The organism is Streptomyces sp. WM6386, assembly GCF_000972385.1.
GTDB lineage: Bacteria > Actinomycetota > Actinomycetes > Streptomycetales > Streptomycetaceae > Streptomyces.
Genome location: NZ_JXTE01000068.1, coordinates 1 through 45,155, shown reverse-complemented (window position 1 = coordinate 45,155; position 45,155 = coordinate 1). Strand labels below are relative to the sequence as shown.

Here is a 45,155-nt window from a genome sequence, read left to right as displayed (position 1 = left end):
GGTACTTCACCCCCGACCTCCCCGCCGAAGCCGCGCACGCGCGCCGCACGATGATCGGCCGGAGTGCGGAGGAGGTCGACCACGCCCCGCCGCGCGGCCGGTACGCGCCCGTGCCCGCTCCCCAGGCCAGCGCCCCGCACTCCGTCCTCCGCTGGGCGGCCCCCGCGGCGGCCCTCGTCGTCGCGTCGGCGATCGTCGTCGGCCGGGCGCTGCGCAAGCGGCACTGAAGAGGGCAGGGGAGGTGGGCCGGAACCGTGGTGCCGAGGCCCGGCCGGCGGAAATCGGGGATGGCCGGAAGCACCCCCTTGATCACCCCAGTAGGGTCGTCCCGTGAGTAACGAACCCATCACGCTGACCGCGGGCGACGCGGAGGTGACCGTGCTGCCGGGAAACGGCGGCCGGATCGGCGGACTGCGCGTCGGCGGTACCGAACTGCTGCGGCAGGGCGAGCGCTTCGGCTGCTTCCCGATGGTGCCCTGGTGCGGCCGGATCAGGGACGGCCGTTTCCGGGACGGGGCGACGGTCCATCAGATGCCGCTCAACTCCCCGCCGCACGCCATCCACGGCACCGCCCGCGACGGCGCCTGGCGCATCGCGCGCACGACGACGGACGAGGCGGTCATCACGTACGACCTGGTCGAGCCCTGGCCCCACCCGGGCCGGATCACCCAACAGGTCGCCCTCACCCCGGACGCCGTGACGCTCACCATGTCCGTCGAGACGTACGACTCGTCCTTCCCTGCGCAGATCGGCTGGCACCCGTGGTTCAACAGGAACCTCGGCGGCGAGGACGTACAACTGGCCTTCTCCGCCGCCTGGCAGGAGGAGCGCGGTGACGACCACCTGCCCACCGGCAACCGTCTCGACCCCAAGCCCGGCCCGTGGGACGACTGCTTCGGGATGCCCGGCGGAGTGGACGTCACGCTCACCTGGCCGGGGCAGCTGGAGCTCAGCGTCGCCTCCCGCGAGGAGTGGGTCGTGGTCTACGACGAGCAGGCCGAGGCCGTCTGCGTGGAACCGCAGACCGGGCCGCCCAACGGCCTGAACACCGCCCCCCGCCTGGTCACGCCCCTGGAGCCGCTGGAGGCCTCGACGACCTGGAGCTGGCGCCGCCTCTAAGCTGGCAGGCATGACGGACGACGTACGCGGCACGCTGCTGCAGCAGATCAAGGACAAGGCCGTGGTCCACGGCAAGGTGACCCTCTCCTCGGGCCTGGAGGCCGACTACTACGTCGACCTGCGGCGCATCACCCTCGACGGTGAGGCCGCCCCGCTGGTCGGTCAGGTGCTCCTGGACCTGACCGCCGACCTGGAGTTCGACGCGGTGGGCGGTCTGACGATGGGCGCCGACCCGGTCGCCGCCGCGATGCTGCACGCGGCCGCCGCGCGTGGGAAGAAGCTCGACGCCTTCGTCGTCCGCAAGGCCGCCAAGGCGCACGGTCTCCAGCGCCGAGTCGAAGGCCCCGACATCGCGGGCCGTCGGGTCCTGGTCGTCGAGGACACCTCCACCACCGGCGGCTCCCCGCTCACCGCGGTCGAGGCCGTGCGGGAGGCGGGCGCCGAGGTCGTCGCCGTCGCCACGATCGTGGACCGCGCGACCGGTGCGGCGGAGAAGATTCAGGAGGGCGCGGGGGTTCCGTATCGCTTCGCCTTCTCCAAGGATGAGCTGGGCCTGGACTGAGTCATCCACAGGGTGAGACCGAGGGCGGGACCATCCGGTCAAGTCTGGAAAGATGGGGCCGACGATGACGTCGCCCCCTAGGTCAGGGCCGTAAGGAACCAGCCAACCCGCACAATCAAGGAGCGGTCAGATGCCCATCGCAACTCCCGAGGTCTACAACGAGATGCTCGACCGGGCGAAGGCGGGCAAGTTCGCCTACCCGGCCATCAACGTCACCTCGACGCAGACCCTGCACGCGGCGCTGCGCGGCTTCGCCGAGGCCGAGAGCGACGGCATCATCCAGATCTCGACCGGTGGCGCCGAGTTCCTGGGCGGTCAGTACAGCAAGGAAATGGTCACCGGTTCGGTGGCTCTTGCCGAGTTCGCGCACATCGTCGCCAAGAAGTACGACATCACCGTCGCGCTGCACACGGACCACTGCCCGAAGGACAAGCTCGACGGGTATGTACGTCCGCTGCTCGCAGTGTCGGAGGAGCGCGTCGCCCGTGGCGAGAACCCGCTCTTCCAGTCGCACATGTGGGACGGCTCGGCCGAGACCCTCGCGGACAACCTGTCCATCGCGCAGGAGCTCCTCGAGCGCGCCCGCGCCGCGAAGATCATCCTTGAGGTCGAGATCACCCCGACCGGTGGTGAGGAGGACGGCGTCTCGCACGAGATCAACGACTCCCTCTACACCACGGTCGACGACGCGATCCGTACCGTCGAGGCCCTCGGGCTCGGTGAGAAGGGCCGCTACCTGCTCGCCGCCTCCTTCGGCAACGTCCACGGTGTCTACAAGCCGGGCAACGTCGTCCTGCGCCCCGAGCTCCTCAAGGAGCTGAACGAGGGCGTGGCCGCCAAGTACGGCAAGGCGTCCCCGTTCGACTTCGTCTTCCACGGCGGCTCCGGCTCCACCGAGGCGGAGATCGCGCTCGCGCTGGACAACGGCGTCGTGAAGATGAACATCGACACGGACACCCAGTACGCCTTCACCCGCCCGGTCGCGGACCACATGTTCCGCAACTACGACGGTGTCCTGAAGGTCGACGGCGAGGTCGGCTCCAAGAAGACCTACGACCCGCGCACCTGGGGCAAGCTGGCCGAGGCGAGCATGGCCGCGCGCGTCACGGAGGCCTGCGCCAACCTGCGTTCCACGGGTACGAAGCTCAAGTAACCCGCGGTCCTCACGAGCCCGGCGTCTGTCTACGGCGCCGGGCTCGCTGTATACCTGGGGCATGTCCGATGTCCGGCTGTCCTCGCCGCAAGGCAAGTGGATCCTGCTGACCACCGTGCTCGGCTCCAGCATGGCGATGCTGGACTCGACCGTCGTCAATGTGGCGCTTCCCCGTATCGGCGAAGACCTGGACGCGGATCTCGCCGCCCTTCAGTGGACCGTCAACGCGTACATGCTGACGCTGGCCGGGCTGATCCTGCTGGGGGGATCGCTCGGGGACCGGTACGGGCGGCGCAAGGTTTTCGTCGTGGGCGTGGTGTGGTTCGCCGCCGCCTCCCTGTTGTGCGGGCTCGCGCCGAACGCCGGTGTCCTCATCGCCGCCCGCGCCCTGCAAGGGGTCGGCGGCGCGCTCCTCACCCCCGGTTCGCTCGCCCTCATCCAGGCCTCCTTCCACCCCGACGACCGGGGCCGGGCCGTCGGCCTGTGGTCAGGGTTCGGCGGCATCGGAGCGGCGGTCGGGCCGTTCCTGGGCGGCTGGCTGGTGGACGGGCCGGGCTGGCGCTGGGTGTTCCTGCTGAACGTGCCGGTGGCGCTGCTGTGCGCCCCGATCGCGGTGCGCCATGTCCCGGAGTCCGGGGACGGGCGGGTCCACAGCCGTTTCGACGTGCTCGGCGCGGTGCTGGGCGCGCTGGCGCTGGCGTTCGTGACGTACGCGCTGATCGAGGCCCGCCAGGGGTCGCTCGCGGTGGTGGTGGCGGCCGTCGCCGGGGTGGCCGCCGCCGTCGCCTTCGTGGTCGTCGAGAAGCGCCGACCCGACCCGATGATGCCGCTCGACATCTTCGCGTCGAAGCAGTTCACCGCCGTCAACCTGGTCACGCTCTGCGTCTACGCGGCCTTCGGCGGCTTCTTCTTCCTGGCCGCGCTCCAGCTCCAGGTCGTCTCCGGCTACTCGGCCCTCGGCGCGGGGACGGCCCTGCTGCCGACCACCGCCCTGATGCTGCTGTTCTCCGCGCGCTCGGGCGCCCTCGCCGACCGCATCGGCCCCCGCATCCCGCTGACCGCCGGGCCGCTGCTGTGTGCGGCGGGGATGCTGCTGATGCTGCGGGTCGGTGAGGACGCCTCGTACCTCGCCGACGTCCTGCCCGCCCTGCTGGTCCTGGGCCTCGGCATGGTCGGCCTGGTCGCCCCGCTGACCGCGACGGTCCTGGCCTCGGTGGATGTGGGGCGGGCGGGCCTGGCCAGCGGAGTCAACAACGCGGCCGCCCGGGCGGCGGGCCTGATCGCGGTGGCCGCGCTGCCGCTGGTCGCCGGGATGGGGGAGGAGGCGTACCGGTCGCCGGGCGCCTTCGACGACGCGTTCGGACGGGCGATGACGGTGTGTGCCGGGCTGCTGGTGCTGGGGGCGGGCGTGGCCTTCGCGACCGTACGAACCCTGCCACCGGACTGCGTCCGGCCGGAGTGCCTCCACCACGGGTCCGTCATGGCACCTCCGCTGGAGGGGCAGCGGGCGCGGAAGCGGCTGGCCTAGCGGGGGCCCTCGGCCACCCCGCCGATGGAGGAGACTTGACCCATGTCGATTCACGAAAATCTCCTCGGGGGACCGCCCCCGACCCACCTCCCCGACGACCCCGAGCCGCGTGAGCTGCTGGCCGCAGGGACCGCGCCCGCCGATGTCGCCGCGAAGTACCCGACGTCCTCGCTGGCCTGGGCCCAGCTGGCCGACGACGCCTTCGAGCGGGGCAGCGTCGTGGAGTCGTACGCCTATGCCCGTACGGGCTACCACCGGGGTCTGGACGCGCTGCGCCGCAGCGGCTGGAAGGGCCACGGGCCCGTGCCCTGGGAGCACGAGCCGAACAGGGGCTTCCTGCGCGCCCTGCACGCCCTCGCCCGCGCCGCGGGTTCGATCGGTGAGCAGGAGGAGTACGAGCGCTGCTCGCAGTTCCTGAAGGACTCCTCCCCCGCGGCGGCACAGACGCTGGGCTAGGGATGCTCCGGTGCGGGGCCCGTCCGGCGGTGACCAGGCGGGCCCCGCGCTTTTCCCGCCCCGCTGCGGCCGCATGATCGGCTGACAGGTTCTTCAACAGTTCTTCATCGGCTCCGGCCTACGGTCGGCCTGCCCGACGCGGTCGCGGACGGGTTCGACAGGAGAGCGGGGGAACCGATGGGGACGTATCGGATACTGCCGGCCGTGGCGGCCTCGGTCGTGGTGTTCGTGGTCGGCGGTTGCGGGAGCGGTGACGAGGGGGCGGGGGTCCCGACGGCCGACGGCGGCACCGGCGTGTCGGCCTCGCAGAGCGCCGGCGACGACGTGGCCGCGTATGTGCAGGCCCGGCGGGAGTACGTGAAGTGCCTCCGGGAGAACGGCGTCGACGCGCCGGACCCGGACGCCAAGGGGAACATCGACTTCGGCGGCGGCGACATTCTGCGCGCCCTGAAGAAGGACCCCAAGTTCCTGGCAGCCACCCAGAAATGCGGCAAGGACCTGCCCGCCGTGCCCGAGAGCATTGAGAAGGGCAACCAGCCCCCGCTCTCCGCCGAGCAGATCGAGGTGGAGCGCGAGTACGCCGAGTGCATGCGGAAGAACGGCGCCGCCGACTTCCCCGACCCGGGACCCGACGGTCTGGGCCAGGGCGAATGGGACCAGACCTCGGCAGGCGCGAAGCGGGCCACCCGCATCTGCGGGCCGATCATCGGGGTTCCGGCGACTCCCGGCCCCGGCAAGGGCTGATCATGGCGGATACGGCGGATACGGCCGGTGCGGTGCCGCTGGTGGCGCGCGGCAGGCCGAGGCGGCGTACGGCGCTCCTCGCCTCCGTCGGAGCCGTCGTCGTGACGGCCGTCGCCGTCGTCGGAGCTCTCGGGCTCGGCGGTGGCGAGGAGGAGGGCCCGAGCGCACCGTCCCGGGCCGGCTCGGTCGTCGCGGTCACCCGCACGACGCTGACCGAGCGCACCCAGGTGGACGGCCGGTTGGGATACGGCACGGAGATACCGCTGCCGGTCAGGGCGACGGGCACGGTGACCTGGCTGCCGGAGCAGGGTGCCACGGTGCGGCGCGGGGGCGTGCTGCTGCGCGTCGACGACCGTCCCGTGGTGCTCCTGTACGGGAGGCTGCCCATGTACCGGGACCTGGGGCTGACCGCCACGACCGACCCGGGCGACTCGACCGACACCGAGTCCACCGAGGCCCCGGGATCCGGGGAGGACGGTGCGCGCGCCGCGCCGACCGAGCCGCCCGCGCCGACCGAGCTCAAGGGCATGGATGTCCTCCAGTTCGAGACGGGCCTGGCCGCACTCGGCTACACCGGCTTCACGGTGGATGAGACGTTCACCGCCAGAACGGCCCAGGCGGTCGGGCGCTGGCAGAAGTCGCTCGGGCTGCCCGAGACCGGGACGGTCGGCATCGGTGACGTCGTCTACTCCACGGGCCGGGTGCGGATCGGCCGGCCGGGCGTCCGGCTCGGCGGCGCCGCCGGAGAGAACACCCTCACCTACACCGGTACGGCCCGGAAGGTCGTCGTCGACGCCTCCGCCGCGGACGCCGTCTGGGCCGTACGCGGTACGGGGGTCCGCGTCCGGCTGCCCGACGGGAAGACCGTGAAGGGCGAGGTGGCGTCGGTGGGGAAGCAGGCGTCCGCGCCCGAGGGGAGTGGGGAGGGCGACTCGGGGCAGGGCGGCGCCACGGTGCCGGTGACCGTCACCATCAGGGACCAGAAGTCCGTGGGGCGCTTGGAGAGCGGGCCCGTCACCGTGGAGTACGTGGGCCGTGAGGTCAAGGACGTCCTGGTCGTTCCGGTCGCCGCGCTGGTCGCCCTCGCCGAGGGCGGGCACGGACTGGAGACCGAGCAGGGCCGGTTCGTCGCCGTACGGACGGGGCTCTTCGCCGACGGCAAGGTGGAGGTCAGCGGCCCCGCGGTCCGCGAGGGCATGAAGGTGAGGATCCCGGAGTGAGTCAACTTCCGCCCGCGGTCGTGGAGTTCGACGCGGTCTCCAAGACGTATCCGGGCCCGGTGGCCGCGGTCCGTGACGTGAGTCTGCGCATCGGGCGCGGTGAACTGGTCGGTGTGGTCGGCCCGTCGGGCTCCGGCAAGTCCAGCGTGCTCCACCTCATGGGCAGCCTCGACCGGCCCTCCACCGGCCGTGTCCTGATCGACGGTCACGACGTGGCGAAGCTGTCGGACCGCGAGGTCTCCGCACTGCGGGCCACCCGGATCGGCTTCGTCTTCCAGCAGTTCCACCTGGCTGTGGGTGTTCCGGTACTCGACTCGGTGGCGGACGGCCTGCTGTACGCGGGCGTCCCGGTGCGCCGCCGCCGGGCCAGGGCCGCGGCCGCGCTGGCCCGGGTCGGGCTAAGCCACCGCGTCCACCATCTGCCGCACCAGCTGTCCGGCGGCGAGCGGCAGCGCGTCGCGGTCGCCCGCGCGGTGGTCGGCGGACCGTCGGTGCTGCTGGCGGACGAACCGACCGGAAACCTCGACTCCGGGTCGGGAGCCGCCGTACTGGAACTGCTGCGCGAACTGCACGCGGGCGGTACGACGGTCGTGGTCATCACCCATGACCGGGAGATCGCCGCCCGGCTGCCCCGCCGTATCGAGATGCGCGACGGCCGGCTGGTCGGCGACACGGTGCGCGGTACGGCGAGCGGAGCGCACCGGTGAAGGACAGCGTGGCGAACTCCGCGCAGCGGGAACCGTTGCGCGCCGCCCGGCTCCGGCCCGCCGATGTCGTACGGCTGGGTGGGACCGGTCTGCGGACCCGTCCGCTGCGGGTCTTCCTGTCGGCGCTCGGTATCGCCATCGGCGTCGCCGCCATGATCGCGGTGGTCGGCATCTCCGGCTCCGGACAGGCGGAGGTGGACCGGCGGCTCGACGCCCTCGGTACGAACCTGCTGCGGGTCGCCCCCGGCGAGTCCCTCGCGGGGGAGAAGGCCGAACTGCCGTACGAGGCCGTCCCGATGATCCGCCGGATTCCGCCGGTGCGGCAGGTCGCGGCGACCGGCGCGACCGACGCCCACGTGTACCGCAACGAGCGCATCGCCATCGGCCGCACCGGCTCACTGACCGTTCTCGCGGCCGGCCGTGAACTCCTTCCCGCCGTCGGCGGTCAGGTCCGCAGGGGCCGTTGGCTGGACTCCGCGACCGACGAGTACCCCGCCGTCGTCCTCGGCGCCACCGCCGCCCGGCGGCTCGACGTGTACACCCCGGGAACCCGTCTGTGGCTCGGCGGCCGCTGGTTCTCGCTGATCGGCGTCCTCGATCCGGTACCGCTCGCTCCGGAGCTCGACAGCGCCGCCCTGGTCGGCTGGTCGGCGGCCCGGACCTATCTGGGCTTCGAGGGCCATCCGTCGACGGTGTACGTCCGCGCCCAGGACAGCGAGGTCACCGCGGTACGGGCGGTGCTCCCGGCCACCGCCCACCCCGAGAATCCGGGCGAGGTACGGATCTCACGGCCCTCCGACGCGCTCGCCGCCCGGGAGGCCACCGAGTCCGCGCTGACCGGACTGCTGCTCGGCCTCGGCGGGGTCGCCCTGCTCGTCGGTGGCGTGGGCGTGGGCAACACCATGGTCATCTCCGTCCTGGAACGGCGTGGGGAGATCGGCCTGCGCCGCGCCCTCGGAGCGAGCCGGGGCCAGATCCGCACACAGTTCGTGACGGAGTCCCTGCTGCTCTCCCTCATCGGCGGCGTGGCCGGAACGGTCCTCGGCACCCTCATCACCGCGGGCTATGCCCTCAGCCGCGACTGGCCCACGGTCGTCCCGGCCTGGGCGAGCGTGGCGGGCGTCGCCGCGACGCTGCTCATCGGCATGATCGCCGGCCTGTACCCGGCGGTCCGGGCGAGCAGGCTGGCGCCGACGGAGGCGCTGGCCGGCACGTGAGTACCGTCGGACATTCCTTGTCGCGCCTTCCTTGTCGGCGATCCCGGCGGTTTCGGCGATCCCGTTGGTCCCGTACGGAACAGGAGTCACGTTGAGTCCCTGCGCTGCGGCAGCCGAGGGCGGACCGCGATGAGCTTCCGGATCAGGGTGCTCGGTCTGCTCATGGTGGTCGCGCTGGCCGCCACCGCCGCCACCGCCTGGCTGACCCTGCGCCAGGCCAACCGGCAGGTTCAGGAGACCGCCGCGGCCGGCCGGCAGGAGGTCTCCCGGATCACCGGCGAACTGCACGCGTACGGATTCGCCCACGGCACCTGGGAGGGACTGTCGCCGACCGTGGCCGAGCTCGCCCGGGACACCGGCCAGCGCATCCGGGTCGCCACCGAGACCGGCAGTCTGCTCGCCGACTCCGACGCCCTGGCCGGCCGCACCCCCCGGGCGCTGAGCGGTCAGCCCGCGGTGCTGGTCGACGCGCGCCCCGTCCTGAGCGTCCCCGAGGGCAAGGTGCCCCGGATGTCGCTGAAGCAGACGGCCCTCGCGATCTCCGACTACCGCGCCGCCCTGGCGTACGCGGCCTGTCTGACGCGGGCGGGAGCCGAGGTGACGGCCCGGCCGGGCGCGACCGGTGTCCCCCGGATCAGCACGGACCGTCGCCCCTCGCAGTGCCGGGAGCCGAGCGGAACAGCGGATCCGCGGACCCAGCAGGACCTCGACGCGCTCCGGCCGTGCGAGTCCGAGCAGCCGATCGCCGCCTGCCTCCAGCGGGTGTTCAACGAGCGCGTCGGCGCCACCGCCCCACCTCGCCTGGAGATCCGCCTCGGCTTCCGGAACGAGTCACCGCCCACCCTGGCCACCGCGCCCACCGTGGCCGTCGCGGTGGGGGTCGCCCTCGCGGTCATCCTGGGCGCCCTGCTGCTGAGCCGGGCCGTACTGCATCCGGTGCGGGCCATGACACTCGCGGCGAAGGAGCTGGGCGAGGGGGACCTGGCCCGGCGGGTCCCCGTCTCCGGCCGGGACGAGATCGCCCAGCTCGGCGGCGCCTTCAACCGCATGGCGGACTCCCTCCAGGCGGGCGAGGAGCGCCAGCGCCGCCTCACCGGTGACATCGCGCACGAGCTGCGCACTCCGCTGGCCAATCTGCGCGGCTATCTGGAGGCCCTGCGGGACGGTGTCGTCGAGCCGACCCCGGAACTGCTCGCCTCGCTCCACGAGGAGGCACTGCTGCAGCAGCGGATCGTGGACGATCTTCAGGATCTCGCCCTGGCGGAGGCCGGCGCGCTCACCTACCACCCCGTCGCGATCGATCTGCGTGACCTCCTGGAGGCCGGCCGCACCGCCCACCGCGCCCAGGCCGAGGCGGCGGGTGTCGCGCTCGAGCTTCAGGCGCCGGGGCCCGTGATCGTGACCGCTGACCCGGACCGGCTGCGCCAGGTAGTCGGCAACCTGGTCGGCAACGCGCTGCGGGCCACCGCGGCGGGCGGGACCGTGACCCTGGCCCTGCTCCCACAAGGTCTCGCACGGGGCGTACCGGTCGTCGCGGAGATGGAGATCCGGGACACCGGCAGCGGGATATCGGCCGAGGACCTGCCGCATCTCTTCGACCGCTTCTGGCGGGCCGACGCCTCCCGGGGGCGGGCGACCGGCGGCAGCGGCCTGGGGCTGTCCATCGCCCGCCAGATCGTCACCGACCACCGGGGCACGATCGAGGTGCGCAGCGAGGTAGGTGTGGGTACGACCTTCACGATCACTCTGCCTTCAGGAGCGCGCTGAGTCCGAGCCCTCCGCGAGGCGGTAGCCCCTGCCGTACACCGTTTCCAGGAGGCGTGGCCGCTGCGGGTCCGCCTCCACTTTCCGGCGCATGTTCATCATGTGGGCGTCGACGGTCCGCTCCATGACGTCCCGGTCGAAGCCGAAGACGCGCTCGATGATCTGCGCCCGGGTGAAGACCCGGCCCGGTTCCCGCGCCAGCATCTCCAGGATGGCGAACTCCTTCGCGGTCAGCGTCACCGGCCGTCCGGCGACGCGGACCTCGAAGCGCGCGGTGTCCAGCTCCACCGCACCGACGCGCAGCACCGCGGGCTCCGCGGCACCGCCGGAGTTCCTGGAGCGGCGCAGCAACGCCCGTACCCGTGCGGTCAGTTCGCGGGGGCTGTACGGCTTGGTGAGGTAGTCGTCGGCACCTAGGTCCAGGCCGAGGAGCATGTCCTCCTCGGTGGTGCGGGCGGTCAGCAGCAGGATCGGGACGGCCGACTCGGTGCGCAGGATGCGGCAGACGTCGAGTCCGTCGACCAGCGGGAGCATCACGTCGAGCACGATGAGATCCGGCTTCGACGAACGGGCCCGTTCCAGCGCCGCGCGGCCGTCGGCCACGACGTGCACCGCGTTTCCCTCCCGCTCCAGGTAGATCCGGATCAGTCGGGACTGCTTCTCGTCGTCCTCGGCCACCAGAATCCGAGCGTTCAACGCTTCTCCCCCAGCACAGACCTTCCCCGGCGCGGTCCCGCGCGCTCCAGAACCGTAGTACAGGCGGCGGCGCCGGGTCCGCCCGGTGTGATGGGGCGAACCTTGCCATTTCGCGGGACCATCGAAGAGGATGCCTGGCGGGGACCGGGGCCCCCGTGTCGGTAACGGCAGGGGCGGACCGCTACCCGGAGTACATAACAGGAGACAGCGATGTCCCACGAGGCTCATGACATTCAGGAGCCAGAGACTCCGCATCTCGACTTCGAAGGCACGACGCCGTACGAGGACTACGTCAAGGCGGACGTGCTCACCCACCTCCAGCACACCCTCTCCGACGATCCCGGAGAGATGGTCTTCCTGGTCACGACCCAGGTCATGGAGCTGTGGTTCACCGTCATCGTCCACGAGTGGGAGACCGCCGCGCGAGCGCTCCGCTCCGACGACGTGCCGGTCGCGGTCGACGCCCTGAAGCGTTCCGTACGCGAGCTGGACGCGCTGAACGCGTCCTGGAAGCCGCTCGGACAGCTCACGCCGGCCCAGTTCAACTCCTACCGTGCCGCCCTCGGCGAGGGCTCCGGCTTCCAGTCCGCGATGTACCGCCGGATGGAGTTCCTGCTCGGCGAGAAGTCCGCGTCCATGCTCGTGCCCCACCGTGGCGCTCCGCGTGTGCACGCGGAGCTGGAGAAGGCGCTGCACGAGCCGAGCCTGTACGACGAGGTGCTGCGGCTGATGGCGCGGCGCGGGCACGCCATCCCGCAGCCGGTGCTCAGCCGTGACGTGGCGCGGCGGTACGAGCCGTCGGCCGAGGTCGAGGCGGCCTGGACCGTCGTCTACTCCGGTGACGCCACGGACGAGGTCGCCCGGCTGGGCGAGGCGCTGACCGATGTCGCCGAACTGGTGTGGCGCTGGCGCAACGACCACCTGGTGGCGACGCGGCGCGCGATGGGCGCCAAGGCGGGCACGGGTGGTTCGGCCGGGGTGGCCTGGCTGGAGAAGCGCGCGCAGAAGAACGTGTTCCCCGAGCTGTGGACGGCACGGTCCCATGTCTGAACTCATCGTGCGTGCCGAGAAGTTGGATGCCGCCGACGAACTGGCGGCCCTGCGTGCGCAGTTCGTGCTCGACGACGTTGTGTACCTGGACGGGAACTCGCTGGGTGCGCTGCCCGCCGCCGTCCCGGGGCGGGTCGAGGACGTCGTACGACGGCAGTGGGGTGCGTTGCGCATCCGGTCCTGGGACGAGAGCGGCTGGTGGACCGCGCCCGAGCGGATCGGCGATCTGATCGCCCCGCTGGTGGGGGCGGCGGCCGGGCAGATCGTGGTCGGTGACTCCACAAGTGTCAACGTGTTCAAGGCACTTGTCGCGGCGGTCAGGATGGCGGGGCCCGGCCGGGACGAGATCGTGGTCGACGCGACCACCTTCCCCACCGACGGGTACATCGCCGAGTCCGCGGCCCGGATGACCGGCTGCACGCTGCGTCCCGTGACACCGTCCGAGGTGCCGGGGGTGCTGGGTGAGCGTACGGCGGCCGTGCTGCTGAACCATGTCGACTACCGCACGGGCCGGCTGCACGACCTGCCCGGGCTGACGGCGGCCGTGCACACGGCCGGTGCCGTGGTGGTCTGGGACCTGTGCCACAGCGCGGGCGCGCTGCCGGTGGGCCTTGACGAGCACGGGGTCGACCTGGCGGTCGGCTGCACCTACAAGTACCTGAACGGCGGCCCCGGTTCACCGGCGTATCTCTATGTGCGCTCCGCTCTCCAGGACCGTTTCGACTCCCCGCTGCCCGGCTGGAACTCCCACGCGGAGCCCTTCGGGATGCGGCCCGACTACGAGGCGGCGCCGGGCGCGCTGCGCGGGCGGGTCGGCACGCCGGACATCCTGTCGATGCTGGCGCTGGAGGCGGCCCTTGAGGTGTGGGACGGCGTCCGAATCGAGGCGGTGCGCGCCAAGTCCCTCGCGCTGACGGACTTCTTCCTGGAGTGCGTGACCGCGTATGTGCCCCTGGGACGGGTGGAGTCGGTGACTCCGGCGGCCCACGGGGAGCGCGGCAGTCAGGTGGCGTTGCGCTGCGGCGACGCCGGGGATGTGATGAAGCGGCTGATCGAGCGGGGTGTGGTCGGGGACTTCCGGTCGCCGGACGTGCTGCGGTTCGGGTTCACACCGCTGTACGTCGGGTTCGCGGACGTGGAGCGGGCGGCTCGGGTGCTGGGGGAGGTCGTGGCGTGAGGGGGTGCTGTCGCGGTTCGGTGGTCGCTGGTTGAGCGCCGGGTCGCGACGGCCTGCCGGTGCGGGCAGGCCTGTCACCCGCCGGTGGCGTACACCCCCGCCAGGGCTGCCGCGTGGGCCGCTCGGGCGGCGCGGTCGGCCGCTGCCGGGTCCGGGGGCGTTCCGGTGGTCAGCAGCGCGTAGTAGAGCGGTGCCGACACCGCTCGTACGACGGCCTGCGCGTCGGTGCCCCGCGGCAACTCCCCGCGCTGTACGCCCTGTTCGACGCAGGGGGCCCACTCCGTGACCCGGACGTCGTAGAAGCGGCGCAGGGCCTGTGCCGTACGTTCGTCGCAGGTGGCCGCCGCGATCACCGCACGGAACAGGGGGCCCTGTCGGGGGTCGGCGAGAGTGCGCTGCACCAGGTGGGAGTTGGCCTGGAGGTCGCCCAGTACGGATCCGGTCTCCTCGCGCGGCAGCGACTGTTCGGCCATGTCGGCGAGCAGATCGGCGACCAGTGCGGTGACGGAGCCCCACCGTCGGTACACGGTGGTCTTGCCGACCTCCGCCCGACGGGCGACGTCCGCGAGATCGAGATGCGCGAATCCCTGCTCGGCGAGCACGTCACCGGCCGCCCGCAGCACGGCCGCACGGACACGTGCGGTACGCCCTCCGGGACGCAGGGTGCCGGGCTCGGCGGACATAACGGCCTCCTTGGTGCGTGCTGGGCTTCCGGCGCCAGAGTAACGACACAGCAGAACCGTTTACCCCTCACCGAGCGTGACATCCGCGTTGTCCGTGCACGTCACCGGCCTGGTAGCGTCCCCGCCAACGGCCGAATTCTCTCCAGGTCCGCCAATCCGTCTCGTCCAAATACGTTATGTCGCTGAGAGGTTGGAGCATGCCGGACGACTCCGCAGCAGCCCGGGCCGCCGCCGAGGAGGAGTCGGCCTTCTCCCACCCGCCCGTCGACCCCGACGTCAGCGCGGTGTATGGGGACCACCCCGACCAGGTGATCGACTTCTACACACCGAAGGGTGACGTCAGCCTCGCGCCGCTCGTGGTCGTGCTGCACGGGGGTGCGTGGCGCGCGCCGTACGACCGGCGCCACATCACTCCGTTCGCGGACTTCCTGACGCGGCGGGGATTCGCGGTCGCCAACGTCGAGTACCGCAGGGGCGCGGTGCTGCCGGGGCAGGGCGGGCCGGAGCCGGGCGCGGGGTCCGTCGCGGGGCCTGTCGCCGGGCGGTGGCCGGACACGTTCGACGATGTCGCGGCGGCGCTGGACGCGCTTCCCGATCTCGTACGGCAGCTCGTGCCGCAGGCCGATCCGCGGCGCATGGTGATCACCGGGCACTCGGCCGGCGGTCACCTGGCGCTGTGGGCGGCGGCTCGTCATGTGCTGCCCGCGGACGCCCCGTGGCGCACGGACCGGCCCACGCCGCTGCGGGGCGTGGTGGCGCTGGCTCCGATCGCGGACTTCACGGTCGCGGGGGAGCTGGACGTGTGCGGGGGCGCCGCTCTTCAACTCCTCGGTGGTGAGGCGCACTTCGGGGAGCGACGGCCCTACGCGGACCCCGCGCTGCTGCTGCCGACCGGCATCGCGACGACGCTCGTCCAAGGGCGTGCGGATGTGGTGGTGCCGGAGGCCGTCGCCGAGTCGTACGCGGACGCGGCGGCGAAGGCGGGGGAGGTGGTGGGGGTGACGTTGCTGGAGGACGTCGGTCACTTCCCGCTGATCGATCCGGCGGCGGACGCGTGTGCGGTGGTCGTGGAGGAGATCGCGCAGTTGGCGTGGTGACGGTGCCGGCCCGGTGACGGCGCCTGCGGCGGTGCCGAGCCGGGGCTGACCCGGCGCCTGTGATACCCGTAGTACCTGAGAGCTACGTCGCGAATTGGCTCCCCGGCGGGACGTGGACGACGCGCTCGGATCCGTAACTTCCCCACCAGAAAAGCCCGATGGACGGGCGGACTGAGGGGAGGCGGCTGTGGGGTTGGCGACGGGGGTCAGGGCGGCGGCGCCGAGGGCGACCGCGCGGGTCCGACGCGGAGGCGGGCGGGCACAGCCGCGCAGGGATGAGCCGTCGCCGCCGCGCAGGGATGAGCCGTCGCAGCCGCGCACCTCGACGGCGTCGGAGTCGGAGTCGGAGTCCGCGGCGTCCGCGAGCGCCCCCGCCCGGCCACCACACCGCCGTACCCACAGATGGCGCCGAGCCGTCCTCGCCGCCCTCATCACCGGCGCCGTGGTGCTCCCGCTCTCGGCCGCGACCCACGCCGAGATCCCGGCCCCGGCCCCCGCGACCCTCGCCCCCCTGACGGCAACCACACTGGACGAGGCCTACGCGGCCAACCGCGCCAACGCCGCGGAGGCGTCCCGCATGGCCGCGGCCCACGGCGACGACGCGAGGGCCGCCGCCGACCGAGCTCTGGCGGCCCCCTCCCGGCACGTCCTCCACTTCGACGGCCGGGGCTCCGGCCGGGCCACGGAGGTCTTCGGCGACCTCGCCCACGCGGACCACATCGCCGTCCTCGTCCCCGGCTCCGACACCTCCCTCGACACCTACGACCGCTTCCACAGGGCCGCGGCCGCCCTCCACAGGCAGTTGACCCGCACCGGCCCCCACACGGCCGTCATCGCCTGGCTCGGCTACGAAACCCCGGCCACGATCAGCCCGACCGTCACCACCACCGGCCGAGCCGACCAAGCTGCCCCCCATCTGCGCGGGTTCCTGCGCCAACTCCACGGCATAGCCGGCCGGCAGGCCACCGTCTCCCTCCTCTGCCACAGCTACGGCTCGGTCGTCTGCGCCCGAGCCGCCACCGACCTGGACGCGACCGATCTGGTCCTCCTCGGCAGCCCCGGCACCGGCGCCGACGACGCCGCGGCCCTGCACACCCGCGCCCGCGTCTGGGCGGCACGCGGCAGCGACGACTGGGTGGCCGAGGTCCCGCACGTCAGGACCGACCTGTTCGGCATCACCGTCGGCTTCGGCACCGACCCCGTGTCCCCGGCCTTCGGCGCACAGGTGTTCGCCGCGGGCGACGGCGGCCACAGCGACTACTTCACCCCGGGCTCGGTCTCCCTGACCAACCTGGCCCGGATCGTCCTGGGACAGACCTCGGAGGTGACCCGTGCGTGACATGACCCAGCGCTCCACAAGCGGCATACGACAGGGCTGGGCGGCCGTACGCGAGGGCGCCGCCCGCGTCGACGAGGCCACGCCCGCCGGCCGCGACCGCGCGGTGGACGCCCTGCGCGCCTTCGCGATCCTCGGCGTGGTCCTCGGACACTGGCTGGTGACCGCCCTGGTCGCCGACGGCCGCGGCCTGCACACCGCGAGCCCCCTCCAGCATCTGCCCTGGCTCGCCCCCATCTCCTGGGCCTTCCAGACCCTCGCGGTGTTCTTCCTGGTCGGCGGCCATGTGGCGACCAAGAGCCACGCCTCGGCACAGGCGCGGGGCACGACGTACGGCGAGTGGCTGACCGCCCGGCTGTCCCGGCTGTTCAAACCGGTCGCCGCCGTCCTCACCCTGTGGACGGTGATCGCCGCCGGCCTGCTGCTCACGGGCGCCGAGTTCGGGACGGTCCACACCCTGGTGAAGCTGGCCCTGTCGCCCCTGTGGTTCCTCGTCGTGTTCGCCGCGCTGACGGCGGCCACCCCCTTGCTGACCCGGCTGAGCCCCCTGTGGCCGCTGGCCGTCGTCCTCCACGTGGACCTGCTCCGCTTCGGCCTCGGCGGCCCCTCCTGGCTCGGCTGGGTCAATGTGGCGGCGGGCTGGCTCGTCCCGTACACCCTCGGCGCGGCCTGGACCCGCGGCGAACTGGACCGTCGACGTGCGGGCTGGATCCTGCTGACCGGCGGCGCGGCGGTGACCGCGGCCCTGGTCGTCCGGGCCGGCTACCCGGCGTCGATGGTCGGTGTCCCCGGCGCCCCGGTCTCCAATCTGAACCCGCCCACGCTGGCCGCCGTCACCTTCGGCCTGGCCCAGTGCGGTCTGGCCCTGCTGCTGCGCGACCGGCTGCGCCGAGCGATGCGCCGCCCGTCGGCCTGGGCGGCGGGCGCCCTGGTGAACCTCTCCGCGATGACGATCTTCCTCTGGCACCAGACGGCCCTGATGGCGACCACGGCCACCGGCCTCCTCGCCGGCCGCCTCCCGGGACTGCACACCGTCCCGGACGGCCTCGGCTGGGTCGCCGCCCGCCTCGCCTGGCTCCCGGTGTTCACGCTCGCGCTCGCCGTCTGCTGGACCGCGTTCCGCTCCTGCGAACAGGGCGGCCGCCGGAGCCGGACTCCGCGGCAGGCGAGCAGCTCACGAGTGGTCCGGGCACACCGCCCGTCCGACCGGGAGACACCGGTGGGGGTGACCCGTGTCTAGGGTGGGGCGCGTGACGGGAACGGGGATCCAGCACATGGTCATGGGCCGTGTGCTGCGCTGGCTGCGCCTGCTGCGCGAGGACCTGTGGACCACCCGCGCGGATCCGCTGCCCGCGTCGGTGTGGCTGCGCTGGCTGCCGCACGGCCTGCTCTGCCTGGCCGCGTTCGGCGTCACGGTCGGCGCGCTGCCCCAGCTCCAGGACAACGCCGGAGTGGCCTTCGGATGGGCCTCCCTCGTCGCACTCGGCCAGGGCGGCGCGGTGGTTCTCGCGATGTGGCGTCCGATCCCGGCGTGGTGGCTGTCCATGACGGCCACCGTGATGGGGGCCATCGCCGTGCACGGGAAGCTCGGGGGGCCGGCGGGCGGCTTCACCTGGCCCTGGACGGCGGCCGGGATCATCGGCCACCTGCTCGTGCTCCTGCTGCTCGCCCTGCGCGTCCGCACCCGGGCCGCCGCGGAGGCGCTGGCGCTGACCGCACTGGCCACCTACGCCCTGCAGGGACTGTGGGGCGGCCCGGACTACCAGTCCACCGGGGTCCTCGCGGTCGCCCTCGCCACAGTTGTCGTGGTGCTCGGCATCGCCCTGCGCGGCCGCCGCGAGGCCCGTCAGGAACTCGTCCAGCAGACCACCCTCACCGCCGAGGAGCGTGCCCGGCGCACCCTGCTGGAGGAGCGCAGCCGGATCGCCCGCGAACTGCACGACGTGGTCGCCCACCACATGTCGGTGATCTCCATCCAGGCCCAGGTCGCCCCGCACCTGGTCGAGAACCCGTCCGAGGAGCTCAAGGAGAACCTGGCCGGCATCCGGCAGAACGCGCTGGAGGCGCTCACCGAACTCCGCCGCGTCCTGGGCGTCCTGCGCTCCGAGCACCCCGACTCCCCGGACCCCGTGGAGCCCGGCACCGGCACCGCCCCGCACACCCCGCAGCCCACCCTCGACCGGCTCGACGCGCTGGTGGAGAACACCAAGGCGGCCGGACTGCGCGTCGAGGTCGACGTGCGGGGCGAGCCCCGCGCACTGCCGCCCGGCCTGGAGCTGTCGGCGTACCGGATCGTGCAGGAGGCGCTCAGCAACGTTCTGCGGCACGCGCCGGGCGCGGTCGCCCATGTCGAACTCCGGTACACCGCCTACGGGTTGATCGTGGAGGTCGTCAACTCGCCGCCGACACAGGCAGCGGCGCCCTCACCCGGCGCCGGGCACGGCCTGCTCGGCATGCGGGAACGGGTCGGGATGCTCGATGGTTCCATGACGGCACACCCTCTTCCGGACGGCGGCTACAAGGTGTTCGCGTTCCTCCCGACCGGCGATCTCAAGGACGGCACCGTATGACGAGCAGCCCCATCCGCGTACTCATCGCCGACGACCAGCAGATGGTCCGGCAGGGCTTCACCGTGCTGCTCAACACCCAGCCGGACATCGACGTGGTCGGCCAGGCGGTCGACGGCCTGGACGCCGTGGCGAGGGTCGCCGAACTCGCCCCGGACGTCGTGCTGATGGACATCCGTATGCCCGAGCTGGGCGGCATCGAGGCCACCCGCCGCATCACCGAGGCGACCCCCGAGATCAGGGTGCTCGTGCTGACCACGTTCGACCTCGACGAGTACGTCTACGAGGCACTGCGCGCCGGTGCCTCCGGCTTCCTCCTGAAGGACGCCTCCGCGGACCAGCTGGCCGAGGCGGTCCGGGTGGTGGCGGCCGGCGACGCCCTCCTCGCGCCCGGCATCACCCGACGCCTGATCACCGAGTTCTCCCGCCTGGGCGACCGCCCCCGCGGCCCGCTCAAGGAACGCGTCGGCGACCTGACCGAGCGCGAGACGGAGGTCCTGGCGCTCATCGCGGCGGGCCTGTCGAACGCGGAGATCGCCGCGCGGCTGGTGGTGGCCGAGCAGACGGTGAAGACCCATGTGGGGCGGATCCTGGTGAAGCTGGGCCTGCGGGACCGCACGCAGGCGGCGGTGTTCGCCTACGAGTCGGGGCTGGTGCGGCCGTCGGGGTACTGAGCGCCCGCCGACGGGCCGTCCTGGTCACAGGCCCGGGCAGGACCCGTAGTACCTGAGACGGACCCCGAAGGACCCCTCTCACTGGTGACGACCGCGGCCCCCGCCTCCGCCTACGGTTCCGTATGTGACCGAGACGACCCATATGCAGACGCCGCCACCGGGGGACGGGGCCAAGCCGCGCAGCCCGGAGTACCGGCTGGCCGCGAACGCCCTGCGCGGGCTGCGGCAGGACCTGTTCCACGACGCCTTCGCCTACCGCCCGCTGCCCCGGATGCGGGTCGACGGCCCGCTGACCCGGCGGCTGCCCGGCCGCCTGCGCGAGTACGTGGCCTGGACACCGCACGCCGTGCTCGCCACGATCGCCGTGATCACCCTGCTCATGGCCACGGTCGACACCGGCGACGCGGCCCTGCTCCTCGGTCCGCTCGCCGTGCTCCCGATCCTGCTGAGCATGCTCCGGCCGGTCGGGGGCTTCTGGCTGTCCATGGCCGCCACTCCGGTCAGCCAGGTCTTCGGCAACACCTATGAGGGCTATCCCTGGCTCCCCGCCAGCTTCGCCTGCCATCTGACCGTGCTGACGGTCGTGGCCCTACGCACCAGACCGCGCACGGCCGCATACCTGTGGGCCGTCACCGCGGCGTACGGCTTCGTGGCGGACGTGGCCTTCGGACCGGCTTCCTACTACGGCGACGACACCGCCCCCATGCTGGTCTTCTCCGCACTGATCCTGCTCGCCGTCGCCGTCTGGCACACCCGCAGGGAGGCCCGGCAGGAGGTGACCGCGCAGCAGACGGTGACCGCGCAGGAGCGCTCCAAGCGCACCCTGCTGGAGGAGCGCACCACCATCGCCCGCGAGCTGCACGACGTGGTCGCCCACCACATGTCGGTCGTCGCCATCCAGGCCGAGGCCGCGCCCTACCGGGTGGAGAACCCGCCGCCGGAGCTGGAGCGGGCCTTCGCGACGATCCGGGAGAACGCGGTGGCGGCGCTCACCGAACTCCGCCGCGTCCTGGGCGTGGTCCGCGCCGAGGACTACGAGGCCCCGGACGCCCCCCAGCCCACCCTTGCCGACCTCGACGTGCTGCTCGCCAATGTGCGCGACACCGGCCTGAGCGTGGAGAAGACGGTGACCGGGGCGGTGCGTGAACTGCCGCAGGGCGTGGAGCTGTCGGCGTACCGAATAGTCCAGGAGGCCCTGAGCAACACCCTGCGCCACGCGCCCGGCGCGAGCGCCCGTGTGGAGATCGGCTATGTCCTCGGCGGTCTGGGTCTGCGCATAGTCAACGACGCGCCGCCCGCGCGGGCGCTGCTGAAGCCCTCGCCCGGCGCCGGGCACGGCATCACGGGCATGCGGGAGCGGGTGTCGATGCTGAACGGCGAGATGACGGCGGTCCCGACGGACGACGGAGGCTACGAGGTGACGGTGTTCCTCCCCGTTGCCCGGGCGAGCGACGGTGAGGCATGAAGCAGGACACCATCCGCGTGCTGATCGCGGACGACCAGATGATGGTGCGCGAAGGCTTCTCCGTCCTGCTCAACGCGATGCCGGACATCGAGGTCGTCGGCGAGGCGGTCAACGGCCGCGAGGCGGTGGACCGGGTCCGTGAACTCGCCCCGGACGTCGTGCTGATGGACATCCGCATGCCCGAGCTGAACGGCATCGAGGCGACACGAGAGATCGTCGCGGCGGACGGCGCGGCGAAGGTGCTGGTCCTGACGACGTTCGACCTGGACGAGTACGTGTACCAGGCGCTTCGGGCGGGCGCCTCGGGCTTCCTGCTGAAGGACGCCTCGGCCCGTCAACTGGCGGAGGGCGTGAGGGTGGTGGCCTCCGGCGAGGCCCTGCTGGCGCCCTCGGTCACCAAACGCCTGATCACGGAGTTCTCGAAGCTCTCCGACTCCCCGCGCCTGATGTCCTCCGCACACTCGGCGTACGGCGAACTCACCGAGCGCGAGACGGAGGTCCTGGTTCTGATCGCCCAGGGCCTGTCGAACGCGGAGATAGCCGAGCGCCTGGTGGTCGCGGAGTCCACGATCAAGACCCACGTCAGCCGGATCCTGGTGAAGTTGGGTCTGCGAGACCGGACGCAGGCGGCGGTGTTCGCGTACGAGGCGCGGCTGGTGACACCGGGTTAGACACGAGGGCCGGGACAGTGCGTGACCCTCACGCGTGGGGAAACCGTGAGGAATCCGGAAGGTTCGTCAACTTGCCTGGGGCGTCGGGCGGGTCGGGGGCTTCATTCCGTGCGCCGATCCACGGGACGCCGCTCAGAACCCGGCGCCACCGGCGAGGCGTACGGGGGACACGAGAGCGATGCGGATCAGACCGGGCTCGGGGGGTGGGGCGTCGTAGACGTAGGTGACGGTCAGAGCGGGGCGGACGTCCGTCCCTTCGACGCGTGTCGTATAGATCTTCATGCCCTCGACGGCGCTCTGGGCTCGCCGACCGAGTGACGGGTTCTTCTCCAGTTCGACTCGCAAGACCTCGACTGCCTCAAGCGCTCCGCCTCCGAGCGCGAGACAGCGGGCGTGGGCCTCACGGGTGATCTCGGCGACGGCCGGCTGTCGGTCGTCGCTCACCGATCGTTGCTCCGAGCCGTGCGGATGTCTGCGACGGCCGCGGCGACGGCCGAGTCGAAGTCGGGATCCTGGCGTGCGGCGACCCGGCCGCGGAACTCCTCGACGAGGCGGACAACACCGGAGAGGTCCGCGGGGTCGGCGTGGTTGATCTCGCGGGCCAGCTCGGCCTCGAAGTCGTCGGCGTCGCCAGGAAAGCCATAGCCCATGGTGAGGGCGGCGCGGAGTTCCCCGATGGTGCGCATGGGGGGGAGATGAGGATGGCCGGACTCTGCCGGGCGGGTGGTCATGGCGTCGGCTCCCTTTCGCAGTGTCGCTTTCACCGTACCCGGACGGTTCCGTGACCGGCTGTGGCTTCCGCACCGAGTTCGTCGAGGCCGACTCACGCCGAGGCCAGTTCGCACCAGACGTACTTGCCGCGGTTGCCGTATCTGGCCTGCGGTTGCCACCCCCACAGGTCGGCGCAGGCCCGGACCAGGGCGAGGCCGCGGCCGTCCTCCGTGTCGGTGAGGTGCTCCGGCGGCCTCGGCGGCTCGGGCGGTTCCGGGTCCGCGTCCCACGCCCCGATCCGCAGCACACCGTCCTTCCAGCGCACCCGGAGTGCCGCGGGGCCCTTCGTGTGCCGTACGGCGTTGGAGATCAGCTCGGTGGCGAGGAGTTCCGCGGTGTCGGTGAGGTTGATCAGGCCGTGCATGGTGAGGATGAGGCGGAGGGTGCGGCGGCAGACGGTGACGGCTCGGGGGTCGTTGGGGATGTAGAGGGAGTACTCCCAGGAGTCGTCGGCTGTTTCGGGCATGCGGGAACTCCGTTTCGGGGGTGGGGGTTGCGCGGCGGCGGTGCCGCGTCCGGCGTGGCAGGGCGGAGCGGTGCAGTTCCGCAGCGTGTGCGTTGCGTCACTAACGGTAGGGCTAAATATTCGGCCCGTGCAAGCCGTTGCCGTAATCTGACCCGCGAACGAGGCAAGTGGGCAAAGGCGTTGGCACGGGAGGGTGCATGGCGGCGAGGAGTCATCCCACCGCGCGGCAGATCCGGCTGGGTTCGGAACTGCGCAAGTTGCGTGAGGCGGCAGGCCTGAAGTCGCGTGAAGTGGCGGCTTTCCTTAACACGCCCCCGGCCCAGATGAGCCAGGTAGAGGCTGGCATCGCGGCCGTCAGTGCGCAGCGGATCCGCCGTCTCGCGGCTCACTGTCTCTGTGAGGACGAGGAGTTCATCAACGCTCTGGCGGCCATGGCCGGCGAGCGCTCACGCGGCTGGTGGGACGACTACCGTGGAGTCCTGCCGCAGGTGAACATGGACGTGGCCGAGGCGGAGCATCATGCGACGTCCCTGCGTGAAATCGTGATCACGTATGTGCCCGGGCTTCTCCAGACGCCGGACTATGCCCGTGCGGTCTTCACGTACATGCGCCCCGAACTGCCCGAGAGCGAGGTGGAGCCGCGGGTGGAGCACCGGATGAGGCGTCGTGTCATCTTCGAGGGCGAATCCCCGACGCCGTACGAGACAGTGATCCACGAGATGGCGCTGCGTGTCCACGTGTCCACACGAGGGACGTCACGTTCCCAACTCCGCTTCATTCTGGACAAGATCGAAGAGGGCCGTGCCAGTGTCCGAGTCATCCCGGTCGACCAGGAGGGTTTTGCCGGCGCCGGGGCCTCGTTGGTGTACCTGGGCGGCCCAGTTTCTCAACTGGACACCGGGCTGCGCGACTCGCCCACCGGCGTCGAGTTCTGCGATGCGCAATCGCAGTTGAAGCACCTCCGGACGCTGTTCCATAAGGTGGAGGGGGCGTCGCTGGACCACGCGGCGTCACGGGACTTCATCCATCGACTGGCGAAGGAACTGTAATGAGCTGGCGGAAGTCGACATACTCCAGCGGCGGCGAGGGTGACACCTGCGTCGAAATCGCGGAACTCCCCACCCAGATAGCCGTCCGCGACTCCAAAGCCCCCCACCGCGCGACCCTCTCCTTCCCCACCCCCGCCTTCACCGCCCTCATCACGCATCTGAAGGGCCACCCCTCATGGAACAGCGAGTCACCCTGATCACCCTCGGCGTCTCCGACCTCGCCCGGTCCAAGGGATTCTACGAAGCCCTGGGCTGGCGGGGCCAAGAAGTCCAGGAGACCGTCTTCTTCCAGGCCGGCGGGCTCGGCTTCGTACTCTGGGGCCGGGCCAAGCTCGCCGCGGACGTCGGTCTGGAACCCGGTAAGGCCAACGGCTTCGGCGGGATCGCCCTCGCGCACAACGTCCGTTCCGAGGCCGAGGTCGACGAACTCCTCGCCACGGCGGAAGCCGCCGGCGGCACCGTCACCAAGCCCGCCGCCGTCAACGAGATCGGCTTCTACTCCAGCGCCTTCACCGACCCCGACGGCCACGCCTGGGAAGTCGCCCACAACCCCGGCTTCCCCCTCGCCGAGGACGGCACGGTCACCCTGCCCGACTTCGGCCAGGCGCCGGACGCCACCTCCGATGGGGCCCCGCGCCGGTGACCCGCTGAGACACCCCTGGTCAGAACGTGGACCGGCGGACTAACGTCCGTCCATGGCAGCCTTCGACCCCTGGGACCCGGCGTTCCTCGCCGACCCGTACCCCGCCTACGCCGAGCTGCGCGCCAAGGGCCGCGTGCACTACTTCGAGGCGACCGACCAGTGGCTCGTCCCGCACCACGCCGACGTCTCGGCGCTGCTGCGGGAACGGCGGCTCGGGCGGACGTATCAGCACCGGTTCACGCACGAGGACTTCGCGCGGACGGCGCCCCCGGCGGAACACGAGCCGTTCCACACGCTCAACGATCACGGGATGCTCGACCTGGAGCCGCCGGACCACACCCGGATCCGGCGGCTGGTGTCGAAGGCGTTCACGCCGAGGACGGTCGAGCAGCTCAAGCCTTACGTCGCCCGGCTGGCCGGTGATCTCGTCGACGGACTGGTCCAGAAGGGGGGCGGCGATCTGCTCACCGATGTCGCCGAGCCGCTTCCCGTCGCCGTCATCGCCGAGATGCTGGGTATCCCGGAGGCCGATCGGGCCCCGTTGCGGCCCTGGTCGGCGGACATCTGCGGGATGTATGAGCTGAGCCCGCCCGAGGATGTCGCCGCGAGGGCGGTGCGGGCGTCCGTCGAGTTCTCCGACTACCTGCGCGAGCTCATCGCCGAGCGGCGCGAGAACCCCGGCGACGATCTGATCTCCGGGCTCATCGCCGCCCACGACGAGGGCGACCGGCTCACCGAGCAGGAGATGATCTCGACCTGCGTCCTGCTGCTCAACGCGGGGCACGAGGCCACGGTCAACGCCACCGTCAACGGCTGGCACGCCCTCTTCCGCAACCCCGACCAGCTCGCGGCCCTCCGCGCCGACCACTCCCTGATCCCGTCCGCGATCGAGGAGTTGATGCGCTACGACACCCCGCTCCAGCTCTTCGAGCGCTGGGTCCTGGACGACATCGAGATCGACGGCACCACCATCCCCCGGGGCGCCGAGATCGCCATGCTCTTCGGCTCCGCCAACCACGACCCGGACGTCTTCCGGCACCCCGACCGCCTCGACCTCACCCGCAAGGACAACCCGCACATCTCCTTCAGCGCCGGTATCCACTACTGCATCGGTGCCCCGCTGGCCCGTATCGAGCTGGCGGCCTCGATGACGGCGTTGCTGGAGAAGGCGCCGGCACTCGCCCTCGCCGCCGAGCCGGAGCGGAAGCCGAACTTCGTGATCAGGGGGCTGGAAGGGCTAGCCGTGGAGGTCTGACCGTCGGCCCACCAGATACGCGATCACGACGGAGACGAGCGCCGGCAGGAGCGCTCCGGCGAGGGCGACGAGGGGGAGCTCGACGAGGACGGCGCCGTAGTCGGTGCCCTCGCCCTCGAAGCCGCCGCCCAGATGACGTCTGGTGCGGGGCGAGGCGGCCCAGACGAGGGTCGCCACCAGCGCGCCGACCGCCGACAGCAGACAGCCACCGCACGTCACCGCGTTCCGTCGGTCCCGGGGGTCCGGTCGCTGCCTCATGCCGGGTAGGACGTGCCTCGCGCCTCCTACGGTTCTCGGAGGAGGCGCAGGAGGTGCTGGAGGCGCAGGCACACTCCCGCACAGCAGCTCATCCCCGCTCCGCCGCTCATCCCCGCTCCGCCCGGGCACTTCGCCCCGTCACGTCGTCATGTCCCGCCGCCGCAACCCGGCCAACCCCACACTCACCAGCACCACCGCCAGCCCGACCAGCACCAGCACCGGCCCCCAACTCATCTCCCCACCGGGCAACTTCGGCAGATGTCCGAACGGCGACACATCCAGCACCGCCTGCGGAGCGTCCAGCGCCGGGCCGACCCAGCCGATCAGCAGGACCGCGCCCGCGACGCCCCACGCGGCCGGGGCCAGTCGTGGCAGCAGGCCGTACAGCGCGGTCGCGAGTCCGCCGATCACCCACACCGCCGGAAGCTGCACCAGGGCCGCCCCCAGGATGGGCCCCGCCTCCTTGCCGTAGCCGACGATGAAGCCGAGGCCGGTCAGGAGCATGATCAGGGCGGAGCCGCCGAAGGCCACCGCCAGATGGCCACAAGCCCAGCGCATGCGGCCCACCGCGTTCGCCAGCACCGGCTCCGCGCGGCCCGACGTCTCCTCGCCGTGCAGCCGCAGCACCGAACCGACCACGTACAGGGCCGCGATGAGCCCCATCATGCCGACCATCGAGGCAAGGAACGCGTCCGTCAGGCCGCTCTGGCCGCCCATCCGCTCGAAGATCCGCCGGGCGTTGTCGTTGTCGCCGACCAGATCCGCCACGCCGTCCGTCAGTCCGCCGTAGACGACGCCGACGAGGAAGAAGGCGATGCTCCAGCCGTACACGCCGCCCCGCTGCAACCGCCAGGCCAGCGCGCCCGCACTGCCGAGGCGTCCGACGGCCGGGCCCGGGCGGGTGGACAGGAAGCTCATGCCGACGTCCCGGCGGCCTGCCAACACGTAGGCGACGAGGGCCTGTGCGCCGACCGCCGCCGTGAACAGGCCCAGCACCCACCAGCGTTCGTGCGCGTACGGGCGCAGGTTCTCCAGCCAGCCCAGCGGTGACAGCCAGGTCAGGGCCGAACTGCCGTCGTCCGTCGCCGAGTCGCCCGCTGCCCGCAGCACGAAGGCCGCACCCAGCACCCCGGCGGTCAGGCCCCGCGCCAGCCGCGCGCTCTCCGTCAGCTGCGCGACGATCGCCGCCACTGTGGCGAAGACCATGCCGGCCGCCGCGATCCCGAGGCCGAGCGCGAGCGCGCCCACCAGCCCCTGGCCGGCCAGGCCCGCCGTCACCAGCAGGGCCAGTACGGCGTTGGCGACCCCCGCCGCCAGCAGTGCCGCCGTCAACGAGGCCCGGCGGCCCACCATCCCCGACGCCACCAGCTCCTGGCGGCCGCTCTCCTCCTCGTCCCGGGTGTGCCGTACGACGATCATCAGGCTCATCGCCGCCGCCAGGAGCCCCGCGTAGACGCCGATGCGCCAGGCGGTCAGCGCGCCCAGCGAGGTGTCGAAGACCGGGCCGATCAGGGCGCGGAAGGAGGCGTTGGTGGACACCTGGTGGATCAGGTCGGCGCGTTCCTGCGGGGTGCCGTACAGCGACTTGAGGCTGTTCGGCATCGACAGCACCATCAGCGTGTTCACGCCGACCCAGACCGGGATCATCAGCCGGTCGCGGCGCAACGCGAACCGCAACAGCACGCTCGTGCCGGTGAGTTGGGGTGCAGCGAGGGTGCTCATCGGGCCACCGCCTCGTCCTGGTGGTGCTCGTCCTGGTAGTGCCGCAGGAACAGCTCCTCCAGCGTGGGCGGCGTCGAGGTCAGCGACCGCACGCCTGATTCGCTCAACTGCCGGAGCAGTCCGTCGAGTTGGTCGGTGTCGACCTGGAGCCGGACCCGGTTCCCCTGGACGTCCAGGTCGTGGACGCCCGGCAGTTTCGCCAACCCGTTGGGCGGGCCCGCGAGTTCGGCTGTGACGCTGGTCCGGGTGAGGTGGCGCAGTTCGGTCAGCGAGCCGCTCTCGACCGTACGGCCCTTGCGGATGATGCTCACCCGGTCGCAGAGCTCCTCGACCTCGCTGAGGATGTGCGAGGACAGCAGGACCGTACGGCCCCGGTCCCGCTCCTCCTCGACACACCGCTGGAAGACTTCCTCCATCAGCGGGTCCAGGCCCGAGGTCGGCTCGTCCAGGATCAGCAGGTCGACGTCCGAGGCGAACGCGGCGACCAGGGCGACCTTCTGCCGGTTGCCCTTGGAGTACGTGCGGCCCTTCTTGGTCGGGTCCAGCTCGAAGCGCTCGACCAGCTCGGCGCGGCGCCGGGTGTCGAGGCCGCCGCGCAGCCTGCCGTACAGGTCGATGACCTCGCCGCCGGACAGGTTGCGCCACAGGGTGACGTCGCCGGGGACGTAGGCGATCCGGCGGTGCACCTCGACCGCGTCCGCCCACGGGTCGCGGCCGAGCACCTGCGCGGCGCCGGAGTCGGCGCGCAGCAGGCCGAGCAGGACACGGATGGTGGTGGACTTGCCGGAGCCGTTGGGGCCGAGGAAGCCGTGCACCTCGCCGGTGACGACGTCCAGGTCGAGTCCGTCGAGTGCGTGGGTCTTGCCGAACGACTTGTGCAGTCCGGAGACGGTGATTGCCTTCGTCATGCTTCAGAACGTACGCTTAGTTCAGAAATTTGTGAAGTTAAAGAAGAGCCAAAATCGCCGTTAGGATGAGTCCATGACGGAAGCAGCTGGTGGCGGGCGGGACGCGGAGGCCGTGTCGAAGTTCGTCGAGTCCTTCGCGGCGCAGCTCGTCGAGGCCGGGATGCAGCGGATGCCCGCCCGGATCTTCGCCGCGCTCCTCTCCTCCGACGAGGGCGCGATGACCTCCACCGAGCTGGGCGAACAGTTGCAGATCAGTCCCGCGGCCGTCTCCGGTGGGGTGCGCTACCTGGCGCAGACGCACATGGTCTCGCGTGAGCGGGAGCCCGGCTCGCGCCGGGAGCGCTACGTCGTGCACGGAGACCAGTGGTACGAGGCCCTGACCAACCGCGAGGCCCTCATCAAGCGCTGGGAAGGTGCCCTGCGGGAAGGCGTCAACAGCCTCGGGGGCGACACCCCCGCAGGGCGCCGCATGGCCGAGACGCTCGCCTTCTTCGAGTTCATCGAAGGCGAGATCTCGGCCATGATGGAGCGGTGGCGGGTGCACCGCGAGCAGACGTTCGGAGGCTGAACTCCCGGAGGGTTACCGCTCCTTCGTCTCCTCAAGGACCGTCCGCCCGATCAGCAGGTACCGCTCGGGGGAGCGCTTCTTCAGGTACTGCGCGTAGCCGATGCCGCCCGCCGCGATCAGCGCGACGATCCACGGCGTCGCCTTGAGCACCAGCGAACCGGACTCCGCGCCGGCCGCGACGCCCATGTTGGACACCAGCAGGACGACGACCGCGAGCATCGCGATGCCGCCGACGAGCGGGGCGGTGAAGGTCCTGAACCAGTGCCGGCTCTCGGGGTGGTTCTTGCGGAAGTAGACCAGCACCGCGAAGGAGCACACCGCCTGGACGACCAGGATCGCCATCGTCCCGAGGATGGCCAGCAGCACGTAGAGCGCGTTGTACGGGTCCTTGCCCGCGGCCCAGAACGCGCCGATCAGCAGGGCGGTCACCACCGTCTGGGCCAGGCCCGCGATGTGCGGGGAGCCGTGCCGGGCGTGGGTGCGGCCGAGGGTGTTCTTCAGGGACGGCAGGACGCCCTCGCGGCCCAGCGCGTACATGTAGCGGGCGGCGCAGTTGTGGAAGGCCATGCCGCAGGCCAGCGAGCCGGTGATCATCAGCCACTGCATGACGTCGACCGCCCAGTGGCCGACGTACTGCTCGGTCGGGCCGAAGAACAGGCCGAGCGGGTTCTCGGTGGCGACCTTCACGGCCGACGACTGGCCGGTGCCCGTGATGGCCATCCAGGAGACGAAGACGTAGAAGACGCCGACGCCCAGGACGGAGATCATCGTGGCCTTGGGGATGATCTTCTTCGGGTTGCGCGACTCCTCGCCGTACATCGCCGTCGACTCGAAGCCGACCCACGACCAGAAGGCGAAGAAGAGGCCGAGGCCGGCGCTGGTGCCCTTGAAGGCGTTGACCGGGTTGACGGGGTCGAGGCTGAAGCCGTCCGGGCCGCCGCCGTGCAGGGCGACCGAGATCGCCATCGCGGCGAGGATCGTCACTTCGGTCGCCAGCAGGATCACGAGCAGCTTCTCGGCGACGGACACGCCGAACCAGGTGCCCATCGCGTTGACGGCGAGCATCAGGATCGCGAACGCCCACCACGGGATGTCAAGTCCCGTCTGGTCGCCCAGGGTCGTCGTCGCGAAGGTCGAGAAGATGCCGATCAGCGCCGGCTCGAACACCATGTACGCGAACGTCGCGAGCAGACCCGAGGCGAGGCCGATCGTGCGGCCGAGGCCGTAGGAGATGAAGCCGTAGAAGGCTCCGGTGGAGGTGATGTGCTTCGCCATCGACGTGAAGCCGACGGAAAAGATTGCCAGGACGACCATTGCGACGAGATAGCTCGCCGGGGCGCCGATGCCGTTGCCCGCCGACACCATGAAGGGCACGTTGCCCGTCATCGCGGTGATCGGCGCGGCGGTCGCGACGGCCATGAAGACCACGCCGAGCAGGCCGATGGCGTTGGGCTTCAACCGGTGGACGGTGCCGCCTTCGTCTGTCTTCGCCGCCGGGGCGACTCCCTCGTCCACTGCCATCGAGCTGGCCCCTCTCCTACCGGTGTGCTGGTGTGCTGGACCGGAACTCTGTAGGCGAAATGAGTCGGCCAAGGGTCTCGGGGCGTTAAATGTTTGTCAACCAGACCTTTAGAAATCTGTCGGCAATATGTGGCTCGTACGGTCCCCTGTATGAGCTACACGTCCACCCTCGGCGGCGAACGCCACCGCTTCGGCTCCCTCGCCCGCCTCCTCGCCGCCGCGAGCCCGGAGCGCTCCGGCGACCATCTCGCCGGACTCGCGGCGACGAGCGCACGGCAACGGGTCGCGGCACGCTGGGCGCTGGCCGAGGTGCCGCTCACGACGTTCCTGACCGAGCCGCTGATCCCGTACGAGACCGACGACGTGACCCGGCTGATCCTGGACACGCACGACGCGGCGGCCTTCGCACCGGTGGCCGGGCTGACCGTGGGCGAGTTCAGGGAGTGGCTGCTGACGGCCGACTCCCCCGCGCTCACGGCCGTGGCCCCCGGGCTCACCCCCGAGATGGTCGCGGCCGTCTCCAAGCTCATGGGGAACGCCGATCTGGTGGCGGTGGCGCGCAAGGTGCGGGTCGTGACGGCGTTCCGGTCCACGATCGGGCTGCCCGGGCGGCTCGCGACCCGTCTGCAGCCCAACCATCCGACCGACGACCCGGCGGGTGTGGCGGCGGCCCTGCTGGACGGGCTGCTGCTGGGATCGGGAGACGCCGTCATCGGCATCAACCCGGCGACGGACAGCCCGAAGGCGGTACGGGAGCTGCTGGAGCTGCTTGACGGCGTGATCCAGCGGTACGCGATCCCGACCCAGTCCTGCGTGCTGTGCCACGTCACGACGAGCGTGGACCTGATGGAGCGCGGCACCCCGGTGGACCTGGTCTTCCAGTCGATCGCGGGAACGCAGGCGGCGAACGCGTCCTTCGGCGTGACCCTGGGCCTGCTCGACGAGGCGTACGAGGCCGCGCTGAAGCTGGAGCGCGGCACGGTCGGCCGGAACGTCATGTACTTCGAGACCGGCCAGGGCGCCGCGCTCTCCGCCGAAGCGCACCACGGGGTGGACCAGCAGACGGTGGAGGCGAGGGCGTACGCGGTGGCACGGCGCTATGACCCGCTGCTGGTCAACACGGTCGTCGGCTTCATCGGCCCGGAGTACCTGTACGACGGCCGCCAGATCCTCCGCGCCGCCCTGGAGGACCACTTCTGCGGCAAGCTGCTCGGTCTGCCGATGGGCCTGGACATCTGCTACACCAACCACGCGGACGCCGATGACGACGACGTGGCGACCATGCTGACCATGCTCGGTGTCGCCGGTGCCTCCTTCGTGATCTGCACGCCGGGCGGCGACGACATCATGCTGAACTACCAATCGGCCTCGTACCACGACGCGTTGTACCTGCGAGAGGTGCTGGGGCTGCGCCCGGCGCCGGAGTTCGAGGCGTGGCTGGACTCGATGGGTCTGCTGGACGAACGCGGCGGCATCCGCGAGGTCGGCTCCCACGCACTGACGGCCATCGGAAAGGAGCTCGCGGCATGAGTGAACTGGCCCTGGGCAACGACGATTTGTGGGTCTCGCTGCGCCGCCGCACCCAGGCCCGCATCGGCCTCGGCCGCTCCGGCTCCGCGCTGCCGACCCGGCACCGCCTGGAGCTCCAGACCGCGCACGCGGCGGCCCGGGACGCGGTGCACTCGCCGTTCGAGCCGGACACGGTCGCGGCGGGGCTGCCGGGGATGCCGACGGTACGGGTCCGCAGTGCGGCCGGTGACCGGCTGACGTATCTCCAGCGACCCGATCTGGGCCGCCGGCTCGATCCCACCGACCGGGCGCATCTGCCGGTGGGGGAGTGGGACGTGGCGTTCGTCGTCGCGGACGGGCTGTCCAGCCGGGCGGTGCACGAGCACGCGGCGGCGGTGGTGCGCGCGACGGTGGCGCTCCTGACGGGGTGGCGGATCGCCCCTGTCGTGCTGGCCGAGCAGGCCCGGGTCGCGCTGGGGGACGACGTCGGGGCGGCGATGGGCGCGCAGATGGTGGTCGTGCTGGTGGGGGAACGGCCCGGGATGTCGGCGGCGGACTCGCTGGGGGCGTATCTGACATACCGGCCGGCGCCGGGGGTGACCACGGACGCCGACCGGAACTGCTTGTCCAACATCCGGCCGCCGCTGGGGCTGACGTACGAGGGGGCGGCGGGGAAGTTGGCGGGGTTGATGGGGAGGGCGCGGGAGCTGGGGGTTACGGGGGGGGGGTTGAAGGACGATTCCGATCACGCTGATGTGATGAATCGACTACTCTGAGTTGCAGCTGGTTTGCATCGAGGGGAGGGCGCATCATGACACTCATGGCAGAGCGACCGGTGATAAGCGGCACTGAGCCCGATGGCGGCTTCCAGGAGCTCCTGTGCCTCCTCGACGAGCTGCATGTGCCCGACGGCTACAAGGCCGAGATCATCAGGGGGAGCATCGTCGTGTCGCCGCGGTCGAAGGGGTACTACAACCGCGTCATGCGGTCGGTGTGCAGCCAACTTGAGCCGTCTCTTCCTGAAGGTCACCTCATCGAGCGCGCACCCAACCTGTTTGTGTTCCCCGGTGTCGAGCGGGCATACGGGCCGGACATCCACGCAGCGCACGAGCGGACGTATGACGCCGACAGCAACCATCTGGACGGAGAGGGCCTCTCCTTCGTTGCCGAGCCGACCTCGACCTCGACCCGGGAGGATGACCTCACGGACAAGGTCGAGATGTATGGCAAGTCCGGCGTCCCCGTCTACCTGGTCCTCGACATGCAGCAGATGCAGGCCATCGTCTTCGGGTCTCCGTCCGTGAACGGCTACGAGGTCCGCTTCTCCAAACCATTCGGCGAGTCACTCCAGATTCCCGAGCCCTTCGGCTGCAAGCTCGACACTGATGGCTTTCAGCGGCGTCCCCACGAGAAGGCCGACGACCAGCCCGAGTCCTGACCCACGCGTGGCGCTCCCCACCCCGCCACCCCCGCTCCCCTACAACAACCCCATGTGCCACTACTGCGGTTGCCGCGACATCCCGCTCATCAAAGAGTTCATCGCCGAGCACGAGCGCGTCACCGACGCCGCGGGGGACGCCCTGCGGGCGCTGGAGCGCGGGGAGCTCGGGCGGGCCCGCGAGCTGGTCGGGGTCATGGCACGGGAGCTGGAGGGCCACTGGCGGGGTGAGGAGGACGGGCTGTTCGCGGTGATGCGGGCCGATCCGGAATACGCCGACCACATCGCCGCCCTCGTCGCCGAGCACCGCGAGCTCGCCGCGCTGCTGCCCTCGCTGGACCTCGCCGACGCGGCCGACGTCCGGACGCTGACCGAGGCGGTCCAGGAACTCCACCACCACATCGCCAAGGAGGAGGACGGCCTGTTCCCGGCCTCGCTGACGGCGCTGTCGGGGGAGGAGTGGAACAGGGCGATGACCGCGTGGAGAGAGGCCCACCCCTGACCCCTCCTGACCCACCCCTGACCCGGCCCGGGCTCCCGCGCCATGACCCCGATCAGTCCCCGGGAAGGGTCAGCCCCAGCGCCCCCTCCCACACCGTCCACGTGCGCCTCCGTACCGGCCCCCACACGCCCGAGTCCGCCCGGTACCGGAAGTCCGCCCCCGACACCGTCACCCGCCGCCCACGGGCCAGCAGGGGCGACGCCTCCGCGCCCACCGACACCGGCCGCACCTCCACCGCCGCCGCCCCGGAACCCCCCGGGGACACGGACACCGCCTCCACGGGCTGGTCCAGGTCGACGAGGATCTCCCCGTCCACCTCGACCCGCAGCCGGGAGGGGCCGGTCACGGGGGACGGCTGTGCGGGCCGGAGCGGACGGGCCGGCACCAGGGTCCGGACCAGGGACTGGCAGGTCCGCAGCCAGGGCCGGCCGGCGTCCTCCGGCTCCTCCCGCGGAGCGAGCGGCGGGATCCGCAGCGCGCCCAGGACCACGCCGTCGCTGTCGTCGACCAGCAGATCGAGCCGTCGTTCCGACCCTTCCAGGACCGCCCGCGCCGCCGCCACCGCGCCCATGGGCACGCCCAGGGACCGCGCGACGGTGAGCACCCCGCCCACCGGCACGACCGACAGCACACATCCGGCCAGCTCCCGTCGGCGGTGCAGCAGGGACACCGCCCGCAGCAGCGCCCGGTCGTCGCCGACGACCACCGGCCGCCGCGAACCGCGCCGGGCCAGCACGCGGGCGAACTCCTCCGGGTCGGCCGGCAGACACACCTTCGTCCCGGCCGCACCCGCGCTGAGCACGTCTTTTGCGATACGGACGGATTCCCCGTCCATCCTGCGGGCAACCGGATCGATGACCACCAGCAGCTGATCGGAAGTCGCTGAAGTCGCCACCTCGGTCATGCCTCGCTTCCTCGGGTAGCATCTTTGTGCAAGAGCCCCTTGCGCTATTGCGCCAGGGGCTTCGTCTATTCCGGGGCATCCGGGTCCGACGGGTTCACGGCCGACCACGGCCGTCGGTGGCCGAAGCAGGTCGCCAGGGTACGAGGCACAAGGCCGTGTCGCGTACGCCCCTGACCTTGGACATGCCCCGCCCGGAAGGGGTGTACGCGCGTGCCCGCACTTGTGCTGCTCGGTGCTCAGTGGGGTGACGAAGGCAAGGGGAAGGCCACGGACCTGCTTGGTGGGTCTGTGGACTATGTGGTGCGCTACCAGGGCGGCAACAACGCCGGCCATACGGTAGTCGTGGGCGATCAGAAGTACGCCCTGCACCTCCTCCCTTCCGGAATCCTCACACCTGAATGCACTCCCGTCATCGGCAACGGAGTCGTCATCGACCCGTCGGTCCTGTTCTCCGAGCTGAACGGGCTGAACGAGCGTGGCGTCGACACGTCCAAGCTCCTGATCAGCGGTAACGCTCACGTCATCACGCCTTACAACGTGACCGTGGACAAGGTGACGGAACGCTTCCTCGGGAAGCGGAAGATCGGCACCACCGGACGAGGCATCGGGCCCACCTACGCGGACAAGATCAACCGCGTGGGCATCCGGATCCAGGACCTGTACGACGAGTCGATCCTTACCCAGAAGGTGGAGGCGGCCCTCGACGGCAAGAACCAGCTCCTCACCAAGGTCTTCAACCGCCGCGCCATCGAGGTGGGCCAGGTCGTCGAGGAGCTGCTGTCCTACGCGGACCGGCTGAAGCCGTACGTCGCCGACACGGTCCTGATCCTCAACCAGGCCCTGGAGGACGACAAGGTCGTGCTCTTCGAGGGCGGCCAGGGCACCCTCCTGGACATCGACCACGGCACGTACCCCTTCGTGACGTCGTCCAACCCGACCGCGGGCGGTGCCTGCACCGGCGCCGGTGTCGGCCCGACGAAGATCAGCCGCGTCATCGGCATCCTGAAGGCGTACACGACCCGTGTCGGCTCGGGCCCGTTCCCGACGGAGCTTTTCGACGACGACGGCGACGCGCTGCGCCGCATCGGCGGCGAGCGGGGCGTGACGACCGGCCGTGACCGTCGCTGCGGCTGGTTCGACGCGGTCATCGCCCGCTACGCGACCCGCGTGAACGGCCTGACCGACTTCTTCCTCACCAAGCTCGACGTCCTCACCGGCTGGGAGCAGATCCCGGTCTGTGTGGCCTACGAGATCGACGGCAAGCGCGTCGAGGAGCTCCCGTACTCCCAGACCGACTTCCACCACGCGAAGCCGATCTACGAGACCCTCCCCGGCTGGTCCGAGGACATCACCAAGGCCAAGTCCTTCTCCGACCTCCCCAAGAACGCCCAGGACTACGTCAAGGCGCTCGAGGAGATGTCCGGCGCCCCGATCTCCGCGATCGGCGTGGGCCCGGGCCGGGACGAGACGATCGAGATCAACTCGTTCATCTAGGCGCGGCACACATGGGCCGGTCAAGGATTTCCTTGACCGGCCCATGGCCTTTTCCTGGTTCCGCCTGGAAGCGGGGGAACGCAACTATCTACGCGGGTAGTTGTACCCCTCCTCCCTCTCCAGTCCCAGGAGCTCCGTATGCCCGTCAGTCCCATGAACCGACGTGAGTTCGTGCAGAAGTCGGCCGTCACCGGTGCGGCCGTGGCCGTCGCGGGAGCGGCCGCGGCGCCTGCCGCACAGGCCGCCGAGCACAAGCCCGCCACCAGGGCGCCCAAGACCTGGTCGTTCTCCGTCCTCGGCACCACCGACCTGCACAGCCATGTCTTCGACTGGGACTACTACAAGGACGCGGCCTACAGCGACGCCAAGGGCAACTCCGTCGGCGTCGCACGGGTCGCCACGCTCATCAAGCAGCAGCGCGAGGCCAAGGGCGAGGAGCGGGTGCTGCTGGTCGACGCCGGCGACATCATCCAGGGCACCTCGCTCGCGTACTACTTCGCGCGCGTGCAGCCCATCACCGGCAAGGGCGTCAAGCATCCGATGGCCGTCGCCATGAACCACATGCGCTACGACGCCGCCGCCCTCGGCAACCACGAGTTCAACTACGGCATCGAGACGCTGCGCAGGTTCGAGAGCCAGTGTCACTTCCCGCTGCTCGGCGCCAACGCGCTGGACGCCAAGACCCTGCGGCCCGCCTTCGCGCCGTACACCGTGAAGCGGATCTGTGTGCCGGGCGCCCCCGACATCAAGGTCGGCATCCTCGGCCTCACCAACCCGGGCATCGCGCTGTGGGACAAGGACAACGTCAGCGGGAAGATGGTCTTCCCGGGGCTGGTCGAGCAGGCCAAGAAGTATGTGCCGCGGCTGCGGGCGCTCGGCTGTGACGTGGTCTTCCTGACCGACCACTCGGGCCTCGACGGGTCGACGTCCTACGGCGACGCGCTCCCGTACGTCGAGAACGCCTCCAACCTCGTCGCCGAGCAGGTCCCGGGCATCGACGCGATCCTGGTCGGCCACACCCACGTCGAGGTGCCCTCGTACACCGTGAAGAACGCCGAGACCGGCGAGGAGGTGCTGCTGTCGGAGCCGTACTGCTGGGGCTACCGGCTGAGCGTCTTCGACTTCGAGGTCGAGCTGGAGCACGGCCGCTGGAAGGTCACCAAGAAGACCGCGCAGACCCTCGACCCCAAGTCCGTGGACGAGGACCCGGAGATCAGGAAGCTCCTCGAGGCCGACCACGAGCTGGTGGTGAAGTACGTCAACACCGCCGTGGGCACCTGCACCGAGGACCTCTCGGCCGCCGAGTCCTGCTGGAAGGACGTCCCCATCATGGACTTCATCCACCAGGTCCAGATGGACACGGTGAAGGCCGGCCTGTCCACGTCCGACGCGGCCCTCCCGCTGATCTCGGTCGCCGCGCCCTTCTCCCGCACCGCCGACATCCCCGCGGGCAGCGTGACCATCAAGGACATCGCCGGGCTCTACATCTACGACAACACCCTGTACGGCAAGAAGCTGACGGGCGCGCAGCTCAAGGACTACCTGGAGTTCGCGGCGAAGTACTACCACCAGGTCCCCGGCGGCACGAAGGTCGACACCGCGACCCTCACCAACGCCAACAGCTTCTGGGACTACATGTACGACACGGCGGCCGGAGTCTCGTACGACATCGACATCGCGGCCGCCGAGGGTTCGCGGATCAAGAACCTGACCTACGGCGGTGCGGCCGTGGCCGACGACCAGGTCTTCGTCGTCGCCGTCAACAACTACCGGGCCAACGGCGGTTCGGGGTACCCGCACATCGCGGACGCGGACATCGCGTACAGCTCGACGAACGAGATCCGCCAGCTGATGATCGACTACGTGACGGCGAAGGGGGCCCTGAACCCGGCGGACTTCGCGGTCACCAACTGGAAGCTGACGCAGGGCGGGACGGCCGTGTTCTAGGGTCCCGGGGTGGACGGGGGGATCATGATCGAGGAGTTCGAGGCGCACCGGGCGCGGCTGCGTGCCGTGGCCTATCGCATGCTCGGGTCGGTCGCCGAGGCCGACGACGCGTTGCAGGACGCGTGGTTGCGGGTCAGCCGGGCGGACACGGGGGACGTGGAGAACCCGGCGGGATGGCTGACGACGGTGGTCGCGCGGGTGTGTCTGAACATGCTGCGCTCGCGTGAGCACCGGCGTGAGGAGCCGCTGGAGCGGGCCGCGGCCGTGACTGTGGCCGACCCCGAGGAGGAGGCGCTGCTCGCCGACTCGGTGGGCCTCGCGCTGCTCGTCGTCCTCGACACCCTCGCCCCGGCGGAACGGCTGGCCTTCGTCCTGCACGACATGTTCCAGGTCCCCTTCGACGAGATCGCCCCGCTGATCGAGAAGACCCCGGCGGCGACACGGCAGTTGGCGAGCCGTGCCCGGCGCCGGGTCAAGGGAGCGCCGGCACCCTCGGCCGACCTGCCGCGGCAGCGCAGGGTGGTCGGCGCGTATCTCGCCGCGACGCGTGGCGGCGACTTCGACGCGCTGCTCGCCCTGCTCCACCCCGACGTGGTCCTGTGCGCCGACCGCGCGGTCCTGCCGACCCCCGAACCGATCCTCGTCTCCGGCGCCCGCCCGGTGGCCGAGGGCGCGATGGCCTCCACGGGCCGGGCGCGGTTCGCGGATCTCGTCCTGGTCGACGGGCAGATCGCCGTGGCGATGCTGGAGGCGGGGCGTCTGCGGGTGCTGCTCCGGTTCACCTTCGACGGCGATCTGATCAGCGAGATCGAGGTGATCGCGGAGCCGGACCGGCTGGCAGGGCTGGAACCGGCCATCGGGCATACGATGTAAAAGTACGCAAACCGGGCGGACGGCGGAAGGTGACTGCGATGCGCGTGATGCTCAAGGCGACGCTGGACACGGACAAGGCGAACGAGGCACTGGCCAGCGGCAAGATGCAGGAACTGCTGGCGGAGACGCTGGAGCACATCAAGCCGGAGGCCGCCTACTTCGGGCCCGAGGGCGGTCGGCGGACCTGTTTCCTCGTCTTCGACATGCAGGACAGCTCGGATCTGCCTCCCATCGGCGAGCCGTTCTTCTCGCACCTCAACGCCCAGGTGGAGGTCTTCCCCATCATGAACAGCGAGGACCTGAAGAAGGGTCTGTCGCAGCTGCGTTGAGCCTCAGCTGAAGATGATCATCGACCCCTGTGCCAGGCTCCGGGTCGCCGCCGCGTGCAGGCCCAGCCACACATGCCGCTCACGGGCGAAGGGGCTGGGGTCGTACGGCGCGGGGACGGCCGGCTCCTCCAGTTCCGTGGGGCCCAGCGGGGGTTGGGGGGCCGCCGGAGGGTTGGCCGGGTCGATGCCGATCGAGGGGGCCACCAGCTCCAGCTCCCGCAGCAGCGTCTGGGAGGAGCCCAAGGGGCCGCCACCGGCCAGGAGTTCGTCATTGGCCAGCGGGTGCGGGAAGTCCACCGGCACATAGGCGCCGGCGTGGTCGTAGTGCCAGACCAGATGGGACTGCTGGGCCGTCGTCTCGAACATCTCCAGCAACTGCTCGTAGTCCCCGCCCAGTTCGTCCACCGGCGTCACCGGCAGACCGCACATCTGGAGGAGATACGCGCGGCGCAGGAAGTGCAGCGCGTCGTAGTCGAAGCCGGCCACCGGGGCGACCTCACCGGACAGGCCCGGCATGTACTGGTACACCGGCACCGGTGGCAGCCCGGCCTCGGCGAGCACCTTGTTGTATTGCGCGAGTTCCTCGGCGAACGGGTTGTCGGGCGTGTGGCACAACACGTCGACGAGCGGTACCAGCCACAGGTCACAGGCCAAAGAAGGCTCCTCGCATAGCACGGTGTAGCGAAGCGGTCAGGGAAGAGTAATCGGTCCGGCGTGCCGTGGCTTCCCCCCGGGCGGGGTCAGCTGCTCTGCTGTACGTCCCATACCCACACCCGCGGGTGGCTCACGTCCGGCGGCTCATCCGCCGGCCATGCGCTCGACCACCGCGAGCGAGTGCGCGTTGTACGCGGCGACGATCTCCCGCGCCGCCGTGGTGTCCCGGTGGACGAGCGCGTCGACCAGCTCGGTGTGCTCGGCCCACAGCTGTCCGCGCAGGTCGGTGAGGCGGCGCAGCTGCTGTACCGCGCACACCCAGGACTGGACGCGCAGCCGGTGCAGGAAGTCGGCGAGGTAGGGGTTGCCGAACACGGCGCTCAACTCACGCCAGAACCGCAGGTCGTAGCCGATCAGAACGGTGAGGTCCCCGGCGAGGGCCGCTCGTTGCGCCTCCTCGCCACGCCGTCGCACCCCGGCGAGGGCGGCGAGGACACGGGAGTTGTCGGGGTCGTGGACGAACCCCTGGTGGCCGCCGTCCAGCGCGTGGAACATGCCGTCGATGACGAGGCTGCGGGCCTCGATGATGCCCCGGTAGTCGGCCGAGGAGTACTCGTGCACGCGGAAACCGCGATGCTGGTCCGCCTCCAGGAGACCTTGAGCGGAGAGGTCGACGAGCGCCTCGCGGACCGGGGTCGCGGAGACCCCGTACTGCTCGGCGATCTCCTTGACCGTGAACTCCTGACCCGGCTGGAGCCGCCCCGCGAGCACCTCGTCGCGAAGCGCGTCGGCGATCTGCTGCCGCAGGGTGCTGCGGGTCACGGCGCCGTTGCCGCTGCTGCCGGGCATGGTCGGCCTCTCCCTGATGGCGGTCGGGTGGGCGTGCTCGTACACGTATGTCTACGAGCACGCCACCTTACGCGTTCGGGTTTTCGGCGTTTACCCGCGTAGCGTGCGTCACAGGGCCTGCGGCTACCGCGTGTGCTCGTCCGCCACGGAGAGCGCCGCGTCCAGCGCCGAGAGGCCTTCCTTCAGCTCGGCCTCGGAGACGTTGCACGGCGGCACGACATGGGTGCGGTTCATGTTGATGAACGGCCAGATCCCGTGCTTCTTGGCGGCGGCGCCGAACGCGGCCATCGGGGCGTTGGCCTCACCGGCCGCGTTGTACGGCACCAGCGGCTCGCGGGTCTCCTTGTTCTTCACCAGGTCCAGCGCCCAGAACATGCCGACACCGCGCACCTCGCCGACCGACGGGTGGCGTTCGGCCAGCTCCCGCAGCGCGGGCTCGACGACCTCGGCACCGAGGCGGGCGGCGTTCTCGACGATGCCCTCCTCCGCCATGACGTTGATGGTCGCGACGGCGGCGGCACAGGCCAGCGGGTGCCCGGAGTACGTCAGACCACCCGGGTACGGCCGCTTGCCGAAGGTCTCCGCGATCTCGCCGGAGATGGCGACACCGCCGAGCGGCACGTATCCGCTGTTCACGCCCTTGGCGAAGGTCATCAGGTCGGGCGTGACATCGAACAGGTCGGCCGCGAACCACTCACCGGTCCGCCCGAACCCGGCCATGACCTCGTCCAGGATGAAGACGATCCCGTACTTGTCGCAGATCTCGCGCACACCGGCGAGGTAGCCGGGCGGCGGGACCATGATCCCGGCGGTGCCGGGGATCGTCTCGAGGATGATCGCGGCGACGGTGGCCGGCCCCTCGAAGGCGATCGTCGTCTCCAGGTGCTCCAGCGCCCGCGCACACTCCTGCTCCTCCGTCTCCGCGTAGAAGCGGGAGCGGTACAGGTACGGCGCCCAGAAGTGGACGACGCCCGCGGAGGCGCTGTCGGAGGCCCAGCGGCGCGGGTCACCGGTGAGGTTGATCGCCTGCTGGGTGCCGCCGTGGTACGAGCGGTAGGCGGCCATCACCTTGGACCGGCCGGTGTGCAGCCGGGCCATGCGCACCGCGTGCTCCACCGCGTCGGCGCCGGCGTTGGTGAAGAAGATCTTGTCCAGTTCGCCGGGCGTCCGCTCGGCGATCAGCCGGGCCGCCTCGGAACGGGCCTCGACGGCGAAGGCGGGCGCGAACGTGGACAGGGTCGCGGCCTGTTCCTGGATCGCGGCGACGACCTTCGGGTGCTGGTAGCCGATGTTGGTGTAGACGAGCCCGCTGGTGAAGTCGAGGTACCGCTTGCCGTCGTAGTCCCAGAAGTACGACCCCTCGGCGCCGGCGACGGCGAGCGGGTCGATGAGCTCCTGCGCGGACCAGGAGTGGAACACATGAGCGCGGTCCGCGGCCTTGACGGCGGCGCCGACCTCGGGGTTTGGCTGAGGGGTCATGCGGGTGAGCGTAAATGTCCGCGATACGGAAGCGGTATCGGCGTCCTGTCTGTGGACGCGGGCTTTCCACGACAGGTTGTCGCGTGAGGGGAGCGGGGCGGGGCGGTTCGTCCCTACTCTCCCAGCCAGGGGCAGGCCCTCCTTCTCCGGCAGCTGAACTCACGGCAGAACACGTCCGCCACCTCGTCCGCGCGCACCCCCGGCCAGTTCCGCCCGACCCGGCTCTCGCGGCTCCCCCGCCGCCCTCCGTACACCGCCCGCGTCGACAGTTTCATCCTGCGCAACAGCAGCGCCGCCACCGTGACCGGCGTTCACGAGTTCACATGCGGTGTGGCGGTGCCGCCGTACTCGGCGGTCCAACTGGTCATGCACCGGCAGATCGTGCAGGAGCCCGGCTGGGGCCTGTTCACCGGCACCGCGGGCGAGGAGATACAGATCCCGTTCATCGTGAACGTGGAGCTCTTCGGCAGCTGTGTCACCCAGGACGTCTGATCGACGGCGGGCCGGACAGGTCGCCCGCCGCTCACAGAAGCGGATCGGTCCTCCCCCAGTGCTGAACGCCTGGGGGGACCCCCATCGGAACCGTAGAACACGCGTCGCTGACCTCCTCGTATGCCCGCACTATCGTGGTCAGTCGCACTGGGGCACGCACGGGGGAGTTCGGGGGAGGGGCTGCGATGGAGAGCCTGGGGGCGGGGAATCCGCAGAGGATCGGGGTATACCGGCTGCTGGCGCGGCTCGGGGCCGGCGGGATGGGGCAGGTGTATCTCGCCAGGTCGGACCGGGGGCGCACCGTCGCCGTCAAGCTGGTGCGCGAGGAACTGGCCGCGCAGGAGGAGTTCCGGGCGCGGTTCCGGCAGGAGGTGCAGGCCGCCCGGCAGGTCGGCGGGTACTGGACCGCGCCCGTCCTCGACGCCGACACCGAGGCCGGCGTGCCCTGGGTCGCCACCGGATATGTCGCCGGGCCCAGCCTCCAGCAGGTCGTCGGGCACGACCACGGGGCACTGCCCGAGCGGTCGGTGAAGATCCTCGCGGCCGGGCTCGCGCACGCGCTCAAGGACATCCACGCCGCCGGGATCGTGCACCGGGATCTCAAGCCGTCCAATGTGCTGGTGACGATCGACGGCCCCCGTGTCATCGACTTCGGCATCGCACGGGCACTGGAGACGGTGACCGACGGGGGGCTGACGCGGACCGGCGCGCTCGTCGGGTCGCCCGGGTTCATGGCGCCCGAGCAGGTGCGGGGCGACCGGATCACGCCGGCCTGCGATGTGTTCTGCCTCGGCTCGATACTCGCGTACGCCGCCACCGGCAAGCTTCCCTTCGGGGCCGGGGGGAGTGGTGTGCACGCCCTGATGTTCCGGATCGCCCAGGAGGAACCCGACCTGGAGGGCGTGCCCGAGGGGGTCGCCGAGCTCGTCCGCGACTGCCTGAAGAAGGACCCGGCGAAACGGCCGACGCTGGACCAGGTGCTGGAGCGGACCGGCGCCGAGGACACGGTGGCCGACGGACGGTCGCGGGACCCGTGGCTGCCGAGCGCGCTGGTGGCACAACTCGGGCGGCATGCGGTGCAGTTGCTGGACGCGGAGGACCCGGAGGGGCCGGGCGCGGAATCCGGTGCGGGTGCGGGCTCCGGCTCGGGCGTGGGCTCCGGCCCTGGCGCGGCCCCCGGGCCCGGCTCTGCTGAAGCCCCGCCCGAACACGCGCCCGCACCCGCCGACGGCACCCCGCCTTCCCCGGGCCGGCCGGGTGGGGGCGCGCCGCTGAACCACCTGCCCACGGTCGTCGCGGGACAGGGCACCCACACTCCCCCACCGGCGCCGACGAGTGGGCCGGGCCAACCACAGCCTCCGTACGGCCCCCCGTCCGCCCGTCCCGGCTACGGAGCCGACCCGCAGACGCCCCCGCCGTACGGCCCCACGCCCGGTCACCCCGCCTACGGCCACCCCCAGCAGCACCCGCAGCACCCCCAGGCCCAGCCCCCGGCGTACGGATACCCCCAACAGCCGCAGGCCCCGGCGTACGCCCTCCCCGCCCAACCCGGCGTCCCTTCGCCGTACAACCCCTACGGTGGCCCCGGCCACCCCCCGCCCGACGGCCCCGGCTTCACCCCGCCTCCCGAACCCCAGC

The 45,155-nt window shown here is 71.2% G+C and carries 47 protein-coding genes and 1 pseudogene; 35 read left to right on the top strand and 13 right to left on the bottom strand.

Translation table 11 applies throughout. From position 1 onward, the window contains the following. The 11 genes and pseudogenes from TN53_RS32370 to TN53_RS32320 all read left to right on the top strand — a co-directional run. A pseudogene (locus TN53_RS32370) lies at positions 1–227 on the top strand (carbon monoxide dehydrogenase subunit G); the annotation flags it as partial. Between the two features lie 103 nt (positions 228–330). Then, a complete protein-coding gene (locus TN53_RS32365) occupies positions 331–1,119 on the top strand; it encodes an aldose epimerase (RefSeq protein ID WP_046262316.1) in 789 nt (262 codons plus the stop codon). 10 nt (positions 1,120–1,129) lie between these two features. Continuing rightward, positions 1,130–1,681: an orotate phosphoribosyltransferase gene (pyrE, locus tag TN53_RS32360; protein WP_046262315.1), complete on the top strand. Its 552-nt coding sequence runs from the start codon at positions 1,130–1,132 to the stop codon at positions 1,679–1,681. A 130-nt stretch (positions 1,682–1,811) separates the two neighbouring features. Further along, positions 1,812–2,834 (top strand): class II fructose-bisphosphate aldolase, encoded by a 1,023-nt coding sequence (gene fbaA / locus TN53_RS32355; protein WP_046262314.1) that lies wholly within the window; start codon positions 1,812–1,814, stop codon positions 2,832–2,834. A 61-nt stretch (positions 2,835–2,895) separates the two neighbouring features. Further along, positions 2,896–4,362: an MFS transporter gene (locus TN53_RS32350; protein WP_046262313.1), complete on the top strand. Its 1,467-nt coding sequence runs from the start codon at positions 2,896–2,898 to the stop codon at positions 4,360–4,362. A 42-nt stretch (positions 4,363–4,404) separates the two neighbouring features. Further along, positions 4,405–4,818 carry a DUF3151 domain-containing protein gene (locus TN53_RS32345; protein WP_046262312.1) on the top strand — a complete coding sequence of 138 codons (414 nt, stop codon included), beginning with the start codon at positions 4,405–4,407 and terminating at the stop codon, positions 4,816–4,818. 204 nt (positions 4,819–5,022) lie between these two features. Continuing rightward, the gene (locus TN53_RS32340) at positions 5,023–5,562 is read left to right on the top strand and encodes a hypothetical protein (RefSeq protein WP_234441751.1); all 540 of its coding nucleotides are present in this window, start codon (positions 5,023–5,025) and stop codon (positions 5,560–5,562) included. 2 nt (positions 5,563–5,564) lie between these two features. Continuing rightward, positions 5,565–6,782 (top strand): peptidoglycan-binding domain-containing protein, encoded by a 1,218-nt coding sequence (locus TN53_RS32335; protein ID WP_046262310.1) that lies wholly within the window; start codon positions 5,565–5,567, stop codon positions 6,780–6,782. Continuing rightward, positions 6,779–7,489: an ABC transporter ATP-binding protein gene (locus tag TN53_RS32330; RefSeq protein WP_046262309.1), complete on the top strand. Its 711-nt coding sequence runs from the start codon at positions 6,779–6,781 to the stop codon at positions 7,487–7,489. The genes TN53_RS32335 and TN53_RS32330 overlap by 4 nt, the downstream gene beginning before the upstream one ends. After that, complete coding sequence (locus tag TN53_RS32325; RefSeq protein WP_234441750.1) at positions 7,486–8,706, top strand: ABC transporter permease; 1,221 nt, start codon at positions 7,486–7,488, stop codon at positions 8,704–8,706. Before TN53_RS32330 ends, TN53_RS32325 begins: the two co-directional genes overlap by 4 nt. Before the next feature lie 129 nt (positions 8,707–8,835). Beyond that, positions 8,836–10,473 (top strand): sensor histidine kinase, encoded by a 1,638-nt coding sequence (locus TN53_RS32320; protein WP_046262308.1) that lies wholly within the window; start codon positions 8,836–8,838, stop codon positions 10,471–10,473. Here TN53_RS32320 and TN53_RS32315 read toward each other — a convergent pair. Continuing rightward, positions 10,459–11,166 (bottom strand): response regulator transcription factor, encoded by a 708-nt coding sequence (locus TN53_RS32315; RefSeq protein WP_046262307.1) that lies wholly within the window; start codon positions 11,164–11,166, stop codon positions 10,459–10,461. The genes TN53_RS32320 and TN53_RS32315 overlap by 15 nt on opposite strands. 210 nt (positions 11,167–11,376) lie before the next feature. Here TN53_RS32315 and TN53_RS32310 point away from each other — a divergent pair, with 210 nt between their 5' ends. Both TN53_RS32310 and kynU read left to right on the top strand, forming a co-directional pair. After that, positions 11,377–12,216 carry a tryptophan 2,3-dioxygenase family protein gene (locus TN53_RS32310; RefSeq protein WP_046262306.1) on the top strand — a complete coding sequence of 280 codons (840 nt, stop codon included), beginning with the start codon at positions 11,377–11,379 and terminating at the stop codon, positions 12,214–12,216. Further along, on the top strand, positions 12,209–13,393 hold the full coding sequence (kynU, locus tag TN53_RS32305) for a kynureninase (RefSeq protein ID WP_046262305.1): 1,185 nt from the start codon (positions 12,209–12,211) through the stop codon (positions 13,391–13,393). The genes TN53_RS32310 and kynU overlap by 8 nt, the downstream gene beginning before the upstream one ends. Before the next feature lie 74 nt (positions 13,394–13,467). Here the strand turns inward: kynU and TN53_RS32300 are convergent, their stop codons facing one another. Further along, a complete protein-coding gene (locus TN53_RS32300) occupies positions 13,468–14,076 on the bottom strand; it encodes a TetR/AcrR family transcriptional regulator (protein ID WP_046262304.1) in 609 nt (202 codons plus the stop codon). A 197-nt stretch (positions 14,077–14,273) separates the two neighbouring features. On the opposite strand from TN53_RS32300, the gene TN53_RS32295 reads away from it, so the two are divergent. The 7 genes from TN53_RS32295 to TN53_RS32265 all read left to right on the top strand — a co-directional run bounded on the left by TN53_RS32295 (position 14,274) and on the right by TN53_RS32265 (position 21,886). Further along, positions 14,274–15,173 (top strand): alpha/beta hydrolase, encoded by a 900-nt coding sequence (locus TN53_RS32295; protein ID WP_046262303.1) that lies wholly within the window; start codon positions 14,274–14,276, stop codon positions 15,171–15,173. Between the two features lie 442 nt (positions 15,174–15,615). After that, positions 15,616–16,512, top strand: coding sequence for an alpha/beta hydrolase (locus tag TN53_RS32290; RefSeq protein ID WP_420719146.1), 897 nt, complete (start codon positions 15,616–15,618; stop codon positions 16,510–16,512). A gap of 1 nt (position 16,513) precedes the next feature. Next, positions 16,514–17,749, top strand: coding sequence for an acyltransferase family protein (locus TN53_RS32285; RefSeq protein ID WP_095046852.1), 1,236 nt, complete (start codon positions 16,514–16,516; stop codon positions 17,747–17,749). A 40-nt stretch (positions 17,750–17,789) separates the two neighbouring features. Further along, the gene (locus TN53_RS32280) at positions 17,790–19,079 is read left to right on the top strand and encodes a sensor histidine kinase (protein WP_046262319.1); all 1,290 of its coding nucleotides are present in this window, start codon (positions 17,790–17,792) and stop codon (positions 19,077–19,079) included. Beyond that, positions 19,076–19,750 carry a response regulator gene (locus TN53_RS32275; protein WP_046262301.1) on the top strand — a complete coding sequence of 225 codons (675 nt, stop codon included), beginning with the start codon at positions 19,076–19,078 and terminating at the stop codon, positions 19,748–19,750. The genes TN53_RS32280 and TN53_RS32275 overlap by 4 nt, the downstream gene beginning before the upstream one ends. Before the next feature lie 124 nt (positions 19,751–19,874). Further along, complete coding sequence (locus TN53_RS32270) at positions 19,875–21,215, top strand: sensor histidine kinase (protein WP_234441749.1); 1,341 nt, start codon at positions 19,875–19,877, stop codon at positions 21,213–21,215. Continuing rightward, positions 21,212–21,886 carry a response regulator gene (locus tag TN53_RS32265; protein ID WP_046262299.1) on the top strand — a complete coding sequence of 225 codons (675 nt, stop codon included), beginning with the start codon at positions 21,212–21,214 and terminating at the stop codon, positions 21,884–21,886. Before TN53_RS32270 ends, TN53_RS32265 begins: the two co-directional genes overlap by 4 nt. Before the next feature lie 132 nt (positions 21,887–22,018). Here the strand turns inward: TN53_RS32265 and TN53_RS32260 are convergent, their stop codons facing one another. From TN53_RS32260 to TN53_RS32250, 3 genes are all read right to left on the bottom strand, one after another. Further along, complete coding sequence (locus TN53_RS32260; RefSeq protein ID WP_046262298.1) at positions 22,019–22,330, bottom strand: hypothetical protein; 312 nt, start codon at positions 22,328–22,330, stop codon at positions 22,019–22,021. Further along, entirely contained in the window at positions 22,327–22,572 is a 246-nt protein-coding gene (locus tag TN53_RS32255; protein ID WP_159038225.1) for a hypothetical protein, read from the bottom strand. The genes TN53_RS32260 and TN53_RS32255 overlap by 4 nt, the downstream gene beginning before the upstream one ends. A gap of 137 nt (positions 22,573–22,709) precedes the next feature. Further along, a complete protein-coding gene (locus TN53_RS32250) occupies positions 22,710–23,123 on the bottom strand; it encodes an ATP-binding protein (RefSeq protein WP_046262296.1) in 414 nt (137 codons plus the stop codon). Positions 23,124–23,320: 197 nt separating this feature from the next. Here TN53_RS32250 and TN53_RS32245 point away from each other — a divergent pair, with 197 nt between their 5' ends. The 4 genes from TN53_RS32245 to TN53_RS32230 are packed head-to-tail and all read left to right on the top strand — an operon-like array spanning position 23,321 to position 26,070. Then, positions 23,321–24,172, top strand: coding sequence for a helix-turn-helix domain-containing protein (locus TN53_RS32245; protein WP_046262295.1), 852 nt, complete (start codon positions 23,321–23,323; stop codon positions 24,170–24,172). Continuing rightward, positions 24,172–24,369, top strand: a complete 198-nt coding sequence (locus TN53_RS32240; protein ID WP_046262294.1) for a DUF397 domain-containing protein — start codon at positions 24,172–24,174, stop codon at positions 24,367–24,369. The genes TN53_RS32245 and TN53_RS32240 overlap by 1 nt, the downstream gene beginning before the upstream one ends. Next, positions 24,348–24,815 (top strand): VOC family protein, encoded by a 468-nt coding sequence (locus tag TN53_RS32235; RefSeq protein ID WP_046262293.1) that lies wholly within the window; start codon positions 24,348–24,350, stop codon positions 24,813–24,815. The genes TN53_RS32240 and TN53_RS32235 overlap by 22 nt, the downstream gene beginning before the upstream one ends. Before the next feature lie 52 nt (positions 24,816–24,867). Beyond that, a complete protein-coding gene (locus TN53_RS32230) occupies positions 24,868–26,070 on the top strand; it encodes a cytochrome P450 (RefSeq protein WP_046262292.1) in 1,203 nt (400 codons plus the stop codon). Here the strand turns inward: TN53_RS32230 and TN53_RS32225 are convergent. The 3 genes from TN53_RS32225 to TN53_RS32215 form a co-directional block, all read right to left on the bottom strand. Continuing rightward, entirely contained in the window at positions 26,053–26,328 is a 276-nt protein-coding gene (locus TN53_RS32225; RefSeq protein WP_046262291.1) for a hypothetical protein, read from the bottom strand. The two genes, TN53_RS32230 and TN53_RS32225, sit on opposite strands and share 18 nt — an antisense overlap. Positions 26,329–26,466: 138 nt before the next feature. Next, positions 26,467–28,050 carry an ABC transporter permease gene (locus TN53_RS32220; RefSeq protein WP_046262290.1) on the bottom strand — a complete coding sequence of 528 codons (1,584 nt, stop codon included), beginning with the start codon at positions 28,048–28,050 and terminating at the stop codon, positions 26,467–26,469. Beyond that, positions 28,047–28,958, bottom strand: a complete 912-nt coding sequence (locus TN53_RS32215) for an ABC transporter ATP-binding protein (RefSeq protein ID WP_046262289.1) — start codon at positions 28,956–28,958, stop codon at positions 28,047–28,049. Before TN53_RS32215 ends, TN53_RS32220 begins: the two co-directional genes overlap by 4 nt. Positions 28,959–29,031: 73 nt before the next feature. Here TN53_RS32215 and TN53_RS32210 point away from each other — a divergent pair, with 73 nt between their 5' ends. Continuing rightward, complete coding sequence (locus TN53_RS32210; protein WP_046262288.1) at positions 29,032–29,526, top strand: GbsR/MarR family transcriptional regulator; 495 nt, start codon at positions 29,032–29,034, stop codon at positions 29,524–29,526. Positions 29,527–29,538: 12 nt separating this feature from the next. Here TN53_RS32210 and TN53_RS32205 read toward each other — a convergent pair whose 3' ends face one another. Next, positions 29,539–31,047, bottom strand: coding sequence for an APC family permease (locus tag TN53_RS32205; RefSeq protein WP_046262287.1), 1,509 nt, complete (start codon positions 31,045–31,047; stop codon positions 29,539–29,541). 150 nt (positions 31,048–31,197) lie between these two features. Here TN53_RS32205 and TN53_RS32200 point away from each other — a divergent pair, with 150 nt between their 5' ends. Genes TN53_RS32200 through TN53_RS32185 form a run of 4 tightly spaced genes read left to right on the top strand, consistent with a single transcriptional unit; the run spans position 31,198 to position 34,496 of the window. Further along, a complete protein-coding gene (locus TN53_RS32200; protein ID WP_046262286.1) occupies positions 31,198–32,577 on the top strand; it encodes an ethanolamine ammonia-lyase subunit EutB in 1,380 nt (459 codons plus the stop codon). Next, on the top strand, positions 32,574–33,332 hold the full coding sequence (gene eutC / locus TN53_RS32195; protein WP_046262285.1) for an ethanolamine ammonia-lyase subunit EutC: 759 nt from the start codon (positions 32,574–32,576) through the stop codon (positions 33,330–33,332). The genes TN53_RS32200 and eutC overlap by 4 nt, the downstream gene beginning before the upstream one ends. A gap of 35 nt (positions 33,333–33,367) precedes the next feature. Further along, positions 33,368–33,994, top strand: a complete 627-nt coding sequence (locus TN53_RS32190) for a Uma2 family endonuclease (protein WP_046262284.1) — start codon at positions 33,368–33,370, stop codon at positions 33,992–33,994. Positions 33,995–34,001: 7 nt separating this feature from the next. Continuing rightward, positions 34,002–34,496: a hemerythrin domain-containing protein gene (locus tag TN53_RS32185; RefSeq protein ID WP_234441748.1), complete on the top strand. Its 495-nt coding sequence runs from the start codon at positions 34,002–34,004 to the stop codon at positions 34,494–34,496. A gap of 52 nt (positions 34,497–34,548) precedes the next feature. On the opposite strand, the gene TN53_RS32180 is transcribed toward TN53_RS32185, so the two are convergent. Beyond that, positions 34,549–35,400 (bottom strand): hypothetical protein, encoded by an 852-nt coding sequence (locus TN53_RS32180; RefSeq protein ID WP_046262283.1) that lies wholly within the window; start codon positions 35,398–35,400, stop codon positions 34,549–34,551. Positions 35,401–35,610: 210 nt separating this feature from the next. Between TN53_RS32180 and TN53_RS32175 the strand changes: the two genes are divergently transcribed. The 4 genes from TN53_RS32175 to TN53_RS32160 all read left to right on the top strand — a co-directional run bounded on the left by TN53_RS32175 (position 35,611) and on the right by TN53_RS32160 (position 40,043). Then, positions 35,611–36,894: an adenylosuccinate synthase gene (locus tag TN53_RS32175; protein ID WP_046262282.1), complete on the top strand. Its 1,284-nt coding sequence runs from the start codon at positions 35,611–35,613 to the stop codon at positions 36,892–36,894. Positions 36,895–37,032: 138 nt separating this feature from the next. Continuing rightward, complete coding sequence (locus tag TN53_RS32170; protein WP_046262281.1) at positions 37,033–38,841, top strand: bifunctional metallophosphatase/5'-nucleotidase; 1,809 nt, start codon at positions 37,033–37,035, stop codon at positions 38,839–38,841. Positions 38,842–38,865: 24 nt separating this feature from the next. Further along, positions 38,866–39,714, top strand: a complete 849-nt coding sequence (locus tag TN53_RS32165; RefSeq protein ID WP_046262280.1) for a sigma-70 family RNA polymerase sigma factor — start codon at positions 38,866–38,868, stop codon at positions 39,712–39,714. Between the two features lie 38 nt (positions 39,715–39,752). Further along, on the top strand, positions 39,753–40,043 hold the full coding sequence (locus TN53_RS32160; RefSeq protein WP_046262279.1) for a DUF3303 family protein: 291 nt from the start codon (positions 39,753–39,755) through the stop codon (positions 40,041–40,043). Positions 40,044–40,046: 3 nt separating this feature from the next. On the opposite strand, the gene TN53_RS32155 is transcribed toward TN53_RS32160, so the two are convergent. The 3 genes from TN53_RS32155 to TN53_RS32145 all read right to left on the bottom strand — a co-directional run bounded on the left by TN53_RS32155 (position 40,047) and on the right by TN53_RS32145 (position 43,025). After that, positions 40,047–40,697, bottom strand: a complete 651-nt coding sequence (locus tag TN53_RS32155) for a hypothetical protein (RefSeq protein WP_046262278.1) — start codon at positions 40,695–40,697, stop codon at positions 40,047–40,049. A gap of 144 nt (positions 40,698–40,841) precedes the next feature. After that, positions 40,842–41,546, bottom strand: coding sequence for a GntR family transcriptional regulator (locus TN53_RS32150; RefSeq protein WP_046262277.1), 705 nt, complete (start codon positions 41,544–41,546; stop codon positions 40,842–40,844). A gap of 123 nt (positions 41,547–41,669) precedes the next feature. Next, positions 41,670–43,025, bottom strand: a complete 1,356-nt coding sequence (locus tag TN53_RS32145) for an aspartate aminotransferase family protein (protein ID WP_046262276.1) — start codon at positions 43,023–43,025, stop codon at positions 41,670–41,672. A gap of 300 nt (positions 43,026–43,325) precedes the next feature. On the opposite strand from TN53_RS32145, the gene TN53_RS32135 reads away from it, so the two are divergent. Together TN53_RS32135 and TN53_RS32130 are read left to right on the top strand one after the other, a co-directional pair. Next, positions 43,326–43,517: a hypothetical protein gene (locus tag TN53_RS32135; RefSeq protein ID WP_046262274.1), complete on the top strand. Its 192-nt coding sequence runs from the start codon at positions 43,326–43,328 to the stop codon at positions 43,515–43,517. A gap of 185 nt (positions 43,518–43,702) precedes the next feature. Then, the coding region (locus TN53_RS32130; protein WP_046262273.1) for a serine/threonine-protein kinase at positions 43,703–45,155 on the top strand (1,453 nt) is incomplete at its 3' end.

Excerpts from the sequence above, each read along its gene's own strand:
- TN53_RS32250 (WP_046262296.1), bottom strand. The coding sequence starts at position 23,123 with ATGCCCGAAACAGCCGACGACTCCTGGGAGTACTCCCTCTACATCCCC.
- TN53_RS32240 (WP_046262294.1), top strand. The coding sequence starts at position 24,172 with ATGAGCTGGCGGAAGTCGACATACTCCAGCGGCGGCGAGGGTGACACC.
- TN53_RS32285 (WP_095046852.1), top strand. The coding sequence starts at position 16,514 with ATGACCCAGCGCTCCACAAGCGGCATACGACAGGGCTGGGCGGCCGTA.
- TN53_RS32165 (WP_046262280.1), top strand. The coding sequence starts at position 38,866 with ATGATCGAGGAGTTCGAGGCGCACCGGGCGCGGCTGCGTGCCGTGGCC.
- TN53_RS32145 (WP_046262276.1), bottom strand. The coding sequence starts at position 43,025 with ATGACCCCTCAGCCAAACCCCGAGGTCGGCGCCGCCGTCAAGGCCGCG.
- TN53_RS32295 (WP_046262303.1), top strand. The coding sequence starts at position 14,274 with ATGCCGGACGACTCCGCAGCAGCCCGGGCCGCCGCCGAGGAGGAGTCG.
- TN53_RS32210 (WP_046262288.1), top strand. The coding sequence starts at position 29,032 with ATGACGGAAGCAGCTGGTGGCGGGCGGGACGCGGAGGCCGTGTCGAAG.
- TN53_RS32350 (WP_046262313.1), top strand. The coding sequence starts at position 2,896 with ATGTCCGATGTCCGGCTGTCCTCGCCGCAAGGCAAGTGGATCCTGCTG.
- TN53_RS32310 (WP_046262306.1), top strand. The coding sequence starts at position 11,377 with ATGTCCCACGAGGCTCATGACATTCAGGAGCCAGAGACTCCGCATCTC.
- fbaA (WP_046262314.1), top strand. The coding sequence starts at position 1,812 with ATGCCCATCGCAACTCCCGAGGTCTACAACGAGATGCTCGACCGGGCG.
- TN53_RS32215 (WP_046262289.1), bottom strand. The coding sequence starts at position 28,958 with ATGACGAAGGCAATCACCGTCTCCGGACTGCACAAGTCGTTCGGCAAG.
- TN53_RS32230 (WP_046262292.1), top strand. The coding sequence starts at position 24,868 with ATGGCAGCCTTCGACCCCTGGGACCCGGCGTTCCTCGCCGACCCGTAC.
- TN53_RS32345 (WP_046262312.1), top strand. The coding sequence starts at position 4,405 with ATGTCGATTCACGAAAATCTCCTCGGGGGACCGCCCCCGACCCACCTC.
- TN53_RS32180 (WP_046262283.1), bottom strand. The coding sequence starts at position 35,400 with ATGACCGAGGTGGCGACTTCAGCGACTTCCGATCAGCTGCTGGTGGTC.
- TN53_RS32220 (WP_046262290.1), bottom strand. The coding sequence starts at position 28,050 with ATGAGCACCCTCGCTGCACCCCAACTCACCGGCACGAGCGTGCTGTTG.
- TN53_RS32170 (WP_046262281.1), top strand. The coding sequence starts at position 37,033 with ATGCCCGTCAGTCCCATGAACCGACGTGAGTTCGTGCAGAAGTCGGCC.
- TN53_RS32255 (WP_159038225.1), bottom strand. The coding sequence starts at position 22,572 with ATGCGCACCATCGGGGAACTCCGCGCCGCCCTCACCATGGGCTATGGC.
- TN53_RS32245 (WP_046262295.1), top strand. The coding sequence starts at position 23,321 with ATGGCGGCGAGGAGTCATCCCACCGCGCGGCAGATCCGGCTGGGTTCG.
- TN53_RS32275 (WP_046262301.1), top strand. The coding sequence starts at position 19,076 with ATGACGAGCAGCCCCATCCGCGTACTCATCGCCGACGACCAGCAGATG.
- eutC (WP_046262285.1), top strand. The coding sequence starts at position 32,574 with ATGAGTGAACTGGCCCTGGGCAACGACGATTTGTGGGTCTCGCTGCGC.
- TN53_RS32225 (WP_046262291.1), bottom strand. The coding sequence starts at position 26,328 with ATGAGGCAGCGACCGGACCCCCGGGACCGACGGAACGCGGTGACGTGC.
- TN53_RS32160 (WP_046262279.1), top strand. The coding sequence starts at position 39,753 with ATGCGCGTGATGCTCAAGGCGACGCTGGACACGGACAAGGCGAACGAG.
- TN53_RS32265 (WP_046262299.1), top strand. The coding sequence starts at position 21,212 with ATGAAGCAGGACACCATCCGCGTGCTGATCGCGGACGACCAGATGATG.
- TN53_RS32150 (WP_046262277.1), bottom strand. The coding sequence starts at position 41,546 with ATGCCCGGCAGCAGCGGCAACGGCGCCGTGACCCGCAGCACCCTGCGG.
- TN53_RS32300 (WP_046262304.1), bottom strand. The coding sequence starts at position 14,076 with ATGTCCGCCGAGCCCGGCACCCTGCGTCCCGGAGGGCGTACCGCACGT.
- kynU (WP_046262305.1), top strand. The coding sequence starts at position 12,209 with ATGTCTGAACTCATCGTGCGTGCCGAGAAGTTGGATGCCGCCGACGAA.
- pyrE (WP_046262315.1), top strand. The coding sequence starts at position 1,130 with ATGACGGACGACGTACGCGGCACGCTGCTGCAGCAGATCAAGGACAAG.
- TN53_RS32280 (WP_046262319.1), top strand. The coding sequence starts at position 17,790 with ATGGGCCGTGTGCTGCGCTGGCTGCGCCTGCTGCGCGAGGACCTGTGG.
- TN53_RS32190 (WP_046262284.1), top strand. The coding sequence starts at position 33,368 with ATGACACTCATGGCAGAGCGACCGGTGATAAGCGGCACTGAGCCCGAT.
- TN53_RS32320 (WP_046262308.1), top strand. The coding sequence starts at position 8,836 with ATGAGCTTCCGGATCAGGGTGCTCGGTCTGCTCATGGTGGTCGCGCTG.
- TN53_RS32235 (WP_046262293.1), top strand. The coding sequence starts at position 24,348 with ATGGAACAGCGAGTCACCCTGATCACCCTCGGCGTCTCCGACCTCGCC.
- TN53_RS32205 (WP_046262287.1), bottom strand. The coding sequence starts at position 31,047 with ATGGCAGTGGACGAGGGAGTCGCCCCGGCGGCGAAGACAGACGAAGGC.
- TN53_RS32335 (WP_046262310.1), top strand. The coding sequence starts at position 5,565 with ATGGCGGATACGGCGGATACGGCCGGTGCGGTGCCGCTGGTGGCGCGC.
- TN53_RS32200 (WP_046262286.1), top strand. The coding sequence starts at position 31,198 with ATGAGCTACACGTCCACCCTCGGCGGCGAACGCCACCGCTTCGGCTCC.